Below are 47,620 nucleotides of genomic sequence, written 5' to 3'. Positions count from 1 at the left end.
TGGCCTTGCGCTTCGGGACGGAGGGCTGCGACGACTTCTGCCCCTTCGACGGCGGCAGGCTCGAATTGTCCGGCGTCTTGGGCGGCAGGCCGAGCTTCGCTTCCAACGCCGCGACCCGTGCCGTCAAACGCGCGTTCTCGGCCATCAAGGCGGCATTCTGGGCCACCAACGCCTCGATCCGCTCCATCAGCGCGGCGATCAGGGCATCTTTGTCGGACAGGGCGGCGAGTGGCTTCACCCACCCTTTGATTCACAGACGAGCCCCGCCGTCGAGCGGAAATGCGGCCTCCGTCCCGCAGCCCACGTCCAACCACCACGCCCAAGGACCTGAGCAATTACCCATGTCCAATCAAGGACGTAAGCTCCATCTTAATATTTGATACGACTGATCCGAAGTGCTGCTGGCCGAGCATACGAAAAGCTTCGATAACGGCAGGATTACCAATATTTGCCGCCGGGTTTAAAGAATATAGGGCATTACTAGGCCGGAAAACGCCTGCAGAGCGCCTAACCTCAAAAAGATCTAAGTTGCTATTCGCAATAGCAGCCTAGAAATTCAACGAAATTTTTGGCTTGTATTTTGAAGAATTAAACGAATAGTAACGACCGCTGGAGTAAGGAAAAATGTCAAGGACAGTTAAGCCGCCTGCATATATTCCAGACCCAAATGCATATCCATATCCACGATTTGCATTATCAGTCATCTTCGTCACTCTCCTCGTCGGCTAATTCGTCGAACATATCTATGTATTCTTTTTCAGACTTGTCTTTCTTGAAGCCCGGTGGATACCCGCTCGGATAGCTCTCGATAGCCTGAATAAATAAATAAATAATCCTGTTAGTGGCGGACTTTTTTAAAATAAGATCTTGAAATTTACTTTTTCCAGCAAGACTATTAGTGTAAATATAGATCTCTTGAGCATATGTATATATATCATGCAAAGGAGAAGCTGTGCATGTTAAACTATCATAACCGCTAATCTCCGCTCGCCAAAAGCTCATCCCAGGTAAATTTTTAAGTAAGCGAGACGATTTTGGAAATTTTTCCGACAGTGGATCGAAGGTCCAGTAGAGATTTGGGCAATTGGCTATGATGAATTCACCGAGCGCGATACCCATATCGAACACGACATTGCAGCCGGCAAAATCTTCGATCCAGGCATGCTTGTAGAAAAAATAAGCATTGCCCGGTGCGTTGAGATCTTCGGGATGATAGAGCAATAAGCCGGCGTAGTCGTTGCCCCACCGGTTGATTTTACGAACGCCGCGTTCAGTCGAATTGATGGTCACGCGGAAATTCTGCTGCAGCCATGCCTGAAAAAATGCCAAGCGTTGATGGCGTATACGCATGAAGTAATCGAAGTTTTCGACGGCCTGCTCTCGTGATAGAAGGCGCTCCTCTTTTTTATGGGGCGGATCGTAGACCGGGTAGTCGCGAAGCGCGCGCAACAACCGCCTCCGTCGCAACCACATACCAGGCGGCAGTAATGCTGAGAACTCACTGGACCTCGGCCGTGGCGGCAAGCTTCCGTCATCCTGCGCCTCAAAGAAGCTGGTTTTGGGAGCCGCCGTGGCCTCATCTTTCGCGGCACGCTTGAAAGAAAGCAGGAGCCAATTCCATATGAGGTGCTTGTCTGGTCGAGAGTCGAGTTCTAATCCCCCACATATCGTAAGCCCATACTTTATCCTATAATCGCAAATCAAATAGGACTCTTCTAAAACATACTCTTTCATATCTCCGTTTTTAAATCCCGTAATAAGCGGTCTTTGGAAGCTCAATCTACTTTCCCCGCCTGGAAGATCTCTTGCCCTTCTGATGGAAACATAGACCGGGTCGAAGTCCCAGTGAAGATGAGGATATTTGATGGTGATAAATTCGCCGAGCGCGATTCCCATATCGAAAACGACATTGCATCCGATGAAATCGGCAGTCCAGTGTTGCTGGTAGCAAAAGTAAGCTGCCCTGGCCGCAGAAGGATCGTCAGAATGATAAAGAAGAAAGCCAGCGTAAAAATTGGCCCATCTATTGAGCCTACGGACACCACGCTCCGAGGGTTCGATCTTTACACGAAAATGCTGTTGCAGCCAGCTTTGAAAGAAAGCTAGCCGCTGCTGGCGAACACTCATGAAGTATTCGAAATTTTCCGCAGCCTGCTCCAGCGAGAGTAGGCGCTCCTCCCTCCTGTGAGGGGGGTCGTAGACGGGATAATCGCAAAGCGCACGCAGCAATCGCTTCCTGCGCAGTCGCATGTACAGCGACAGTGGGGGGGCAGCAGTTGCGTGCTCGCTTGATTTCTTCTTGGGCACATTCATGAATCTCTGCTACACTTATCAAGATTAAAGGGGCTCGTTTTTCGATTCTCCTAGGACAACGACATCGTCGGGCAGTCTCGAAAAATAAAGGCTTTGTTTGATATGAAAAACAAAACTATTGGATCTGTCTCGAAAACCGTCTGAACCAATCAGACTCTTTTGGCAGGCACCTGCAATTGCTCCATACCCGGTCCTAAAGGTATCATCCTTCCAAAGTCTTGGCATCCCATCGATTATCGGCTTGAGATAAGTGGGGGAGCGAAAGCTCACCGGTTCTATCTCGTGGCCCCGATAGATTTCCCAGTACAATTCCGGGCGCCTCCAAATCAGGTACTCACCGATGAAAATTCCAAGGTCGATCATTACATTGTAACCGGCCCGGCTGTCCGTCCAGGCTGGCGTATAGGTCGCGAATATCCGGAGATCGCAGGCTGTGCTTTCGATTGCCCCACCGCCGAAATCACGGACCCACCGCTCGATGGCGAGTACACCCTCCGGCGTCAGACTGGCAGCGACACCGAACTTTCGTCGCAGCCAATCGAAGAAGAACGCCAAGCGCTCCTGCCGCACACGCAGAAAGTAATCGAAGTTCTCCCGAACCTGCGTTTCGGTCAGGTCGGCTTCCTGTGTTTTATAAGGAACGTCATAGAGCGGGTATCCGACGAGCGCGCGCCGGACCCGCCAATGGCGGAACCAGAACTTGGGATGAACGACCCCCTGCTTTTTCATCGTTGAAGCCGACAACCGCCAAGGTGGCTCGGCCTCGGATCGAGATCGTCGAAGCGACCCAAAACGCCGCGAGCCAAGAGCCGCGCCTCCTTAGCGCGAGACACCAGCCGCCGCCGGATCGGCGCTGCGGCCATATCTAGATATTGTCTTAAGGCGAATAAAGCCAAGTTACTCCTCCCCGCGCACCATGGAACACCATTGCCCGGTCGATCCTGCATCAATTCGCCGATCTATAGAAAGTCATTTCCTAGCTATAGCTCCAGTGTTATGCGGCGCAAAGATAAAGTTACAATTCAGACGCGCAAAAAATAATTGCGCACAATCTGGACGAATTTTCGAGGAAAGTATGCGGTGGGTGGCGGTCATTGTCTTCGCGTCTATCGTTTCGCTCGAGCGTATTGAGCGGCAATGACAACGGTGGATGAAGCATCCGTCACGGATTTGGGCCTAGCCAGTCTTGTCACGATCTTGCGCTTCCATGGAATCGCCGTCGATGCTGATCAGCTGACCCATCGGGCCGGCGGGCGGACCTTCGGGATTGCCGAGATCGTTCGCGGCGCACGCCAGCACAACCTCAAAGTCCAGGCCCGCACGTCCCGTATCGGCCGTCTTCCGCGCCAGGCACTGCCGGCCATCGTCCGGCTGACCGATGGGCGTTTCGTATTGCTGGCCAAGGTCGTGGAGGAGACCGTCCTGCTTCACGACCCCGCGACCGGCCGCCCGAGCCTCGTTGCGATGGCCGCGTTTGCCGAGATGTGGGACGGAACGCTGATCCTGATGGCGCGGCGCGCGGGGCTGTCCGATCTCGGGCGCCGGTTCGATATCGGCTGGTTCCTCCAGGCGATGCACAAGTACCGACGTCTGCTCGGCGAAGTCCTGGTCGCGTCGCTGTTCATCCAGATCTTCGCGCTGGTCACGCCGCTGTTCTTCCAAGTGGTGATCGACAAGGTGCTGGTCCATCGCGGGATCACCACCCTCGATCTCCTGGTGATCGGCCTCGTCGTCGTCGGCATTGTCGAGAGCCTGCTGACGAGCCTGCGCACCTACCTCTTCGCCCACACCACCAACCGCATCGACGTGGAGCTCGGCGCGCGCCTGTTCCGGCACCTGCTGGCGCTGCCGATCGGCTACTTCGAGGCGCGCCGCACCGGCGACTCCGTCGCGCGCGTCCGCGAACTGGAGAACATCCGTAACTTCCTGACGAGCTCGGCACTCACCCTGGTGGTCGACCTCGCCTTCACCGTCATCTTCCTCGCGGTGATGCTTGCCTACTCGCCGTTCCTGACCGGCATCGTCCTGGTCTCGATCCCGCTCTACGTCGCCATCTCGGCCCTGCTCTCGCCGCTGTTCCGGCGTCGCCTCGACGAGAAGTTCGACCGGGGCGCCGAGAACCAAGCCTTCCTCGTCGAGAGTCTCACGGGCGTCGAGACGTTGAAGGCCATGGCCGTAGAACCGCAGATGCAGCAGCGGTGGGAAGAGCAGCTCGCCGGCTACGTGCGCGCCAGCTTCCGCGTCCTTTCGCTCGGCAACACAGGCAGTCAGGCGATCCAGCTCATCAGCAAGATGGTGACGGCCGCGATTCTGTACTTCGGCGCCAAGGCCGTGATCTCCGGCACCATGACGGTGGGCGAACTCGTAGCCTTTAATATGCTGGCCGGCCGCGTCGCCCAGCCGGTCCTGCGGCTCGCACAGGTCTACCAGGACTTCCATCAGGCCCGCGTCTCGATCGCGCGTCTCGGCGACATCCTGAACGCGGCCCCCGAACCGGCCTATGCGCCCGGCAGCGCCACCCTTCCGGCGATCCGCGGCTGGATCGCGTTCGATCGCGTGACCTTCCGCTACCGGCCCGACGGTCCACCGGTTCTGCACGACATCCACCTCGCCATCGAGCCCGGTCAGGTGGTGGGTATCGTCGGGCCGTCAGGATCGGGTAAGTCCACCCTGGCCAAGCTCGTCCAACGCCTCTACGTGCCCGAGAGCGGACGCGTGCTGGTCGACGGAACCGACATAGGCGTCGTGGATGCGGCCTGGCTGCGACGACAGGTCGGCGTCGTGCTGCAGGAGAACGTGCTCTTCAACCGCTCCATCCGCGACAACATCGCCCTCGCCGACCCGAGCCGCCCGATGGACCGGGTCATCGCCGCCGCCGAACTCGCGGGCGCCCACGACTTCATCAGCGCCCTGCCGCAGGGCTACGACACGCTGGTCGGCGAGCGGGGCTCGACCCTCTCCGGCGGCCAGCGGCAGCGCATCGCCATCGCCCGTGCCCTGATCGGCGACCCGCGCATCCTGATCTTCGACGAGGCGACGAGCGCGCTCGACTACGAGAGCGAGCGAATCGTCCAGGACAACATGCGCCGGATCGCCCAGGGGCGGACGGTTCTCATCATCGCCCACCGGCTCTCCACGGTCCGCCGCGCGGACCGCATCCTCACCCTGGACCAGGGGCGCCTCGTCGAGGATGGCAGCCACGACGACCTCGTGACGAGCGGTGGACGCTACGCGAAGCTTCACAGCCTCCAGGGCGGTCTCCATGAAGCCGTCTGACGCCTCGGCCAAGGTCGTCCCGATTACGGCGGCGCGGCTCCACCGTAGCGAGACCGAGTTCCTGCCGGCGGCGCTGGAGATCATCGAGACTCCGGCCTCGCCGCTCGGTAGAATTGTCGCCCTGAGCATCGCCGCCTTCCTGACCATCGCGATCGTCTGGGCGAGCCTCGGCGAGGTCGACATCGTCGCAACGGCGCAGGGCCGCGTGATTCCGACAGGCAAGTCCAAGGTGGTCCAGCCGTACGAGACCGGCGTGGTGCGCCGCATCGCCGTCGCAGACGGCTCGACCGTCAAGGCGGGCGACATCCTGGTGGAGCTCGACCCGACGACCGAAGCGTCCGACGAAGCCCGGTCCCTGTTCGGACTGATGGCGGACCGCCTCGATATCGTACGCTTGCAGGCGCTCCTCGCGGACGATCCGGACGGTTTCAGCCCCGACCCTAACTCGGAACCACGTATCGCCACGACCGCGCGGCGGCAGATGGAAGCGCAGGCCGCCGAGCACCGGGCAAAGCTCGACGGTATCGACCGGCGAACCGCGCAGAAGCGGGTCGAGGGCCGAGAGATCGGCACCGCGATCGAGAAGTTCGAGACGAGCCTGCCGCTGATCACCGAGCAGCGCGACATCCGCCGAACCCTGCTGGCGAACCAATACGGCTCCCGCCTGACCTACCTCCAGGTCCAGCAGCAACTGGTGGAGGGCCAGCACGAACTTACCGCGCAGCGGCATAAGCAGGACGAGAACGGAGAAGCGCTCGCGGTGCTCGAGAAGGAGAAGGCGGAAGCTGTCGCCGGCTACCGCAAGGGGCTGCTGGCGGATCTTGCGAAGGCGGAGTTGTCGGCCGTGGATCACGGCCAGGAAATTCGCAAGGCGGCCCTGCGTCGGGGCCTGCGCACTTTGCGCGCGCCGGTCGACGGTACCGTCCAGCAATCGGCGCTCCATACCTTGGGCGGCATCGTCACGCCGGCCCAGACGCTGATGGTGATCGTGCCAAAGGATGCCAGCATCGAGATCGAGGCGACGCTGCTCAACAAGGATGTCGGCTTCGTGCGCAAGGGGCAGCCGGTCGAGGTCAAGGTGGAAACCTTCACCTTCACCCGCTACGGCCTTCTGCACGGACACGTCTCGAACCTGAGCCACGACGTGGTCACATCCCAGGATGCCGGGGATGGCCGGGGCTCCCGGTCCGACACGATGGACGGCGGCGATGAGCGGGATCGACAGGCCCGCCAGCCGAGCTATGTCGCTCACGTCGCCTTGCCCGACGCATGGATCACGACGGAAGAAGGGCGGGTCCGCCTGGAGCCCGGCATGGCGGTGACGGCGGAGATCAAGACCGGCCGGCGTTCGGTCATCAGCTATCTTCTCTCGCCTCTCGTAAGGCTCAAGCAGGAGGGGCTTCGCGAACGGTAGCAATGTCGCCCTTCGACCACAGCAGGATCGTGTTTGGTTCCGGCATTTGGTGGAGCGGGTTTGACCTGAAGTGGCAAGGCTCGGCGGACCGTGCTTTGCCGATGGCTTCATAGGGCGTGAGGCCCCTTAGGGTTTTCGAGCGCCGTCCGCGACGTTGTAGGCGCTGACGACGTCCGCCAAGTGGGCGCGGAGCAGCTCATGGCTGTCGTAACGGGAGCGTTTGACCGTCGCGTTTTTGAACGTGCCCTTCATCCGCTCGATCTGACCGTTGGTCCAGAGGGGACGCGGCTTGGTCAGCCGATGGTCGATCCGGTCCGAAGCCAGCCGGTCCGGTCACTATCGCAGAAGACGGCTCACTTGGTCGGGTAGGAGTTGAGATCTTCAGCCTTGATCTAATGGACTGTTTTGAGGTCGAGGCGGATGCAAGCGTCATGAAAGCGTGGAGAGCGAGTTGGACGGGCGGATTGCATTTGGCTGGATCGATTGCGGCGTGGCGAGGCATAGAAATGTTCTGATAGGTACGGCCAAAAAACCACCCCGCCGGGGAGCGCAAAGTAAATTTAATTATTTAAGATGAGATTATATGTACTAATAACAGTGAATCAGATTGATCGTTGATAGACTTGTCTTTTTAGAGAGAGGATCTACCAAAATATGTTTGCTATCGAGCAAATTTTCCGATGTATTTTTTCGAGATATTTCCGAATATTGAGTTGCTACGTTTTAAATTAATCTTATAATACAAAAATCGTCACAAGTTTGGGCGCGAAAGCTCGTCTGCAACGTGGGTAAATATCACGCATGTATGTCACACAAAGTGGTCAGGCTCAAAGATTTGATATTACTGGCGTCTTTGCGAGGCATGTCCAATTCTTTCCTCGGCACTGTTAGCCGGTTGAGCTGTTGATCCGCAAAAAATAGAAAATTCAACGATCTTCGCTGTCGATGTGGCGTGGCGGTGTCGATGACGCCGTGGTCCTGAATGCCGTCACAGCAGCGATCACTCGTTGCGCCGTGCTGTTCTGCGCGACTTAAGCGTGCCCGCCGGTAGGCGCGAGGAAGCGCTTCTACGCCGATATCCGTTTGGAGTTTGAGGAAGGGCCCTCTGCTTTATCGGTAGAGCCGGGCCGGTAGGCGAACAGGAAGTGCATGATAGTGTGGCGAATCTCCAAGAACAATTGGCCTACCTGGTTTGACGATCAGAATTCGATGATGTGCAAGGTCAAGTTAAGACGATCGTTTTCACTGAGCCACCACCACCGACATCAAGCAGGTTGCCCGCGCACGACCTGAGACAGAGGAGCGCAGCGCGTGCGCGAACAGAATTAACATGGGATGTGGCGCTCCATGCGGGATTGTGCATGTCTCTGAGGGGCCGGTTCTAAAATGCATGTTCGCGCCGGCTTTTCATGTCCTGCTGCGTCTGGCGAGGCAGGGCCATCGGAAGGATGCAGGGAATGAGCAACGGCTACCCGCTCTTGATTCTGGCCTTGGGCACGCTCGGGGGAATCTTGTTTTTGGCGATAGGCGCGCGGAAACAGGTGGCGGACCTGAAGAATGATCCCGCCCGGTCCAATATCATCAAGGATCATGGCGGCCCGCCGCGCCCGAACCGTCCGGGGACGGAGCATTAGTCCAGTCAGCGTCCTCATGCTCTGAGGACCGCTTACGGCGCGACGCTGACGGCGACGGACATGTCCAGGAAGGCGTCGGACGGTCCGACGAAGCTGCCGGTCATCGGCATGGCTTGGCGGATGTCGCGGGCCACGGCGACCGGGATCAGGTTGGCGCCGCCGACGCTGCGATTGGTCGGATCGAAGGTGATCCATCCCGCGCCGGGGAGGTAGACCTCGGCCCAGGCATGGGTCGATCCGGCATCGGCGGAGCCCAGGAGCGTGCGCGTCGGATCATGAAGATAGCCCGAGACGACCCGGGCTCCGAAGCCCAGGCTGCGGACCGCTTCCACGAAGAGCGTCGCCAAGTCCCGGCAGGAGCCGGCGCTCAACGCCAGCGTCTGGCTTGGCGACTGGGTGCCCTCGTCTTCGCGGGCCTGATAGGCGATGGCGTTGCCGATGCCGGAATTGATGTCCTTGAGCAGGGACAGGGTATCGGTCGGGTAGCCCGCGACGAACCCCTGCGCCCAGGCCTGCAGACCATCCCCGCCAGGATACTGCCGGACCGTCAGCGCCCCCAGGTCGGTCCAGTCGTCGTCGGAATACCGGAAAGGAAACGCGATGGCGGAGGCTGCGATATCGAAGATCGGATACGCCACCGCGGACAGCGCGACGCGGCAGAAGCTGTCGATCGTCAGCGTATCGGACGGCAGTGCGAAGGTCACCGTCGCGACGGCGTTCCCGGCGACGTCATTGGCCCAATTGACCGTCGCGGCCGGAGTCACGGTGATGACGCTCGAGACGAGCTTCAGTTCGCGGGTCTCGCGCGGTCGCAGCATGAGCCGGTGTGCCCCGAGGCTGACAGGCTGCCGGTAGCGATAGGTCGTCTGGTGATGGATGCGTAGCTCGACCAACGGGTACTCCCAGGGGACCAGTCCCACCGGGGGTCACCGAACGGACTATTGAGGTCAGACAGTGACACAGGGCCGGGAGCGCCGCCCTGACAATTCGTCGAGACCGCGCGTGAACAGTGGACAGCGATGTCGGTGTCCGCGGAGGCGAAATATCCGCTTCGACGCCTGCGGCTCTCCATTCGGGCCGCCCCCCCTCGTCGAGGGCTTTCCGTGGACCAGGAGAGCAGCAAGGACATTCAGTATCTCGGATTGTCGGCGTCGCTCCGCGGTGACCTGATCGTCCAGGGAAGGCGTCTTTCCGGCAGAAAAAACGCCATCCGCGTCGGCAGGCGGTGAGGGCGAGACGCAGGGCAGCACCGACGACCGCGTTTAGGAACGCGGTCTCCTGACGGACGCGGCTACAAAGCCGGAACCACGATCTCGACGCGGACACCCCGCGCGTCGATGGTGCGGGTAAACCGACCCTGCAAACTCCGCTCGATGGTCTGCGTCAACAGGCGGGAGCCGAACCCCGTGCCATCCGACTTGGCCGGCTCGGCACGGGCGATCTCCTCGTTCCACGCGATGCTCAGCGCCTCGTCTTCGATCCGTCCGTCGAGGGTCAGCGTTCCGTTCCCCGACAGTGCGCCGTATTTGGCCGAGTTGGTCGCCAGCTCATGGAAGATCATCGCGTAATCGTTGATGTGCTCCGCCGGCACCCGAACGCCATCGGCGATCGAGACCGTGATGTTGGTGCCGGTGACGTAGGGGGACAGGATGCGCTGGGCGAGATCCTGAAGCTTCACGATGCCCTGATCCGTCTTGAGCGATCGCGTGGCGAGGGTGGTCGCTTCATGGAGCACGCCGAAACGCCGCGACAGGTCCTCGGCGAAAAGCGGGGTCGACTTGGCGTCCCGGGCAACGATGGCCGTCAGCGCGCGTGCGACCGTGAACATGTTCGAGATGCGGTGGGCCAATTCCGCGGTCACGAGCCGTTCGGCATCCTCCGCACGCTTGCGCTCGGTGATGTCGAGGAAAATCGCCTGGACCCATTCACCCACGCGACCCGCCTCGCCACCGACGCCCCGCGCCGAGATCCAGCGCGCATCGGGCTCGTCACCGATGCGAAACTCGAAATCGTAGGGATGGGGGTCTGTCGCACTCGCCTCCCAATCGAGAATCATCCGGTGGCGGTCCTCGGCGTGCACCTTGGCGAACAGCGTCTCGGCGCTGACGACGGTCTCGGACGTCCCCCAGAACTCACGGCAGAGGCCATCGAGCTGCGCAAGCTGACGCGACGGCGACCACGCCCATAGGCCGACCCCGCCACGGTGGATCGCGGCGGTGAAGCTGGCGAGCGTCCACTCGTCGCCGGTCAGTTCGGAACCCTCGGTCATATGCGTCCTGGATCGCGCGTGAAGCGGGTGGTCCGCTGCGAACATCGGTCAGCGGCCAACCGCAGCGTTAGCACCTTCGCTCCCCGAGCGGCACGATGTCTCCAGGATGGTGTCAGGGACTGTGGCGTCGGTCCAGTTGCAACGGTCATCGTCGACAAAGGCCGGACGTCGCAAAGGCGCCCGGATGGAGCCGGGCGCCGAGGCTTAAGACCGTGTCAGGTCACCACCGGTGATGCCATCCGCCATGCCAGCCCACAGGGCGGGCATGGCCACGCCATCCCCAGGCCCGGTGGAATCCGACAGGGCGGTATCCACCCCAGCGGTGCCACCGGGGACCATACCATCCGACCCGGCGATACCCATAAAACGCTGGGCGAACCACGACGGGGCGATAGACCACGTTCGGGCGGCAAGAGCCGTAATACCCGCGATGCCCACCGATTCCGCAGCCATCACGGGCCTCGGCGGAGCCTACGGTCACAGCAAGCGTGCTCAGGGCAAGAATAGCTGCGCCAGCAAATTTCATGCGCATTGGTGTTTCCTCTGTTGCGATGATGCAGAAACAGAGATCTCACGATAAGTGTTGCGTTAATTTAGGCTCGAATATGTTGCAAATTGTATCAGATCTACGCCAAGTGTTGGCGTGTAGGTTGATCTGAATCGATGGGCGATGCTCCTTAGGCCTTTCGGGACGCTTCGGTCGGTCTTCGCCGATGTTGAGCGGCCAGCGCTCTGCAGCACGCAAGCGCCACGCGACGGCGATGCGGTCGCCCTCCCATCACGCTCCGGTGCGTCGGCCCCGCTCCCCCCAGTCAGACTGGACGACCGGCGTCGTCCGCATCCCTCGAGAGATAGAGAACCATCAATTCGCCCGTGGCGCGGATGGCGTAATCCCGGGTCGCCTCGCCGGCATGGGGCGGAACGAGGTCCGTGACGGCCCTGCCATCCAGGATGGTCATGAGTTCGGTTCGGGCCATGCCGGATTCGATGGCTTCCCGGACGGCACGCTCGTCGTAGACTCGTGATTCCGGCGCGACTGGAGAGATCGGAATCAGGTGCGGCGCTCCGGATCGGTCGGGGTGCCCGGCTCGGGATCGGGTCCGATGCCGGGCTCGACCGGATCGTCGATGGGAGGCTCCTCGAACGGGGCCGAGGGTTCATCGGAGCCGAGCGGCCGCTCGCCGGGGTAAGGGCGAGGCGGCAGCTCGAGCGGGCTATCGCCGCCAGGGGCGGGCTCGGGCAGTCCTGGATTGGCCATTCGAAGGTCCTCCACGCGTGTTTCCGTCGATAGGTCTGGTGGGACCGGGCGGCGCCCGGAACTGCACGATGCCCGCCCTCAAGACCGTGCCGGATGGCTCCCCGAAGAGGTCGGGATTGCCGGAAAGTCCGCTATCCGCTCGCGACCTCTGGGGCTGCTCAGGCCGCTCCCATGGCCAAGGCGAGGCGTTCGCGGGCTCGGCTCACGCGGCTCTTCACGGTGCCGGGCTGGCATCCCAGTACGGCCGCCGCCTCTTCGTAGAGCAGGCCATCGACCATCACGAGAAGCAGGGTCTCGCGGTGCTCGGCCGTGAGGCTGTTGAGGGCGGCTTGCAGTTCGATGAGCCCGACCCGGTGCTCCTGCTCGGGCTCCAGGCTCAACGTGGCGGCAAAGGCGCCATCGATGTCCTCGACCTCGCGACGAAGGCGCTTGCGCTGATTGATGAAGGTGTTGCGCAGGATCGTGAACAGCCAGGCGATGAGGTTGGTACCCGGTACGAACCCTGACCGGTTCTCCCAGGCCCGCATCAAGGTCGTCTGCACTAGATCGTCGGCCTCTGCGGCATTCTGGGATCGGGCGAGGGCGTAGCGCCGAAGCCGCGGCACGGCGGCGACGAGATCGGCCTTGAACGTTTTGGAGACCTGCCCCTCGGCTTCTGCCGCAGACAACGCATCCTCAAGCCGAAGCAGAACGCTGCCCAACCGAGACTTGACCTCGATCACGACCGGAAACGGAAACATCGCATCGAGCCGCCGACCGATCAGATCCTGGATATGACGGGGTAGACCATCGCCCGCGCGCGGGTCGCGAAGCATTGTGACATCTGAGACCACCTGACGACCGCCTTTTACCTGACCGTGGCGCGACTTGCCCGGCGTCCTAGGGCTCGGGCGGGCACCGAGGTTGTCGGTGAGCAATCACGTTCACGTCAATGATCCAGATATACCAGACGATCGAATCCTGAGCGCGGAACCACTGTCCCACGCACTTGTTACGAGCTGGACCGTTATGCGGCGTAGCGCAATCTGGGAGCGACAGTGACACTCGGCGTCGACAGGCACGAACTCCGGCAGATCATCGCCGGCCTCAGCGAGGGGGTGATCCTGGTCGAGCCCGACCAGACCATCGCTTATGCCAACGAGGCCGCCTTGGTCATGCACGGCGCGACGACCGTCGACGAGCTTGGCGAGACCGTGGACGCCTACCGCGAGCGCTTTTCCTTGCGCTACCGCAACAATCGCACGCCCAACCAATATCCCATCGAGCGCGTCGTCTCGGGCGAAAGCTTCCATGACGTCATCGTCGATGTGAAGCGCACCGACAAACCCGACGTCGACTTCGTTCATTCGCTGCGGAGCATCGTGGCGACGGATCGCGACGGTAATCCGAGTTGTCTCGCCCTCATCCTCAAGGATGTGTCCGAACAGTTCGAGGCCGAGGAGCGCTTCGAGAAAACCTTCAACGCCAACCCGGCCCCGGCGGTGATCTGCCGGCTCTCCGACCTGCGCCATGTGAAGGTGAACCTCGGGTTCCTGGAGATGACCGGGTACACCCGCGACGCCGTGATCGGCCGCAGTGTCTACGAGGTCGACGTTCTCGCCAATGCCCGCAATCGGGAGCTCGCGATCTCCCGTCTCAACAACGGCGGCACCATCCCGCAGATGGAGGCGTGCCTCGACCTGCCGGATGGCGGGACCCGCTACGTCATCGTCGCCGGCCAGCCGATGGACCTCGGTGACGAGCCCTGCATGCTCTTCACCTTCGCCGATCTCGAACTGCGCCGGAAGGCCGAGTCGGCCCTGCGTCAGAGCGAGGAGCGCTTCGCGAAGGCGTTCCGCCTCACACCGGTACCGACGGTGCTCGCCAGAGCCGACACCTTCACCATCACGGGCGTGAACGAGGCTTTCAGCCGGGTGTTTGGGTTCGGTGCCGACAAGGTGACCGGCCGCTCGCCGGACGATCTCGGCCTCTGGGTTCACGACGCGGCCCGGTCCAAGTTCGAAAGCGCCGTGACGCGAACCGGTTATGTCCTCGGACTGGAGGTCTGCCTCAAGCACGAGGACGGCACGTATCTCGATTGCCTGGCCTCTGCCGAAAAGGTCGAGATCGGCGAGGAGGCCTACGCGCTCCTCGTCCTGCAGGACATCACCGAGCGCAAGCGCAGCGAGCGCGACCTGTTCGGGGCCATCGAGACCGTGATGGCGGATACCTCGTGGTTCAGTCGCGGCCTCATCGAAAAGCTCGCCAATTTGCGCCAGCCCGGCGGCAGCCACGACGATGCCGTGTCGCCCAACATGACGGTGCGCGAGCGCCAGATCCTCGACCTGATCTGCTCCGGCCTCGGCGACGACGCCATCGCCAAGCGGCTGAATCTGTCGCGCAACACGGTACGGAACCACTCGGCCGCGCTCTACCGGAAGCTCGGGGTGCACAAGCGGTCCGAGGCGATCATCTGGGGCCGCGACAACGGTTTCCCAGCCAGCGCACCGGTTAAATAAAACCGCCGTACCAGTACATCCGCATCATTGTCTGGCGACAGGCAGGCGCCACTTCAGGTGCAAATCAACGACGCCCAGGCATTCGGAGGTACTCATGAGCGAGACCAAGTCGACGTCCACGACCGAGGCGCTCAAAGGTTCGATGAAAGAGGCCATCGGCAAGTTGATCGGCGATGGCAAGGTCGAAGCCGAAGGCAAGGCTCAGCAGAAAACACCGAAGTCCGACGTGAAACCGAAGGCCTCCGACAAGGCTTAGCCTCGGCACCGCATCGCGCACCCTCACCCGTTTCGCAATCAGTTCAGACAGGAAATCCAATCATGGTCGACACCACCCGCATCACCGGCGCCGCCAAGGAACTCGGCGGCAAGATCCAGGGCGCCGTCGGCGACCTGACCGGTTCGAACAAGAATTCCGTCGAGGGCCGCGCCCGCGAGGTCCAGGGCACCGCGGAGAACCTCTACGGACAGGCCAAGGACGCGGTCCGCGATGCTGCAGACCGAGTCTCCGATGCCGCCCACGATGTTGGTGGCCGAGTCCGCGACGCAGTCGACGACTTCGCCGATTCCGATGGCCGCGCCATCAAGGATCGCGCACGTCAGGCGCAGGCTGCCGCCGGGGACACCTACGAGCGCGCCGAGCGCTCCGTCCGCAATGCCGGGCGTGACGCCTACGATTACGCTGAGGACGCCTACGAGAACGGTGGCGATTACCTGCGCCAGGGTGGCCGCGAAGTGACCCATCAGGTCGCCGAGCACCCCATCGCCGCGCTGCTGGTCGCCGGCCTCCTTGGCTACGGCATCGGCCTCCTCATTCATGGCCGCGACTGATCCGCAGCCAGCCCCCTCTCGACCCCTCGGACGACCGAATTCCTCGGACTCCCGACGACCCCGGAGCAATCTAACGTGTCTTCTTCCAGCATCCCCACCTCGCCGCTCGTGGCGAACGACACCCGCACCGTCTTGCTGAATCAGGTGTCCTGGGGCGCCATCTTCGCCGGTGCCGTGACGGCACTGGTGACCCAGGTCATCCTCAACATGGTCGGCGTCGGCATCGGCCTGTCCAGCGTCAGCACCACCGGCGCCGACAATCCGGCCGCTTCGACCCTGTCGATGAGCGCCGGCATCTGGTTCATCGTTTCGGGGATCGTCGCTGCCCTCGCCGGCGGGTTCATCGCGGGTCGTCTGTCGGGCAAGCCGATCACGGGAGCGGCCGGTCTGCACGGCCTCGTCTCCTGGGCCGTCACCACCCTGGTCGTTCTGTACCTGCTCACCTCCGCCGCTGGCGGCATCATCGGCGGCGCTTTTTCCGGCGTGACCAGCACCCTCGGCGGTGCCGGCTCCCTCGTCGGCGGAACCGTGCAGACCGCGGCTCAGGCTGCGGCTCCGTCGCTGTCGAAGATCACGAACCCGCTCGACGGCATCGAACAGTCGGTCCGCCAGCAGGCGGCCGGCCAGGACCCCCAGGCCGCCAAGGACGCCGCTGTCGCAGCGATCCGCGCTGTGTTCACGGGTGACCCGGCCCAGAAGGCCCAGGCCGAGAACCGCGCCGCCGATGCCCTCGCCAAGGCGCAGGGTATCCCGGTCGATCAGGCCAAGGCCCAGATCCAAGACTACAAGAAGCAGTATGAGGAGACCGTCGCTGTCGCCAAGCAGAAGGCCGAGGCCGCAGCGATTGCAGCAAAGTCCGCTGCCACCCAGGGCGCCTTCTACGGCGCACTCGCCCTGATCCTCGGCGCACTCGCCGGCTTCTTCGGCGGCCGCCTCGGCGCGCCGAAGCTCATCGCTTTGACCGACACCTACGGCGCTCGCCGCGTCTGAACCGTCAAACCGGCCGGTCGCGATGACCGGCCGGCCCCGTCACTATACGATCCTCTCTCGCAACCCAGGAGCATTACCATGAGCAGCACCACGGACAAGCTGAGGGGCCTCGCCAACGAGACCGTCGGCAACCTCAAGGAAGGTGTCGGCAAGATCACGGGCAACGACACGCTCGTGGCGGAGGGCAAGGCCCAGGAACTCAAGGGCGAGGCCCAGCGCACCGTCGGCGAGGCCAAGGACGGCGTAAAGTCGGTCGTCGACAAGGTCACCGGCAAGCACTGATCCTACCACTTCGAGAGGGGCGAACATCCTCTCGAAGGCCTTTTCCGAGCCATTCGAATACACAGGAGAGACCCATGAACCGCGATCAATTCCGTGGCGCATCGCGTCACCTGAAGGGCCGCGCCGAGACCGCCCTTGGCGGCGTCATCGGCGACCCGGCCCGACAGATCCGCGGCGCGGTGAACCAGGTGGCGGGTGGGGCGCAATATGCCTATGGCCGTGCGCGTGATCGCGCGGAAGACCTCGCCGACGATGGTCGTCACCTCGCGCGCGAAGTGCGGGACCGGGCCGGCAATCTGATCGAAGACGGCCGCGATTTTGCCCGTCAAGCTCGCAAGCGCGGTCAGACTTATGGGCGTCAGGCCGTCCGCTACGCCGACGACAACCGCACATCCGCCATCCTCGGCCTCGCCGCCGTGGCGTTCGCTGTGGGCTGGCTCGCCCGGTCCAAGCGCTGATCCACCCGAATTCGGAGAAACCCCATGATTCGCAAGCTCCTCACTGCCTTCCTGCTTCCGAAAATCATCGCCTATGTCAGCCGCCGCGTCAGTGGCCGGGCTGCGACCCAGCCGCGTCGGCCCCACTGACCGCAACCGACCTCGCCATCCAACAGCGGACCCTTTACCTGATGAAGCTGACACTCGCCCTTGCCGCCACCTTCACCATCGGCCTGATGGGCCTGCCCGCCGCGGCTGCACCCGTCGGCAGTGCGGTCGACGCTCTCGTTCGCAGCGACCTGACGACGGATTACGTGCAGTATCGCCGCTTCGGGCGTCGCCACGGCTTTCGCGGCGGGCGCGGCTATGGACGGGGTTACGGCTACCGTCGCGGCTATGGCTATCGCCGGGGTCCGGGCGTCGGTGCCGCGGTCGGTGCAGGGGTGGTCGGCCTCGCAGCGGGGGCGATCATCGGCGGTGCGATCGCGAATTCGCAGGCCCAGGCCGGTCCGCGCGGCGTCAGCGCCGATGCGGTGGCAGTCTGTGCGCGTCGGTTCCGGTCCTACGACGCTGCAAGCGGGACCTACCTTGGCAACGATGGCGATCGGCACGCCTGTCCGTAGCGGTCTCGCACCAAGTGGGGAGCGAGCGATCCATGCCTGTCGCCCGGCCCCGCTTGAGTCGTGCGTTCGTCGATCGCGCCGCCTGCTCCCGGCCAATCGCGCCCTCACGGCCTCGTAGTACGCTTCCGATGCTCGCGACTTGGCCGGGCGCACCCCATCGACGGCGGCCGCCGCGACCGGCTGACGGCGACACCCCGGGCGGATGCCTGTCCGGTTATTCGAACCATGACAGATGAAGGACGACCGATGAGCAAGGGCTATCCCTCGATGACCGCGCTGCTGGGCCTGCTGGCCGTGGCCGGTTACCAGAACCGCGACAAGCTCGCCGAACTCTTGAAGGGCCACGGCACCGAGCCGACCCGTTCGACGAACCCGCCGATCCCGAACACGACGTCGACCGGCTCCAGCACCGGTAGCAACCTCGGCAACCTCTTGGGCGGTGTCGGCACGGCCGGCATCGGTGGCCTGATCGCCAGCGGCCTCAGCGAACTCGTCGACCACTTCACCAAGGGCGGCCACGGCGAGACAGCGAATTCCTGGGTGAACCAGGGGCCGAACCGCGAGATTCCCGAGGGCGACCTCGAACGGGCGATCGGTCCGGAGACTCTGGAGCATCTCACGCAGCAGACAGGCCTCAGCCGAGCTGCCCTGTTGTCCCGTCTCTCGCGCGAGTTGCCCTCGGCCATCGATCAGTACGCCACCGACGGTCGCCGTCCCGCCTGACTGGTCCCCGACAAGGGGCCGTGGCCGCCGCTCTCGGGCGTCGGCCACGGTCGTGCCGTGCAAGCCCGTGAGCGACCGATCGGGCGTTCATGAGGCCGCTTTCAGCCAAGTGCCTCAAGCTTCTGCAATTCAGTGCCGACATTGAGGCACAGGCGACGGAACGCGACGAGCCTCCATTGCTTGGAAAGAGCGACAGACGTGCTGAGGCCGGATCATGAAAATTCGCACCGGTTATACCATCGCCTACGATACCTACGGCCCGACGCCGATGACGCTTCTGCTCAACGTACGCCCCGAGCGCCAGCGTGATCTCGTCACCGAAGAGACCATCACCTTCGATCCGCCGGTAGCGGCGCGGCGCTATCTCGACGCTTTCGGCAATGTCGCGACCCGTATCTTCGTGCCGGGCGGTCGGATCACGATGTCGGCGGATTTCCAGATCGAGGATTCCGGCAGGCCGGACGCCTTTGCGCCAAACGCCTGGCAGATCCCGATCCAGGACGTACCGGATGAGGTACTGCAATATCTGCTCGGATCGCGGTATTGCGACACCGACAAGCTGTCCCAGGATGCCTGGAATTTGTTCGGACATACGAACGAGGGCTGGCCCCGCGTTCAGGCCATCGTCGACTACGCTCACGAACGGCTGACCTTCGACTACATGCAGGCGGATGCCACCCGGTCGGCCCATGACGGCCACAGCCAACGGGTCGGTGTCTGCCGAGATTTCGCCCATCTCGCGATCACTTTGTGCCGCTGCATGAATATCCCGGCGCGCTACGCCACGGGCTATCTCGGCGATATCGGCGTCCCCAAGGACCCGGCTCCCATGGACTTCTCGGCTTGGTTCGAAGTGTATCTGCGCGGCCCCGCCGGGCCACGGTGGTACACGTTCGATGCCCGGCACAACACGCCACGCATCGCCCGGATCGTGATGGCCTATGGCCGCGATGCCACCGACTGCGCCCTGACAACGAGCTTCGGTCCGGCTCCGCTGGTGACGTTCCAGGTTCACACCGACGAGGTGAGCGACGACAACGGCGCGTTCGTCGGGTGAGTGCCTTGGGGGCCGGCTGCATCGCTGACGGCGTCGCCACCGACGGCGACCCGATCAAGGTCGGCTCAGTTTTTTGATGGGTTCAGGAACGCACGCGATGCTGGCCGACGAAGTCGACGAAGGCCCGCAGTGGCGCCGGGAGATAGCGGCGACCGGGATAGTACAGGAAGGGCCCTGAAAAGGGTTGCCACCAGGACGTCAGGACCGGCTCCAAAGCCCCGCTGTCGAGGTGCGGCCGTAGCCAGTCCTCGAATAAGGTGATGATGCCGGTCCCCGCGATGGCCGCGTCCACGGCGAGATCCGTGGCGGCCCCGACCCGAACGATGAGCGGGCCGCTGGGGTCGACCCGCACGATCTCCCCATCACGCTCGAATTCCCACGCCGTCATCGTACCGCTCGCGAAGCGGCCGCCGATACAGGCGTGTTTCAGCAACTCGCGGGGGTGGGCAGGACGTCCGCAGCGGTCGAGGTAGGCCGGCGAGGCGGCGGTGGCGAAACGCTGTTCACGCGGTCCGATCGGGATCGCGATCATGTCCTGCTCGAGGCGCTCATCGTAGCGAATCCCGGCATCGCAACCGGCGGCCAGCACGTCGACGAACCCATCCTCGGCCACCACCTCGAGACGGATGTCGGGATAGGCGGCGAGGAAGGGCGGAACGATACCGGGCAGCACGAGCCGGGCCGCACTGACCGGAACATTGAGCCGGAGCGTGCCGGCCGGGCGGTCGCGAAAGCCGTTGACCACATCGAGCGCCGCTTCGACCTCGCTCAAGGCCGGCGTCAACCGCTCCAGAAGACGCGCGCCCGCCTCGGTCGGTGCCACGCTGCGCGTCGTACGGTTCAGCAACCTGACGCCGAGCCGTGCTTCCAGCCGACGGACGGCTTCGCTCAAGCCGGATGCGCTGGTTCCACTCGCCCGCGCACCATCGCGAAATCCGCCTGCCTGCGCGACGGCTACGAAAGCCGCGATGTCTCCAAGATCAGCCGCCACTGTTCGGTCTTTCGTACAGCCTGTGCCGACTGGCCCAACTTATCACACGATAGGGCGCGCTCTAAGTCTCCTCTCACCGCCAGAGGAGAGTGACCATGACCGACATCGCACAAGCCGGGACCTATGCCCTCGGCGACCGTAGCGTGAAGCGCCTGGGTTACGGCGCGATGCAATTGGCGGGGCCTGGGGTTTTCGGGCCTCCGAAGGATCGGGCCGGGGCCATCGCCGTCCTGCGCGAGGCGGTGGCGAACGGCGTGAACCACATCGACACCAGCGACTTCTACGGCCCGCACATCACCAACCAGCTCATCCGCGAGGCGCTCCACCCCTATCCGGACGATCTCGTGATCGTCACGAAGATCGGCGCCAAGCGCGGTGAAGACGCGTCCTGGAACCCGGCTTTCTCCGCGGAGGAGCTGACCCGCGCGGTTCACGACAATCTCCGCAACCTCGCGGTGGACGTCCTCGACGTGGTCAACCTGCGCATCATGCTCGATGTCCACGGGCCTGCGGAGGGCTCGATCGCAGAGCCCCTCGCCATCCTCGCCGACCTCCAACGCCAGGGTCTGGTTCGCAGGATCGGACTCAGTAACGTCACGGCCCGGCAGGTCGCCGAGGGGAAATCCATCGCCGAGATCGTCTGCGTCCAGAACGCGTACAATCTCGCGCATCGGGCGGATGATGCGCTCATCGACGCGCTCGCGACGTCCGGCACCGCCTATGTGCCGTTCTTCCCGCTCGGCGGCTTCAGCCCGATCCAGTCGACGGCCCTCACCGAGGTCGCCGAGGGACTAGGCGCGACACCGATGCAGGTGGCACTCGCGTGGCTGCTCGCACGATCCCCCAACATCCTGCTGATTCCCGGCACATCGTCGCTCGCGCACCTACACGACAACCTAGCGGCGGCCGCCCTCGCGCTCTCGGACGATACGATGGGCGTTCTCGATCGGATCGCCGGCGGGCCTACGGAGGGCTGATGCAGCGCGGGCCTGGTCTCGACGGACAATGGACCGGCCGCGTCTCAGCCCTCGTGGCCAGGGGTTGGTGGCGGTCCGCTGGCGACAGGGCAACCGATGCATGACACGCCGCGAGGCGGATGTTCGTCGCCGTAGTGCGAGGATTGAAGACCAGAACAACGGTCAGGTGCGCGGCGAAGGTATGGGAAGCAAGTCATTGCGCGGGGCGCGCAGTGCTTGCTTGATGCGATGGCCACCGGCACGGTTTTCGCCGAACCCTCCTTGTGCGTGCCATTCACGGGCGCCGCTGGAGTGCCGGCAGGGGCGCTGCTCGGCCGCCGGCCCCGCCGCCATGGAACCCTAGCGCCGGTGGCGGCATAGGCCACGCGGACAGGACGAGGGACGGGCATGGAAACGGACGTGACCACCGAGACAGCGCAGCCACGCCTCGAACGGAAGGCGGTGGCGGCCGTGGTCCTCGGCAACGCCCTCGAATTCTACGACTTCACCATCTACGCCTTCTTCGCCAAGCCGATCGGCGAGGCGTTCTTCCCCTCGGAGAACGCCACCGACAGCCTGCTCGCCTCCCTGGCGCTGTTCGGCATCGGCTACGTGATGCGGCCCATCGGCGGCATCCTCATCGGGGCCTTCGCGGATCGGGCGGGGCGCAAGCCGGCCATGCTGATCACCATCGCGCTCATGGCGATCGGCATGCTGATGCTGGCCGCGGCGCCCGGCTATGCGACGTTGGGGGGCTGGTCGCAGGTCATCGTCATCGTCGGCCGGCTCATCCAGGGGCTGGCGCTCGGGGGCGAGGTCGGCCCGTCCACCGCTTACCTTCTCGAAGCGGCGCCGCCCAAGCAGCGGGGCTTCGTGGCGAGCTGGCAGATCGCCAGCCAGGGCTGCGCCGCCCTGATCGCCGGCATCGTCGCCTCCGCTCTCACGTTCGCGGTGGGCGACGCGGCGATGGGCGCCTGGGGCTGGCGCGTGATGTTCGCCCTCGGGATCGGCGTGGTGCCGGTGGGCCTGATCATCCGCAGCCACCTGCCCGAGACCGCCGGAGACCAGGCCGATCCGGCGGCGGCCGATTCGACCTTCGCGGTGGTCAAGCGCCTCGTGCGCGAGCACGGACGGATGCTGCTGCTGACCTTCCTGATCATCGCGGCCTCCACCGTCTCGAATGCGGTGGGCACCAACATGCCGGTCTATGCCCAGGCCACCCTCGGGCTCACCGAGACGATCTCCACCGCCGTGCCGATCGCGTTGGGTCTGGCATCCATCATCTTTCCGCTCCTCGGCGGCTGGCTCGCCGACCGGGTGGGCCGCCGCGCGGTGATGATCTGGCCGCGCGCGCTCATCGTAATCCTAACCATCCCCGCCTTCGCCTGGCTGGTACGGAGCCCGACCGGCCTGTCGGTCTATGCCGTGACCTTCCTGCTGTCGGCCCTGTCCTCGATCAACGCGGCGGCGATCATCGTGGCCATTCCGGAATCCCTGCCCCGCGCGGTGCGCAGTGCGGGCCTGTCCATCGTCTATGCCTTTTCGGTCTCGATCTTCGGCGGCAGCACGAACTACGTCGTCAACAAGCTCATCGCCCTGACGGGCGACAAGATGGCTCCGGCCTATTACCTCGTCGGCTTCAGCATCATCGGAACCGTCGCGGCCCTGTTCATGCCCGAGACGCGTGGGAAGGATCTGACGTCGGAATCCGAGGCGTGAGCCGACATCCGCGCGCCCGCTTCGGCGTGCAAATTCGGGTGGCGGTCAGTCCCGCTTCGGCGATTGGGAGATCTGCTGGTTCAGGCTCAGTCCGAAAACCAGGCGCACGAGATCGACCTGCCGCGAGACGCCGGTCTTCGCGAAGATCGACTGAACCTGCGTTCGGGTGGTCGAGTAGGCCACGGCAAAACGTTGTGAGGCCTCCGCCATGGACTCGCCTTCGGCCAGGGCAACGGCGAGACGGGCCTCGGCCTTGGTCAAGCCGTAGGCGGTCTGGAGCACGGACGCCGCCGGCATTGGCCCGATCTCCGGCGTACACGCGACAAGCAGCGTCGTCCCGTAGGCGAAGGCGCGACGCGTTTCTCCGCCGAGCGGCAAGACATGGATGACGATCGGAGGCTGGTCGCGGCGGCGCACGGCGAATGCCGTTACGCCATAGCGTCCCCTCTCGTTCGACAAGCTCTCGATTCGGGCGTTCGTGGATGCATCTCGCGTCACGAGACGGCCCTTTGCGATGCGGAGATCCGCGTCGAGAAGGCCGGCGAACGACTCGTTCCAGCGAACGGCCCTGCCATCGCCATCGAGGATCATCGCCGCACGTCCGACAAGATCGAAGGCATCCGTCATGCCGGCAGCCCGCGCCCTCTCGACCGCAGAGGTAAGCAAAGCCGTTCGCCGGAGGGCCGGAACCAACTCCAGAAGCCTCGCCTGCTCGTGCGGCTCGAAGAAGCCCTCTCGGGGTGTCCTCTGGAGCGAGAGGCACCAGAACGCGCGTTCGGACTGGAAGCCGACGCCGGCGAACCAGCGCAGGCCGTGGGGCCCTAGGAAATCCTGATAGTATGGGAGCCGCTCGAACTCCTCTCGCGTCGTGAAATCCTGATCGACTGAAATCCCGCGATCCCGCATCAGGGGAATTGCTGCGAGGCGATGGTCGATCGTGTGCCAGTCTTCGGAAAAATACCGGTCGGTCAGCTCCGTTACCGACGGGGTCGAGATGGTCGCCTCGGCGACTTCGTCAATACGAATGAGAACGGAACCTTCACTGCCCGTGGCGCGAGCCACATTTTCGAGAAAGACCGGCCAATGGCTCGGATCCAGGACTGATCTTTCCAAGCTCGGCGCAAGCTTGGAAAAAGAGTCGTGGTGCAAGCCGGCCATCGAAAAATCCCAGTGACAACTATGTCTAAATGAGCACTGTCGCCGACAGCAAGATCATTTGTGGTTTTTCCTGACGGGATTTGCGGTACAGCGTTCAGCCGTATCATTTTTGTGTTGGCAAGCACTGAGCTTCGTTGCCAGTGCGCTCTGCAGGTTGCTGCGCCGTCGCCATATCGGCGTCCAAGACCTTGCGCGGATTCCGATCCGAACAGGTTGCACCATCGGGTAGACACCTGACCACTTCGCTATGGTCGTACTGCGATTGGCTCCGATACCGTTTGCATCGAGGCGTGACGCCGATCCAGACGCGTGGAATTCCTGAACGCCCCGTGGCCCTCTTCGCAGTCTGATGCCCGCGGGCGCATCGACGCACCGAGGTGCCACCGCGAGGAAATTCGACCCCGTACCGCCCTGGGCAGCATGCCGCCCAGAGACTTCGCCAGCATCGCCTCGCGGACGTACGCGGCCACCCTCTACGTCAACAATGCGCTCTTCGGCATCAGCATATGCACGCCCTTGTTGCCGTCCACCGTTTGGGTGATGCGCAGGTTTCCGGTGAGGGAGCACAGCATGTAGGCTTGGTTGCGGGTGAGTTCGGTGCGGGCGCAGACGTGCTTGACCATCTCGCGCACCGCCTGCCGCATGGCTTCGTCGAGGCTTTCGTGCAGGCCGATCGACATCAGGTCGGTGGGGGTTTCGGCGAACGGCCAGTCGTAGCCGAGGTCCTTGCGCACGGTGAGCCGGAAGGTGCCGGTGAGCCCGGTCTCCAGGGCGGTGATGCAGACCTCGCCGTCGCCCTGCACCCCGTGGCCGTCGCCGGCGTAGAATCCGGCGCCCGCATTGTAGACCGGGAGGTAGAGGGTCGAGCCGACCTTCAGTTCCTTGTTGTCCATGTTGCCGCCGAAGCCGCGCGGCACCGGCGTGCCGACGCGGCCCCAGGCGGCCGGCGGCGCCGTGCCGAGGATGCCGAAGAACGGATCGAGCGGCAGTTCGGTGCCCCAGGGCAGCACGCAGACGCCGCGGGCGACGTCGATGTCGGGGTGGATGGTCTCGTAGTCGGTGAACTCGTCGGGCAGGGTGCCGAGCAGGGGCAGGATCGCCACGAAGCCCCAGTCCTGGCGGAATTTCTGGTCCAGGATCTCGACCTGCAGCACGTCGCCGGGCTCGGCGCCGCGGACATGGACCGGGCCGGTGACGAAGTGCGGGCCGGGGCCGGGCACGCAGGTGTCGAGGGCGACGAGGAGGTCGGCCGGGACCCGGGTCGGATCGGGATGCAGCGATTCGCGGCCCCCCGCCGGAAACGAGTGCAGGGTGACGGTATCGCCGGACTCGATCTCCAGCACCGGCGGAAGCGCGGCGTCGAAATAGCCCAGGACCATCGTGTCGGGGGTCGCGGGAATCTCGTGATGCGTCGGCATGGGCGCTCCTGGGTTCGGGTCAGACGGCGATGTGGCGGGTGAGGTCGGCATGGCTGATCGTGCCGCGCTCGCCCTGCTCGACGATGGCGCCGCGCGAGAGGACCACGACGGAATCGGCGAGCCGGAGCGCGAAATCGAGATATTGCTCCACCAGCAGCACGGTGATCCGGCCCTTGAGGCCGGCGATCACCGTCTCGATCGCGGAGACGATGGAGGGCTGGATGCCCTCGGTCGGTTCGTCGAGCAGGAGGAGACGCGGGCGCGTCGCCAGGGCCCGCGCGATGGCGAGCTGCTGCTGCTGCCCGCCGGAGAGGTTGCCGCCGGGCCGGTGCCAGAGCTCGCGCAGCGCCGGAAATAGCGCCACCGCCTCGTCGATGGCATCGCTGCGCTCCAGCCCATGGGCGCGGGCGGCCACGCGCAGGTTCTCCGCGACGGTGAGATCGGAAAAGATCTCGCGGCCCTGCGGCACGGTGGCGAGGCCGGCCCGCGCGCGCCGGTCGGACGGCCAGGCGGCGATCTCGGCTGCGTCGAAGGCGATCCGCCCGCGGCTCGCGGGGATCAGTCCGGCGAGACAGCGCAGCAGCGTGGTCTTGCCGGCCCCGTTGCGCCCGACCACCGCGAGGCAGGTGCCGGGCGCGATCGACAGCGTGACGCCGCGCAGCACTTGCGCGCTGCCGTAATGCTGGTCGAGGCCCTCGATCGTGAGCCGCATCGGTGGCGGCGCGTCCGGCGTGCTCATCGGCCGAGAAACACCTCGATCACGCGGGAATCGGCGCGGGCGCCGTGCAGGCTGCCCTCGAACAGCGTGCGGCCCTCGTGCAGCACCGTCACCCGGTCGGCGATCGCCTCGACGAAGGCCATGTCGTGCTCGATCACCAGAATGGCGCGGTCCAGGCGGCGGAGCGAGCGGATCAAGGCGGCGGTGCGCTCGGTCTCGGAATCCGAGAGCCCCGCCACCGGCTCGTCGAGCAGGATGATCCGGGGGTTCGAGGCCAGCACCATCCCGATCTCGAGCCATTGCTTTTCGCCATGGGCCAGCGCGCCGGCCTGGGCGTGCTCGCGCGGCGCGAGCCCGGTCTCCGCGAGGATCTCGGCGATGCGCGCGGGGCGTTCGGTGGCCGAGAGCCCGGTGCCGCAGCCGATCTCGAGGTTTTCGCGGATCGTGAGCGCCGGGAAGACGCTCGGCTTCTGGAACTTGCGGCGGATGCCGGCCTTCGCGATCTCGGCCTCCGAGCGCGTGGTCAGGTCGATGCCGTCGCCGATCAGGACGCGGCCGCTGACGGGCTTGGTGATGCCGGATATCACGTCGAGCAAGGTGGTCTTGCCGGCCCCGTTCGGGCCGATCACCGCGCGGATTTCCCCGGGATCGACGGCGAGCGAGAGGGCGTCGAGGGCGCGGAAACGCCCGAACGTCACGGTCAGGTTCTCGACCACGAGGGCGCTCACCGGGGGGCTCCTCCGCGGAGCCAGGTCGGCCTGGTCCTGAGCGTCGCGAGATCGAGCAGGCCGTTGGGCAACGCCAGCACCACGACGAGCACCAGCCCCGACAGGATGAAGGGCCACGCCTCCGGCAGCGCGGCGCTGAGCCAGAATTTGAGGGCGTTGATCGCCACCGCGCCGATCACCGCGCCGCCGAGGCGTCCGATTCCGCCGATCGCCATCCAGACGGCGATCTCGATGGACAGATCGGGCGAGAGCACGCGCGGATTGATGATGCCCACCTGCGGCACGTACAGCACCCCGGCCAGAGCCGCGATCATGGCCGAGAGGCACCAGATCGCGAGCTTGAGCCGGGTCGTGCCATAGCCGAGGGTGCGCAAGCGGGTCTCGTCGTCGCGGCAGGCGAGCATGCGCCGGCCGATCGGGCCCGCTACGAGGGCGCGGGTGCCGACGAGAACCGCCGCCAGCGTGCCGAGCGCGGCCAATGCCAGCCCAGTCGTCACCGCCGCGGAGCCCATGGGATACCCGAACAGCAGCGGAAACCCGGTCATGCCGTTGTTGCCGCCGAGGCCGGTATCGTTGCGGAACATCAGCAGCATGGCGACATAGACGAGCGCCTGGCTGATGATCGAGAAGTAGACGCCGTTCACCCGCGAGCGGAACGAAGCGAGGCCGAACACGAAGGCCACCGCCGCCGCCAGCCCCAGCGCCAGGGCCAGGGCGTAGGGCGCATGGGTGAGCCCGGCCCAATAGGCCGGCAGGGCCGTCCAGCCCATGAACTGCACGAAGTCCGGCGCGACGCCCGTCACCGCGAAGGCGTGTGCGAGCAGGTGCATGGCGCAGACGTAGCCGCCGATGGCGAAGAACAGCCCGTGCCCGAGGCTGAGGATGCCGAGGTAGCCCCAGACCAAATCGAGCGACACGGCCAGGATCGCGAAGGCCGCGAGCTGCCCGATGGCGTTGACGAGGTAGGGGGCCGGCTGCAGGCCGACGAGCCCGAGGCAGACCGCCGCGATCACCACCAGAATGCCGACGAGGAGCGGGTCGCGCCGCCACGCGGCGGCGGGGCGGGCCGGAGCAGCCTCGCTCGGGGTCGACAGAATCTCGGCGCGTCCGGTCATCGCCGGCGCCTTGCGGCAAACAGCCCTTCGGGCCGGCGCTGCAGGAACACGATGATGCCGACCAGCACGATCACCTTGGCGGCGACTGCGCCGTAGAACGGCTCGATCAGCACGTTGGCGCCGCCGATGCCGAGGGCCGCCACCAGCGTTCCGACCACGGTGCCGACCCCGCCGAGCACCACCACCATGAAGCTGTCGACGATGAAGTTCGCGCCCATGCCGGGATTGACGCTGTAGATCGGGCACAACGCCACGCCCGCGAGCCCGGCGAGACCCGAGCCGAAGCCGAAGGCGAGCCGGTCGACCCGCCGCGTCCGGATGCCGAGCGCGCCGGCCATGTCGCGGTTCTGCGTGACCGCACGGATATCGAGGCCGAGGGGCGTGCGCTTGAGGATCAGCAGCGTCGCCACCAGAGTCACCGCGGCGAAGGCGATGGCGAAGAGCCGGTTCCAAGTGACGATGAAGTCGGCATAGAGCGGCACGCCGCCGCTGACGTAGCTCGGCATCCCGAACTGCAGGTTCTGCGAGCCGAAGGCGACGCGCACCCCGTTGATCAGGAACAGGCTCACCGCCCAGGTGGCGAGCAGGCTCATGAGCGGCCGGCGATAGAGGTGGCGCAGGATCAGCGCCTCGACGGCGATCCCGACGCAGGCCGAGGCCAGGAACGCCACCGGGATCGCGGCGATGAGATAGAGGTCGATCAGGCCGGGCGCGAGCCAGCGGAACGCCTCCTGCACGCCGTAGGCCGCATAGGCGCCCACCATGATGAACTCGCCCTGCGCGAGATTGATCACGCCCATCAGGCCGAAGATGATCGCAAGTCCCGCCGCCGCCATGAACAGAATGCTGGCAAAGCTCACGGCGTTGTAGGCGAGCGCGAGACCGTTGCCGATGGCCACAGCCCGTTCGACGCTGGCGATGCCCGTATCGAGCGCAGCCCGGAAGGCCGGGTCGGCGATATAGGCCGGATCGGCCTTCAGGCTCGTCAGCCGCGACAGCGCGGCACTCGACGGGACGGCCGCGATGGCGGCGATCGCCGCGCGGCGGCGGGCGGGATCGGGCGCATCGAGGGCAGCCGCCTGCATCGCCTGCGCGATGGCGCGGCGCAGGCCGGCATCCGCCTCGGCGGTACGGGCCCGCTCCAGGATGGCGTCGGCCTCCGGCAGGGTTCCCATCCGGCGCGCGAGGGTGGCGAGCCCGGCCGACCGCGCTTCGACGGTGGCACCGGTGAGCAGCGCGACGATTCCGGCACCCGCCTCCACCAGTCCGCGCTGGCGCAGGCCGAGAACCGGCGAGCGGCCCCCCGTGGCCGATGCGGGGATTCCGGTCAAAACATCCCGCCCGTCCGCCGCTCCGACACGATCGAGCAGGACCGCGCCGGTCCCGACACAGGCGAGGCGGCGATCGAGCAATCCACGCAATACGCCGCCCGCAAAGGCGAGATCGTCGGGCGCCGCGCTACCGGCCGAGCCGATCACCGCTTCGGCACCGCGTCCCAGGGCTGCGGCGTCACCGCAGAGCGCTGCGACCAGCCCTGGCCGGTCGAGCGCGTCTCCTGCCGCCGCCGCCACCGTCGCGGACAGCATCAGCATGAGACCGAACGCCAGACGGGCCAGCGGGCGCGGCGACCAATCCCACATCTCAGCCATACGGGCTGAACGGCACGGGCTTGGGCGCATCCGGAGATTGCCACAGGACGTCGAACCCGCGCGTCTCGTTGACGGAGCCGATGAAGACGCCGCGCGACACGTAGTTGTTCTCGGCCGTCATGGTGAGGGTGTAGCCCGACGGCCCGTCGTAGCTGAGGCCGGCGAAGGCCTTGCGCACGTCGGGCACGGCGAAGCTCTTGGCTTTCTCCGCCGCGAGCGCCCAGAGCCGGACGCTGTCATAGGCCGAGACCATGGGGTCGATGACCGTATCGGCGCTGAAGGGCACGGCCTTGGCCTTCACGTAGGCCGACCAGTCGGAAAGGAACTGCTTGTTCCGCTCGCCCTTCGCGGCCTGGAGATAGGCCCAGCAATTGAGATGGCCGACGAGCTTGGTGGTATCGAGCCCCTCCAGATCAGCCTCGACCATGTCGAGGCCGAGGATCGGCACGTCGGTGGCCAGGATTCCCTGGTTGGCGAATTCGCGCAGGAAATCGGGGATCGACGAACCGACCACGGTGAGCACCACGATCGGCTGGCCACCGGGCTGGGCGGCGAAGGTCCGGATCTGGTTGACCAGGGTCTGGAAGTTCGAGAACCCGAGCGGCACGTATTCCTCGCGCCACGCGCTCTCGGCGATGCCCTTGGACTTCCAGTAGCCCTTCAGGATCTTGTTGATCGTGCGCGGCCAGACGTAATCCGAGCCGATCATGAAGAAGCGCTTGGCGCCGACGCCGTCGGACCCCATCAGGTAGTCGACGGCCGGCAGCACCGAACTCGCCGGCGGCGAGTTCACGTAGACGACGTTCTTCGAGTTCTCCTCACCCTCGAAATGCAGCGGATAGAACAGGAGCCCGTCATTCTGCTCGACCACCGGCAGCACCGATTTGCGCGACACCGAGGTCCAGCAGCCGAACAGGGCCGCGACCTTTTCCTGCTGCAGCATCTGGCGGCCGATCTGCGCATAGAGCGGCCAGTCGGAGGCCGGATCCGAGGTGATCACCTCGACCTGGCGTCCGTTGACGCCGCCCTTGGCGTTCAACTGGTCGGCGGCCATGCGCACGACGTAGTTGAGGCGGCCCTCGATATTGGCCATCGTGCCCGAGGACGAAAACAGGCAGCCGAGCTTCACCGTGTCCGCCGCCCAGGCCGGGCGGATGAGCGCCGGGGCAGCGAGTGCCGCGGCGGTTCCGATCAAGCCTCGTCTCGTGAAATCCGTCATCGGGCCCGTTCTCCTGCCGCGTCGCCGGATTGTCCGATCCCGGAGCGAGCGGCGGAAGCCTCAAGTGACCGCATCCGCGGCGAGACCGTGCGCAAATTGCCGGCGCAGCGCCCGTCTTGTGGGCCCGCCGGTTCCAGAACGTCAAAATTGTCATTTACCCACCGGTCCGGTTTTTGCTGCGATCGGGCCGTCTCGCGTGATCGCAGGCGAACGCATCGCCGCGAATGGGCCACGCCGAACAGGGAAGCTGCGCATGCGTCGATCCCAGCATACGGACCAGGAAGTCGCGTTCCTGCTGAAGGAGGCCGCCAACGGTATCGCCATCGCGGAGATCTGCGCGGCGGCACACATCTCCATCGGTACCTTCTATCGCTGGCGCCGCCGCCTCGGCGGCCTGCCCCCGGCAGGCGTCGAGCGCCTCGGCCGGGTCGAACGCGAGAACGCCAACCTGCGCGGCGAGGTCCTGCGTCTCCGCAGCGCCCTGCGCACGGTCTCGGCCCCCGCCTCCGACGCCCGTCGCAGCGCCGCGTCCAAACCGGACAGCCGCATCGCGCCAGCGGTACAGCATCGCGGCGCAGCCGCCTCCGTCGGCCGCTACGCGTTCGTGCGCACCGCGAATTGACGGAGCCCCGCGTCCGACCCGTTTGCGTGCCCACCCCGCCGCACAATCCGCCCCGCTACGACGGTACGGCGTGAGCCCCCGGGGCCGCGGCAGGCACCCGACCCTGCGCGACCCCACCGCCCACCCGTTGCGCTGCGCGACCGCTTGAGCTAAGCACTCCGCTGGTCAGCACCCGTAGCTCAGCTGGATAGAGCGTTGCCCTCCGAAGGCAAAGGTCACACGTTCGAATCGTGTCGGGTGCGCCAAAAGCTGATACCAGCCGGAATAGAACTCCAATCATTCGCTGTGTATGAGCTGGGCGTGCTCGGCCATTGCCGCGCGCTAGCCAGCGGCTGGTCGTTAGGTCGGTTGACGACGTGTCTCCTGCGCGCCCGTCCCGGCCACTCGGGCGGATCACAGAACGTCTTCGAACCTGACTGCCAAGACGGTGTCGTCGACGCCTGACGCTTTCGTGAAGTTGGGGCAACGCAGACCACGAAATCTGCACCGGAACCAGCAGTCGCGACCACACGGTGAGAGCGGCGAGGACTACGGATGGGACTGCCGAAGGCCGTTGGCGCGCTATCTTGGGTTTGTGGTTGAAAATCCAGCACGTGTAGATCGCTTCAAAGCAGAGGCCGTGGCAGGTACGAAGATCGCTGCAGCGATCAGCGTCGTTCTGTGCGATGCGTCAGTGCAATTCTTCCGGTTTGAAAGCGGGCACACCTTGGATCCTACCGCGGCAGTGAAGGCCCAGTCCTGGGCGAAGGTGGCGATACCGCTCGGGGAGTCTGCGAGCACCGCAGGCCCACTGCGATACGCACGGCGATACTGCTGGCTCCGCCGGAGCAGAACTGATGCCACCCTCGAATTCCGATGCGCACCAGTTCGCCGCGCAGGCTCATGCCGGGCAACGCGACAAGAGCGGCAAGCCGTACATTCGGCACGTCAACCGCGTAGCCGGAGCCGTCGACCGGCGTGCACGACAGGCGCGCGACGTCGACGGATCGAAGATCGATCCGAACCAGGTCCTTCAGGCGGCCTATCTGCATGACGTTCTCGAGGACACGCCGACCAGCACCGAGGATCTGGCCGAGGCCGGCTATACGGCCGCGACGATCAAGATGGTGCAACTCCTGAGCAAGCCGGACGAAGGCGTGTCGTATGCCGAACGCATCACGGCCCTCATCCCGTCGGGCAATCTCGGTGCGATCCTGGTCAAACTGTCGGACCAACGAGGACAATGCCAACGCCGAGCGCCAGCTTCCGCTCGGGAGCAGCCTCACGGCCCGGTATGCTGCCGCCATTCCGCGTTTGAGAGATGCCGCGGTTGCTCTCGGATACACCGGGCCTTGAGCGCACCAACGTCCGATGGGCCTCCAATGCGGTTCCGCGTCTTCCACATCGGGCGCGTGCCGTCGGCGGGCTGACCCGAGTCGTGTCCCACGGGCTAAGCAGGGCAAACTTCGTCGTCCAGGTGCGCTTGTCGCCGAGACCGGCGCGCGCCGGCGTGACGCTGGCTCGGCGTGAAGGGCGCGTTAGGCTATTTCACAGGCACGGATCCTCTGCCGCCACGAGCCGACCGTTCGCCATGGCTTCGCGAAAAGCTTCGTAATCGGCCTGGTTCCGGTCGCCGTAGGCAGACGCCCAGCCGGCGAGCGCTTCGCGGAGGCCGGTCTGGCGGTCGCGTCCGCAATAGCCGGCGATGGCGGCCGCGTCGCCGGTGCGCGCGTGAGCCCGCGCGAGCAGCGCGCCGTAAGCCCACGCGAAGTACAGCAGCGGCTGCCCAGTCATGCACGAGACCGGAATCTCCCCCTTCATGTTCTTCATCTGCCGGACATAGAACGGGCGGTCGGCGATCGTGGTCCACCCGAGAAGCGGGTCGCCGACGCCCTGGAGCAGACGCTGCCCATAGATCACCCGCTCGCCCTCGTGGCTGGCATAGGGCTCGGGCATGCCGGGAAGGTATGGCGCGTGGGCGGGGCGCACCGCTTCCTTCACCTGCAGGAAGAGCACGTCCTGATCCGAGTTGCCGCAGAGCAGTGCTACGTAAGCACGGGTGCCGACGCTGCCGACGCCCACCACCCGGTGCGCCACGTCGACGACGTGGTAGCGGTTCAGCATGAACCGGCGCTCGCGCGGCAGAGTCTCGGCATAATGCTCGAGACCGGTGATCACCGCCTCGCGGGTCGCTTCGTCGACGCCCGTGAGGATTGGGGGATCCTCGCGAAACCGCCAACCGCCATCGACGCGCCGCTCGCCTACGCGGGCGAGGAGGCTCTGGTTGTTCTTCTTGCGCGCTTTCTCCACCGCCTTCCGGACCACGGCCTGCGATTCCGCATCGATCCGGATCCCTGTGAAGTCGAGTTGGTCGGCGCGTGCGGCCTGCTGCCAGACGTCGAGGGAGCCCTGTGGCGCCATCTCTGTCATCGTGTGCTGGTAGCCGCTGACGGCGGCGATCACCGCCTGACGCCGCTCGCTCGTAGCAACCGCGTCGCCGCGTGCCGCCACCTCGATACTGGCGACGAGCCGCTTCAGGTCCCATTCCCACGGACCGATGGTCACCTCGTCGAAATCGTTGAGGTCGAGCACGACGTCGCGCTGCGGTGTCCCGAACAGGCCGAAATTTGAGATGTGGGCATCTCCGTTCATCACGACCATGATCTCGCTCCGCGGGCTCTGCGCGAGGTCCCAGGCCATGACGTGCGCAGCGCCGCGCAGGAACGCGAAGGGCGAACTCGCCATGCGGGCGATCCGCAACGGAATCAGCGCAGGCTGTCGTCCATCATGGGCCCCCTCGATGAGGGTAACCGGGTCGGGCCGGTCTTCCGGCAAGGAGAGCGCGGCATGCGCGGCGTGGGGCACCACCTCGCGCAGGCGCTTGCCGGCGGCCCGGCGTTTGTCCCAGGGTTCGCCGCATTCGCGGAGGTCGATATGTGGATAATCGGCAAGCGGTTCCAGCACGACCTCACCGGCGGACTCGACCACCCCGTCTCGGTTCTGATCGGACACCACGTGGTCGGATGCGCCAAAGTCGTTCTGTCGTTCCATGGACACTCGTGATCCCCATCGGCGCAGGGACAATCTCAGCCGTCGCACATCGTTGCGACCTCGGGATTAAATCGCAATGAAAAGCGTAGCGCTCCGTTCGTGAGGTCTGCCGCCACGCGACCTGCGAGCGTGCTGGGAGGCGGCTCCGGCTTTGGAACAGGCCCGATCTACGACGTGCTCACCAGCTGAAGAAGGCGCTTTTGCGCGGCTGCGGAAGCAACCGGCATCGCGGCACACCGGGTCTGGTTCCGACCGCCTTCCTTGGCCTCGTACAGCGCTGCGTCCGCGCGGCGATACAGGTCCGTCAGCGAGGTGTCTCGCTCCTGGGTCGATGTAACGCTCGCGAGCCCGATGCTCACCGTGACCGCCCCGGCCCCGATGCCAACCGATCCGATCGCCAGGGTCGAAACCTCGGCATGAACCTTCTCTGCGATGCGAAGGGCGCCGGCCTGGTCGGTATCCGGCAGGAGAAGTGTGAACTCCTCGCCGCCCACGCGACAGACCAGGTCCTGCGGGCGGTGGACGCTTGCCGACAGGCACTGCGCCAAGCCCTTCAGCACGTCGTCGCCGATCTGGTGACCATGGCTATCGTTGAAGTGCTTGAAGTGATCGGCATCGACGATCAGCAGAGACAACGGCCGGCCGTGGTATCCCGATGCCTCCGCGAAGCCCGCCTCGAAAGCACGGCGATTCGGCAGGCCAGTCAGCCCATCGGTCTTGGAGAGCTTGGCGAATTCGGCTTGCATTGCCGTGCGCCGGCGCAACTCGCGGCTGAACAGCAAGGACAGGGTAATCGTCAGACCACAGAGCAGCAGCACGATGCCGCCGATGACGAGCGCCTTCAGGCGCCAATCCGCCTCGATCTCGTCCACGGAGAGCGCCACGTTCAGCACGAGCGGCAGGTCGCCCACGCGGGTGAAGTTGTAGTGCCGCTCGATGCCGTCTCGGACTGAGGTGCCGACGAAGGTGCCGCTGTTCTCGCGCACGAACCGTTCGAATGTTGGAGCGTCCGCGATGTTCTTGCCGATATCGCTCTCGACGTAGGGCTGCCGCATGACCCGCGTGCCGTCCCGCAGGTAGAGGTTGATCGCTCCGGCGCGTCCGAGGCTGATCTGGCTGAAGAGGTGCGTGAAGTAGGACAACTTCACGCTCCCGAGCACCACGCCGCCGAAGGTGCCGTCCGTCTTGTTGATGCGCCGGCTGAAGGGCAGCATCCGCTCCCCCGTCAGGCGGGAGATCAGCGGCTGACCAATGAACAGGCCGAGGTCGCCGCGGGTTCTGTGGACGCGAAAATAGTCGCGGTCGACGTAGTTGCCTTTGCGCGGCGGAACCGCGTCGAGATCGGCGGCGATGTCGCCGCGCTCGTCGAGGATGATCATCACGCCGAGGTCACGGGCCGTACTCGCACGATCGAAGATGACGAGCTGGCGGAGTTCGGGGCTGAGCTGAGCGACGCCCGGCGCGTGGAGACTGTCGACGGCGCCCCGCAACGAGAGATCGTACAGCTCGACCGTGCGGGCGATGTCGCGTTCGAGAACCTGCAGGAGGTTCTTCGACGTCTGATCCGCTTTTTCCCAGGCGTCCTGCCGCAAGTCGAGCAGCATGAGGCTGGACACGACGACCATGCCGATGGGCGCCAAGACGCTCAGCACAATCCAAGTATGGGCCGAGTTCAGCCGGCGGTACAGGCGAATGAGTGAAGCCATCGCCGATCCCAAGCCAGTCTGTTTTTTTCGAGAACACTTTCCTCTCGCACGCGAAGCCTTAAACAGGTGTTTCACCCTGCGGCGGACCGGACTCGACCGGATGGGTCGCGCTCAGCAATACCGCCTTGATCGCGGTCCCCGGATGCAGAGTGCCTGCGTCGTTCGCGGCGTGCCCCTCCGTTGGCGCCGCTCAAGGCAATCGAGGACCGGCCGGCCACCAACCACGTCGACCGAGGCTGGGCAATTCGCCTGCGAGACGATCCGCTGGTCGGAACCACACGCCAAACCGCTAACCGGAAAAGCGGGTCAATCGAGGCGGATGCGGCGGCCCTCATCGATCCGAACCGTGACTCCGATCGCATCGAAATACTCGAGCAGCGGCATCGTCATATTGCGGCCGATGCCGGTTGCATCCCGGTAGCGACCGACGGTGAGCAAACCATCGGGATGGGACTCGGCCACGGATCGCGCCCGGCTCGCGAGATCCGCGACGATACCGGGCAGCATGTAGTAGGCGCGGGAGACGCGGACGAGGTTGCCAAGCCGGCCGAGCTTGTCCAACAGGCCGCGGAGCGCGTCGGCTTGGAGGCCCATCCGTTCGGCGAGGAGGGTCAGGCGCAGTTGGTCGAGGCCGGCCTCCATGAGGATGGCGTGGATCCGCTCCCAGGCTTCCGCGTCGGCCTGGGCAAGCCGGACGACGTGGCCGTGTGCATGGAGGTAGGACCCGCTGCGGACGATGCGTCCGTCGGCGATCAGCCGGTCGTGCGCTGGACGGACCAGAGGCTTGAGGGCCGGCGCAAGGAGCGCGGCGATCTCGTCGAGGCCGAGGCCGGGATTGTCTGGCTCCCGCTCATGCAGGGCGGTCAGGATCGCGCACAGGCGATCGCAGAGCCCGTCGAAGCGGCCGGAGGACAGGCCGATGCGGCCGGGGGCCACGACGACCCCCATCGTTTCGAGCAGAGCGGCTTCCGCCTCCGGGCGCAGGTTGCGCGCGAGGCGGAAGCGATCGAGATCGATCCCGCCCTCGGCCCCGGCGAGGAGCGCGGCGAGCGCGGCGCGGTCGTCGAGCGTGTCGCAAGCTTCGCCCTCCGCCCGCCTCGCCGCCGAGCGGTTGCCACGGCGCGCCGCGAACGGATCGAGGACCCGACCGCCGCCCAGCGTCCGCCGGGCGGAGATGTCGCGAAGGATGAAGCGGTCTCGTGCCAGCGCCCCGAGGGGCGCGTCGAGGATCAGCTGCGCGATGACGCTGCCGCCCGGTTCGAGCGCCTGTCCATCGTCGAGCAAAACCCGTCCCGTCACGGAGGCGGCGGCGAGATGGACCTGAATCGGCGTCCGATGCCGAAGCGGGCGGGCCTCGCCGGGCAGGAGAACCAGCCGCACGGCGAGCCGATCGGTCGGGGCGTGAAGGTCCGGGCTCAGGATCCAGTCGCCGCGGTGGAGGTCGCCCTGCGCGAGCCGTGGACCAGCGAGGTTGAGGGCACAGCGTTCCCCAGCGGTGGCTGATTCCACGACTGCGTTCCGGGCTTGGATGCCGCGAACCCGAACCTCACGATTACCCGGGGACAAGAGCATTCGGTCACCGACGCGCACGCTGCCCGCATGGATCGAACCGGTAACGACCAGCCCGATCCCCGCCAGCGTGAAACTGCGATCGACCGCAAGGCGGAAACCGCGGTCGGCCTCCGCCGCCATCTCGGTGCGCGCGCCGGCCGCCTCGAGGAGCCCTGCGATCGCGGTGACGCCGGCCCCGGTGCGTGCCGAACAGGACACGATGGGACTGTCGGCAAGCCCGGTTCCCGCGAGCAGCGCCCGCGCCTCGGCTGTGACCGCACCGACGCGGGCCGCATCCACCCGGTCGCTCTTGGTGATCGCCACGACACCGCGAACGATTCCGAGCAGGTCGAGGATCGCGAGGTGCTCGCGGGTCTGGGGCATCACGCCGTCGTCGGCGGCGATGACCAGAAGCGCGCAATCGACGCCGCTCGCACCCGCCACCATGGTCCGTACCAAGCGCTCGTGACCGGGCACGTCGACGAAGCCGAGGGGCGAGATCCGGTCGCGCGCATAGGCGAAGCCGAGATCGAGGGTGATGCCGCGGGCCTTCTCCTCCGGCAGCCGGTCGGCATCCACGCCGGTGAGCGCCTTCACCAAAGCCGTCTTGCCGTGGTCGATATGCCCCGCCGTGGCGACGATCATTGTTTGGGACTTTGCCGGGTTCGGTAATGGACCGGCGCGGATCGCTCCGCGCCGGTTTTCAGGATGACCTCAACCCTTGATGCGGGTCTCGGCGAGTTCCGACATGCAGGTGTCGTAGGCGGTGAAATCCACCCGGTTCGAGACCGCGAACAGGGTGAAGGGCGAATACAGGAAGAGGCACTTGGCCTCGTCCTGAATGAACCGCTCCACTTCCCGCACCACGCCCTCCTGCGCCGGCTCCATCGGATTCTTCAGAAGCTTGGCGTAGAGCGCATCGAAGGCCGGGTCCTCGGGACCCTGCCGCAGAGCGCCGTCGCTGCCGAAGAATTCGCGGTGCACGCAGGCTACCGGGTATTGCGGCGTCCAGTCGAAATACCATTCGAGCTTGACGTCGAAATCCTCCGGCGGTGCTTCCTTCGTGATCACGGGTCTCACCGTGAGCCCGACCTTGGCGAGGCAGTGGCGGATCGCCGCGATGACGCCGGCCTGCGATGGCGAGCCGACGATCACGATTTCTGCCTTCGGCAGGGCCGCAAGGGCGGTTCGCGCCGCCTCGAGATCCTGCACGAACGGCTTCATCTCCGGGTCCGCGCCGTAGCGGCCAGGCTGGATGAAGGCCGGGATCACCGTGCCGTAGCCATGTGCGCCGGTGTCGAGCACGAACTGGCGGTCGATCGCCAGATTGAGTGCCCGGCGCAGGGCGGGATCGGTCCAGGGCGAGCCTTCGCGTTTTTCGTTGAAGACGCCGCACAGGATCGTCTTGGCCTTCTTCGTCTGGATCGCGCCATGGCCACCGCCGTCGAAGGCCTTGGCCTCGTCGGGCGTCAGGTCGAACACCACGTCGACGCGTCCGTCACCGGAGGCGACGGACGCGATGCCCTCCGCCTTGCCGATCACGTTGTCGTAGACGATCCGGACCGTCGGCTTGCGGTCAGGATTCCAGTAGGTTGCGTTGGGCTCCATCACGACCCGGTCGGACCGGGATTCGATCAGCGAAACACCCTCGGTGAGCACAAACGGGCCAGTCCCCCACGGACCAGGCGCGTCGATCACTCACCAATGGCCTTCGGCCGATCCCGTCTTCGGGTCGATGAAGCCCCACTCGTTCCAGAATCGCGTCGAGGGCAGATGCATGCCCCTGAGCTTCATCACCGCGGCCGAGTCGCCGCCGGGAAAGCGCATGCGGATCGTGGCGTCGTCCACCGCCTCGCAGGTCACGTCGCGGGCGAAGTTGAGGAAGGCGCCCGGCGGGTGCGGGTTGGTCCATTCCTGGACCTTGTCGAACCCGAGCTTGAACATCTTCGCGTCGTAGGGCTCGCCATCCTGGTAGACGGCGTGGCTCCGCATTTTGAGTTCGAGGGTCTCGGCATCGAGCCAGCGCCAGGATTCGGCGAGGCTCGGCTGACCGATCCCGTCGTGATCGACGCGGTTGGCCTCCTCCATCGTATTCCAAGTGATCGAGAGCCAGTTCACCGGTGAGGGATCGACCACCGTCACCGTGTTGTGGGCCCCCCAGGTCGTACCGCCGGGATCGCCAGTCGCGGGATCCCCGGTCGCATGCGTGTCCATACATCCTCCTCGTCGTTCGTTCCGCATGGCGTGCGGGTTCGGCAGCATCGGGGGCCTCGATCGGAGGCGTCGCGACGCTGTGAAGAAAGGCTAGGGCACCGTTCGCTCGTGCGCAATCGACTGGCCCGTCCCGTTCCCGTGAGGAGGTTTATGGATCCGAGCCGCCCCCGGGGTCAGCCTGGTCCCGGACGATCGAGCGTACCGAATACCACGAGTAGCGGACCGCTTTAGGTTCAAGCCGAAAGCGATGCGTCCGCGGTCAAGTGTTTTGAATTCATAATTCCCGTTGGCCTGAGGCTTGCTGGAGCCGTCTCACGCATAAGGAGGCTTCATGACGGCTCCCGAAGTTCAACTTAGCCTGGACGGCATCCGTAAGTCCTTTCCCGGCAAGGGCGGTCCGGTTCCGGTGCTGGACGGTCTGACCTTCGATATCTACGAGCGCGATTTCGTCAGCATCATCGGCCCGAGCGGCTGCGGCAAGACGACGGTGTTCAACGTCATCGCCGGGCTTCTCGAGCCCGACAGCGGCACGATGACGTTTCGTGGCGAGGTGGTGCCCGGGCTCCAAGGCCGGGTCGGCTACATGATGCAGAAGGATCTGCTGTTTCCCTGGCGGACCGTGCTGCAAAACGTGATGCTCGGCCTGGAGATGAAAGGCGTCGATCGCGCCCAGGCCCTCGATACGGCCCGCGAATACCTCTCGACGTTCGGCCTCTCGGGCTTCGAGAATGCCTATCCCAAGATGTTGTCCGGCGGGATGCGGCAGCGGACGGCGCTGATCCGAACCCTGATCATGGATCCCGATATTCTGTTGCTGGATGAACCCTTCTCGGCCCTCGACTATCAGACGCGGCTCTACCTCGAAGGCGTTCTTCTCGATGCGGTGGAGACCTTCCACAAGACTGTCGTCCTGGTGACGCACGACATCGACGAGGCGGTCGCGCTGTCCAAGCGCGTGGTGGTTCTCGGCAATCGCCCGACCAAGGTGAAGTCGGTCCACGAGATCGGACTCGACGCGCGGTCGCCGATCGGGGCGCGCAGTGATCCGCGCTTCTCCGATTACTTCCAGACCCTGTGCGGCGAACTCGAGATCCAGACCCGCCAGAGGGCCGCCTGATGGCGTCGCAAGCTTTGAAAACGTCGCAGCCGTCGAATCCGTCCCAAATTCCGACGACCGCCCAAACCCCGAAAGCGTCGGCACGGACTGCTCGGAAATCCGCGGTGCGGCCACGCGCCAAGCCGGGTGCCGTCGCCAGAGCGGCCGACACGATGCTCGGGCGCGGCATCATCCAGCTGCTGGCCGTCGCGGTGTTCTTCCTTGCCTGGGAGGTCGCGGTCCGAGCCGGCTGGCTCACTGAATTCCTGGTCGGTGCCCCATCGGGCATCTGGCGAGTGTTTCTCGCGTCGATGCGCGACGGGTCCCTGCCGGTGGACACCTGGTACACCGTAATCGAAGCGATCATCGGGTTCCTGATCGGCACCCTGATGGGGTCGGTCGCCGGCCTCGGCCTCTGGTATTCGGCCTTTGTGGCACGGCTCGTCGAACCCTTCATCGTGGCCATCAACTCGGTGCCGAAGATTGCGCTCGCCCCCATCGTGATCCTGTGGTTCGGCACGGGCTTCGTCTCGAAGGTGGCGCTCGCGGTCTCGCTCACCGCCCTGGTCGCCCTCATCGCCGCCTACCAGGCCGCGCGCGATGCCGACCCCGACCTGCAGGCTCTGCTCGCCTCGATGGGCGCCTCCAAGAACCGCGTCTTCAAGAGCGTGATCGTGCCCTCGACCCTGCCCGCCATCATCGGGATGTTTCGCATCAATATCGGGTTCGCCCTCGTCGGTGCCGTGGTCGGTGAGTTCATCTCGTCGCAGCGCGGCCTCGGGCACCTGATCTACTCGGCCTCGAGCCTCTACGACCTCAATACGGTCTGGGTCGGATTGTTCGTCCTGATGTTCGTGGGCTTCCTGCTCTACCACGTCATCGATTTTGCCGAGCGACGCATTCTTCCCTGGCGACAGGTCATCACCACCGGTCAGGTCCAGGTCTGATCCCCGACCCGCCTTCTGCGCTCATCGGTCCGCCAACCTCGGCGACCTCTTGCGCACGACGCTGCGACACCTGTTTCCCGAGCACTTGCTTGCCGAACAATTTCCTCCAAGAAGGGCCTCACGGATGATCCGTCTCAAGCGTCTGCGTCTCTCGACCTCCCTGGCAGCAACCTTGGGGCTCGCCGGCCTCGCGGCGCTGCCGGCCCGCGCCGCCGACAAGGTCACGATCTCGCAGGCCTTCCAGTCGATGCTCTATCTGCCTTTCTACGTCGCCATGGATGGCGGGTTCTTCGCGGGCGAGGGCGTCGAGGTGACGAAGGAGACGGCGGGCGCCCCCGCTGTGGCCCTCTCGGCCGTCATTTCGAAAAGCGCGCAATACTCGATCCACGGCCCCGAATGGACCGCCATCGCCGCTTCCAAAGGCGCGCCCGTCAATGTCGTGGCCAACGTGGTCAATGGAGCCGCGGTCTGGATCGCCACCACCCCCGACGTGATCTTCAACGACGTGAAGGATTTGAAGGGTCAGAAGATCGTCACCGGGCTGATGCCGACGACGAGTACTTCCCTGTTCCTGAAGCTCCTCAAGGAGAACGGCCTCAAGCCCGACGACGTGGAGATGACCCAGGTCCAGCTCGGCTCCGAGCCGGGTCCGCTCCTCGCCGGGCAGGCCAAGATTGCGGTGATGTACGAGCCCGGTCTCGATCAGGTGGTGGCCAAGGGCATGAAGGTCGTGCTGAGCTTTCCCGAGCGCTACGGCCCCTATGCGTTCTCGGCCGTGAGCGCCCGCAAGGACGTCGATCCGGCCGTCACCCAGAAGGTCGTCACCGGGTTGGAGAAGGCGATCCGCTTCATGCATGCCGAGCCGGACAAGACCATCGCCATCGCCAAGAAGCAGTTCCCCAACCTCGACCCCGCCGTGGTCGAGGCCGCAGTCAAGCGCATGATGCGCGAGAAGGTCTATCCGGACAGCGTCGACATCACGGCCGAAGCCCTGAAGACCGGGATGGAGACGCAGGTGGCCCTCGGCAATCTCCCGGCACTGCCCGACTATGCCACCTTCGTGCGCCGCGACTTCATCGAGAAGAGCCTCATGGCGAATTGAGCTCAACGACCGAAAGCCGTGCCTCACCGGCGCGGCTTTCACGTGCGAAAGACAACGGACTCCTCGATGCTCAATCATCTCGGCCTCGTCGACGCCCTGACGGCGTTTCGCGATGGACAGGCGACGCCCGCCGACTACCTCGCCGCCTGCCAAGCCGCCGCCCTCGCGCAGCGTGATCTCGCCGCCTTCACCTATCTCGCGACCGACCTCGCGGTGGGCGACGGTCCGTGGGCCGGTCTTCCCGTCGGGGTGAAAGACATCATCGCCACGGCCGACATGCCGACGACGAACGGCTCGGCCATCTACGCCGACCACGTGCCGGCCGCGGATGCCTGGATCGTCGGCCGCCTGAAGGCCCTCGGGGCCTCGGTCATCGGCAAGACGGTCTCCACCGAGTTCGCCTGGCGCCACCCTGGACCGACGCACAATCCCTGGAAGCGCGGGCACACGCCGGGCGGCTCGTCCAGCGGATCGGCCGCCGCCGTCGCCGCCGGGATTGTTCCTCTGGCCCTCGGCACCCAGACCTTCGGATCGGTGATCCGGCCGGCCGCCTATTGCGGCGTCGTCGGCTTCAAGCCGAGCTACGGCGCGATCCCGCGGATCGGCGTGCACCCGTTGGCCCCCTCCCTCGACCATCTCGGCCTGTTCACCCGCTCGGTGACGGACGTTGCGTTCGCCTTGGCGCGGCTGATCGGACGCGACGATGCGGATCGGCATGGTCGTCCGCTCCCGGGCTTTCCCCTCGACCACGATACCGGACTGGTACCCCGCGCCGCGCCGCGCCTGGCCCTCGTGCGAACCGCCCTCTGGGACCGGGCAGAGCCCGAGCCGCGTGCGCTGCTCGAGGCAGCGGCCGCGATGATGCGCAGCGCCGGCGGCCATGTCTCCGATCTCGTGCTTCCGGCCGCTTATGACGTCCTGTGGCAGGATGCGCGTACCATCCTGGCCGTCGAGGCGAGCGCGGGCTTCGGGACGCTGGTGCAGCGCTTTCCCGACCGGACGAGCCAACCGCTCAAGGATCTGGTGGCGGAGGGGGCGCAGATCCCAGCCGTCGCCTACGCGGAAGCGCTCCGGCGACAGGCCGATCTGCGGGCGGACCTCGGCACCGTGCTTCAAGGCTACGACGCGATCCTGACCCTGCCCGCATCCGGCCCGGCGCCGGAAGGGTTGGCCTCCACCGGTGACCCCGGCTTCTGCGTGCCCTGGACCTGCCTCGGCGTCCCGGCCCTCGCGCTTCCGGCCGGCGAGAGCGCTGGACTTCCCCTCGGGCTCCAGCTCGTCGGCACCTACCGAAACGATCTCGCGCTGCTGGGCACTGCACGCTGGTGTGAGAGGGTCCTGTCTCGACCGATCGCCTTCCCCGCCGCCTGAAGCGGCGCCCGATCGCGTTGCAAGCGGGCGCCGCTTTCACGGCTTCCCGTGCCCGCTCTCGCCTTCTGAAACCCCGGTCATCGGACAGCTGTCACATGCAATCGCTCCTGTCGCTGCGTACCCGCATCGAGGCCGGAACCCTCACGCCGCGCGCGGCCATCGCCCTGTCCGAGGCGGCGATCGCCGAGCGCGAGCCGGACATCCAGGCCCTGGTCAGCTGCCAGACTAACCCTGTCGTGCCGGAACGCGGCCCGCTCGCGGGGATCGCCGTCGGGGTGAAGGACATCCTCGATACCGCCGACCTGCCGACGCAGATGGGGTCTCCGATCTATGCAGGCTGGCGCCCGCGCGCCGATGCGGCCGCCGTGACCCGCCTGAGGCGGCTCGGTGCGGTTCCGCTGGCCAAGACCACCACCACGTCCTTCGCCTTCCTCGACCCGACCAAGACGCGCAATCCGCATCATCGCGGCCATACGCCCGGCGGCTCGTCCGCCGGTTCCGCTGCCGCTGTCGCGGCGGGAATGCTCCCCCTGGCTCTCGGTACCCAGACCGGAGGCTCGATCATCCGGCCGGCCGCCTATTGCGGGGTGGTGGGACTGAAGCCCTCCTTCGGCCTGCTGCCGACGGTGGGCATGAAGTGCTCCTCCTGGACGCTCGATACGCTGGGCCTGTTCACGGCGGGCGTCGCGGACGCCGCGCATGCCCTTGCGCTGATGACGGGACGACCGGGCCTCGACCTTCCCGCGAGCGATCCAGGCCTGCCGCGCATCGGCATCGTCCTGCAGGATTTCTGCACGCCCGCAGAGCCTGAAGCGCTGGAGGCGCTCCTGCGCGTGCGCACGAGCGCCGAAGCCGCTGGCGCGCGCCTGCGCGACATCACCCTACCGGCCGTCTTCGCCGAGGCCTTCGGGCTTCACGGCACGATCCAGGATTTCGAGGCGGCTCAGGCGCTGGATTGGGAATACGCCACGCATCGCGTCGATCTCGGGCCCCTCCTCGGCGCGCATCTCGACGCGGCGCAGAAGATCAGCGCTGCCGCCTACGACGCGTCGATGAAGGTGGCGCACCGCGCGAGGCGCCAGCTGCCCGACCTGTTCGCGGAGCACGACGTCGATGTGATCCTGACGCTCTCGGCACCCGGCCCGGCGCCGGAAGGCTATGCCAGCACAGGCGATTCCCGCTTCAACCGGCTCTGGACGCTCCTCGGTGTCCCCTGCGTGACCGTGCCGGTGGGACGCACCGCGATCGGGCTGCCGCTCGGCGTGCAGACGATCGCCCGCCTCGGCGACGATGCCAGGGCCCTCGCGGCGGCGCGCTTCATCGAGATGCTGGTGCATGATTCTGATCGCTGATGCGAGCGGTTCCGCGACGGCGGAATAGCCAAATCGCGAGTGACGGCATTCGGGATTGCCGCTGAAGTTCGGCGGAGTGGGCCGCCGGAATCCGACCGAGGGAACCGGGCCACCAGAGGCGATGGGCTTAACCTGACGAAGCGCGCCGCGACCTGTTCGCCGACACCGAAGGCTACCCAGCCGGCGGCGTGTCCCCGCGCCCCTCGGCTCCAACACACCCGAGCAGCCTGAGCGGAGCGCGACTGAGCCCGCAACGCGTCCGGGACGGCGATTGCCAGTTCATCCCATTTTAGTTGCCTGATTTAAATGAAATCGCTGCCTGATTGCCCGTTATAGTTCGCCTAAATTGCCTATTATCTGATAAATGTGTGATTATTTTACATCGTCGAGCGTCGGAAGCAGGAAGTTTGCCATCGAATAGCGAACTAACTTTTGACTCCGATCGTGCACACCTTAATCGTCCTCATTGTTCGCTGTGGGCGCGAGCATTCGACCAATTGATAATAGAAAAATTTGGGGAGACGCGATGTCGATGCAAGGTCGGGTGCTGCGGCGTTCACTCATGGTAAGTGTTCCGGTGTGGAGCATGTTGATCGCCGAAGCATCGGCGGCGTGCCAGCCGGTGTCACCTGCGAGCGGGCAGACCGTCACCTGCACCGATACGCAGCCGACCGGCTTCATTGCCCCGGCCGCTGTCACCGGCCTGACGGTCAACATCCAGCCGGGCGCCACCATCGGTTCGCAGCAGACGAGCGCCGGCACGAACCCGAGCTTCACCAACGTGCGGGTGAACGGCACGAGCGTCGTCAACAACGCCGGCACCATCAGCAACACCGCGCCGCTGAACCGTGACAATTTCGGCGTGAACCTCGCGGGTGACCGGTCGACCCTGAACAACACCGGCACGATCACGCTAACGGCGCCCGCCGGCAACACCACTACGCGGATCTACGGCGCCTATTCGAGCGCGCCGGGCGGCTCGCAATACGAAAGCACCACCGTCACCAATTCCGGCACCATCGCGGTGACGCAGAACGGTAACGGCATCGCGCGGGGCATCTATTCCGGCGAGAACACCACGCTGTTCACGATCAACAACACCGGCCTGATCTCGGCCACCCGCGGCACCTCCGCCACGGCCTCGACCGCCGTGGTCGCGGGCGTCGATTCCGACGACGACACCGACCGCCTCGTGATCAACAATGCCGCCGCCGGCCGGATCACCGCCACGGGGGTCAACACCCGCGCGATCTCCGGCCGCGCCGCGCAGTACGAGATCAACAACAGCGGCACCATCACCAACACCACCGCCGGTGAAGCCGCCGTCGCCACCTTCGCGTTGAATGCCGGCACGGC

The 47,620-nt window shown here is 65.3% G+C and carries 40 protein-coding genes, 1 tRNA gene and 3 pseudogenes (1 of these 44 running past the window's edge); 23 read left to right on the top strand and 21 right to left on the bottom strand.

Features of this window, described 5'->3' with window-relative positions:
- The 3 genes and pseudogenes from G3T14_RS11650 to G3T14_RS11640 form a co-directional block, all read right to left on the bottom strand.
- Positions 1 to 238 (bottom strand): annotated as a pseudogene (locus G3T14_RS11650) (hypothetical protein); the annotation flags it as partial.
- Positions 239 to 696: 458 nt separating this feature from the next.
- Positions 697 to 2,313 carry a hypothetical protein gene (locus G3T14_RS11645; protein WP_163642709.1) on the bottom strand — a complete coding sequence of 539 codons (1,617 nt, stop codon included), beginning with the start codon at positions 2,311 to 2,313 and terminating at the stop codon, positions 697 to 699.
- Positions 2,314 to 2,337: 24 nt separating this feature from the next.
- Entirely contained in the window at positions 2,338 to 3,042 is a 705-nt protein-coding gene (locus G3T14_RS11640; RefSeq protein WP_163642708.1) for a hypothetical protein, read from the bottom strand.
- Between the two features lie 408 nt (positions 3,043 to 3,450).
- On the opposite strand from G3T14_RS11640, the gene G3T14_RS11635 reads away from it, so the two are divergent.
- Positions 3,451 to 5,589, top strand: a complete 2,139-nt coding sequence (locus tag G3T14_RS11635; protein ID WP_163642707.1) for a type I secretion system permease/ATPase — start codon at positions 3,451 to 3,453, stop codon at positions 5,587 to 5,589.
- Complete coding sequence (locus G3T14_RS11630) at positions 5,576 to 7,003, top strand: HlyD family type I secretion periplasmic adaptor subunit (protein ID WP_163642706.1); 1,428 nt, start codon at positions 5,576 to 5,578, stop codon at positions 7,001 to 7,003. Before G3T14_RS11635 ends, G3T14_RS11630 begins: the two co-directional genes overlap by 14 nt.
- Here G3T14_RS11630 and G3T14_RS25020 read toward each other — a convergent pair.
- Positions 6,975 to 7,312 (bottom strand): annotated as a pseudogene (locus G3T14_RS25020) (integrase core domain-containing protein); the annotation flags it as partial. The gene G3T14_RS11630 and the pseudogene G3T14_RS25020 overlap by 29 nt on opposite strands.
- A gap of 1,148 nt (positions 7,313 to 8,460) precedes the next feature.
- Here G3T14_RS25020 and G3T14_RS24715 point away from each other — a divergent pair.
- The gene (locus G3T14_RS24715; RefSeq protein WP_204262804.1) at positions 8,461 to 8,637 is read left to right on the top strand and encodes a hypothetical protein; all 177 of its coding nucleotides are present in this window, start codon (positions 8,461 to 8,463) and stop codon (positions 8,635 to 8,637) included.
- 32 nt (positions 8,638 to 8,669) lie between these two features.
- Here the strand turns inward: G3T14_RS24715 and G3T14_RS11620 are convergent, their stop codons facing one another.
- The 5 genes from G3T14_RS11620 to G3T14_RS11600 form a co-directional block, all read right to left on the bottom strand.
- Positions 8,670 to 9,530 (bottom strand): transglutaminase family protein, encoded by an 861-nt coding sequence (locus tag G3T14_RS11620; RefSeq protein ID WP_163642705.1) that lies wholly within the window; start codon positions 9,528 to 9,530, stop codon positions 8,670 to 8,672.
- Between the two features lie 398 nt (positions 9,531 to 9,928).
- Complete coding sequence (locus G3T14_RS11615; protein ID WP_163642704.1) at positions 9,929 to 10,906, bottom strand: HWE histidine kinase domain-containing protein; 978 nt, start codon at positions 10,904 to 10,906, stop codon at positions 9,929 to 9,931.
- A gap of 812 nt (positions 10,907 to 11,718) precedes the next feature.
- Entirely contained in the window at positions 11,719 to 11,883 is a 165-nt protein-coding gene (locus G3T14_RS11610) for a hypothetical protein (RefSeq protein WP_163642703.1), read from the bottom strand.
- A 74-nt stretch (positions 11,884 to 11,957) separates the two neighbouring features.
- Positions 11,958 to 12,164 carry a hypothetical protein gene (locus tag G3T14_RS11605; RefSeq protein ID WP_163642702.1) on the bottom strand — a complete coding sequence of 69 codons (207 nt, stop codon included), beginning with the start codon at positions 12,162 to 12,164 and terminating at the stop codon, positions 11,958 to 11,960.
- A gap of 158 nt (positions 12,165 to 12,322) precedes the next feature.
- Positions 12,323 to 12,904, bottom strand: a complete 582-nt coding sequence (locus G3T14_RS11600) for a sigma-70 family RNA polymerase sigma factor (protein WP_246733256.1) — start codon at positions 12,902 to 12,904, stop codon at positions 12,323 to 12,325.
- A gap of 297 nt (positions 12,905 to 13,201) precedes the next feature.
- Here G3T14_RS11600 and G3T14_RS11595 point away from each other — a divergent pair, with 297 nt between their 5' ends.
- The 9 genes from G3T14_RS11595 to G3T14_RS11555 all read left to right on the top strand — a co-directional run bounded on the left by G3T14_RS11595 (position 13,202) and on the right by G3T14_RS11555 (position 19,602).
- Complete coding sequence (locus tag G3T14_RS11595) at positions 13,202 to 14,662, top strand: helix-turn-helix transcriptional regulator (RefSeq protein ID WP_163642700.1); 1,461 nt, start codon at positions 13,202 to 13,204, stop codon at positions 14,660 to 14,662.
- Between the two features lie 94 nt (positions 14,663 to 14,756).
- Positions 14,757 to 14,918 carry a CsbD family protein gene (locus tag G3T14_RS11590; RefSeq protein WP_163642699.1) on the top strand — a complete coding sequence of 54 codons (162 nt, stop codon included), beginning with the start codon at positions 14,757 to 14,759 and terminating at the stop codon, positions 14,916 to 14,918.
- Between the two features lie 62 nt (positions 14,919 to 14,980).
- Positions 14,981 to 15,490: a CsbD family protein gene (locus G3T14_RS11585; protein WP_163642698.1), complete on the top strand. Its 510-nt coding sequence runs from the start codon at positions 14,981 to 14,983 to the stop codon at positions 15,488 to 15,490.
- Positions 15,491 to 15,565: 75 nt separating this feature from the next.
- Positions 15,566 to 16,480: a PhnA-like protein gene (locus G3T14_RS11580; RefSeq protein WP_163642697.1), complete on the top strand. Its 915-nt coding sequence runs from the start codon at positions 15,566 to 15,568 to the stop codon at positions 16,478 to 16,480.
- Between the two features lie 78 nt (positions 16,481 to 16,558).
- The gene (locus G3T14_RS11575) at positions 16,559 to 16,762 is read left to right on the top strand and encodes a CsbD family protein (protein ID WP_163642696.1); all 204 of its coding nucleotides are present in this window, start codon (positions 16,559 to 16,561) and stop codon (positions 16,760 to 16,762) included.
- Positions 16,763 to 16,836: 74 nt separating this feature from the next.
- Positions 16,837 to 17,220: a CsbD family protein gene (locus tag G3T14_RS11570; protein ID WP_163642695.1), complete on the top strand. Its 384-nt coding sequence runs from the start codon at positions 16,837 to 16,839 to the stop codon at positions 17,218 to 17,220.
- Positions 17,221 to 17,390: 170 nt separating this feature from the next.
- Positions 17,391 to 17,822, top strand: a complete 432-nt coding sequence (locus G3T14_RS11565) for a BA14K family protein (protein WP_163642694.1) — start codon at positions 17,391 to 17,393, stop codon at positions 17,820 to 17,822.
- A gap of 246 nt (positions 17,823 to 18,068) precedes the next feature.
- The gene (locus tag G3T14_RS11560) at positions 18,069 to 18,545 is read left to right on the top strand and encodes a YidB family protein (protein ID WP_163642693.1); all 477 of its coding nucleotides are present in this window, start codon (positions 18,069 to 18,071) and stop codon (positions 18,543 to 18,545) included.
- 214 nt (positions 18,546 to 18,759) lie between these two features.
- Positions 18,760 to 19,602 carry a transglutaminase family protein gene (locus G3T14_RS11555; RefSeq protein ID WP_163642692.1) on the top strand — a complete coding sequence of 281 codons (843 nt, stop codon included), beginning with the start codon at positions 18,760 to 18,762 and terminating at the stop codon, positions 19,600 to 19,602.
- Positions 19,603 to 19,684: 82 nt separating this feature from the next.
- Here the strand turns inward: G3T14_RS11555 and G3T14_RS11550 are convergent, their stop codons facing one another.
- A complete protein-coding gene (locus tag G3T14_RS11550) occupies positions 19,685 to 20,593 on the bottom strand; it encodes a LysR family transcriptional regulator (protein ID WP_163642691.1) in 909 nt (302 codons plus the stop codon).
- Positions 20,594 to 20,688: 95 nt separating this feature from the next.
- On the opposite strand from G3T14_RS11550, the gene G3T14_RS11545 reads away from it, so the two are divergent.
- On the top strand, positions 20,689 to 21,570 hold the full coding sequence (locus G3T14_RS11545) for an aldo/keto reductase family oxidoreductase (protein WP_163642690.1): 882 nt from the start codon (positions 20,689 to 20,691) through the stop codon (positions 21,568 to 21,570).
- Between the two features lie 399 nt (positions 21,571 to 21,969).
- Entirely contained in the window at positions 21,970 to 23,268 is a 1,299-nt protein-coding gene (locus tag G3T14_RS11540) for an MFS transporter (protein WP_348645260.1), read from the top strand.
- A gap of 45 nt (positions 23,269 to 23,313) precedes the next feature.
- Here G3T14_RS11540 and G3T14_RS11535 read toward each other — a convergent pair whose 3' ends face one another.
- The 7 genes from G3T14_RS11535 to G3T14_RS11505 all read right to left on the bottom strand — a co-directional run bounded on the left by G3T14_RS11535 (position 23,314) and on the right by G3T14_RS11505 (position 31,273).
- Entirely contained in the window at positions 23,314 to 24,426 is a 1,113-nt protein-coding gene (locus G3T14_RS11535) for a helix-turn-helix transcriptional regulator (protein ID WP_163642688.1), read from the bottom strand.
- Positions 24,427 to 24,899: 473 nt separating this feature from the next.
- Entirely contained in the window at positions 24,900 to 25,844 is a 945-nt protein-coding gene (locus G3T14_RS11530; RefSeq protein WP_163642687.1) for an acetamidase/formamidase family protein, read from the bottom strand.
- Between the two features lie 19 nt (positions 25,845 to 25,863).
- Positions 25,864 to 26,583, bottom strand: coding sequence for an urea ABC transporter ATP-binding subunit UrtE (gene urtE / locus G3T14_RS11525; protein WP_246733255.1), 720 nt, complete (start codon positions 26,581 to 26,583; stop codon positions 25,864 to 25,866).
- Positions 26,580 to 27,290, bottom strand: a complete 711-nt coding sequence (locus G3T14_RS11520; RefSeq protein ID WP_163642686.1) for an ATP-binding cassette domain-containing protein — start codon at positions 27,288 to 27,290, stop codon at positions 26,580 to 26,582. The genes urtE and G3T14_RS11520 overlap by 4 nt, the downstream gene beginning before the upstream one ends.
- The gene (gene urtC / locus G3T14_RS11515; protein ID WP_163642685.1) at positions 27,287 to 28,405 is read right to left on the bottom strand and encodes an urea ABC transporter permease subunit UrtC; all 1,119 of its coding nucleotides are present in this window, start codon (positions 28,403 to 28,405) and stop codon (positions 27,287 to 27,289) included. Before urtC ends, G3T14_RS11520 begins: the two co-directional genes overlap by 4 nt.
- On the bottom strand, positions 28,402 to 30,054 hold the full coding sequence (urtB, locus tag G3T14_RS11510; RefSeq protein ID WP_246733251.1) for an urea ABC transporter permease subunit UrtB: 1,653 nt from the start codon (positions 30,052 to 30,054) through the stop codon (positions 28,402 to 28,404). Before urtB ends, urtC begins: the two co-directional genes overlap by 4 nt.
- Positions 30,047 to 31,273, bottom strand: coding sequence for an urea ABC transporter substrate-binding protein (locus tag G3T14_RS11505; protein WP_163642684.1), 1,227 nt, complete (start codon positions 31,271 to 31,273; stop codon positions 30,047 to 30,049). Before G3T14_RS11505 ends, urtB begins: the two co-directional genes overlap by 8 nt.
- Positions 31,274 to 31,526: 253 nt before the next feature.
- Here G3T14_RS11505 and G3T14_RS11500 point away from each other — a divergent pair, with 253 nt between their 5' ends.
- The 3 genes from G3T14_RS11500 to G3T14_RS11490 all read left to right on the top strand — a co-directional run bounded on the left by G3T14_RS11500 (position 31,527) and on the right by G3T14_RS11490 (position 33,304).
- Positions 31,527 to 31,895 (top strand): transposase, encoded by a 369-nt coding sequence (locus G3T14_RS11500; RefSeq protein WP_163642683.1) that lies wholly within the window; start codon positions 31,527 to 31,529, stop codon positions 31,893 to 31,895.
- A 168-nt stretch (positions 31,896 to 32,063) separates the two neighbouring features.
- Positions 32,064 to 32,140, top strand: a tRNA-Arg gene (locus tag G3T14_RS11495).
- 591 nt (positions 32,141 to 32,731) lie between these two features.
- Positions 32,732 to 33,304, top strand: coding sequence for an HD domain-containing protein (locus G3T14_RS11490; RefSeq protein WP_246733250.1), 573 nt, complete (start codon positions 32,732 to 32,734; stop codon positions 33,302 to 33,304).
- Positions 33,305 to 33,422: 118 nt separating this feature from the next.
- Here G3T14_RS11490 and G3T14_RS11485 read toward each other — a convergent pair whose 3' ends face one another.
- From G3T14_RS11485 to G3T14_RS11470, 4 genes and pseudogenes are all read right to left on the bottom strand, one after another.
- Positions 33,423 to 34,925 carry a DUF2252 domain-containing protein gene (locus tag G3T14_RS11485; protein WP_163642682.1) on the bottom strand — a complete coding sequence of 501 codons (1,503 nt, stop codon included), beginning with the start codon at positions 34,923 to 34,925 and terminating at the stop codon, positions 33,423 to 33,425.
- 167 nt (positions 34,926 to 35,092) lie between these two features.
- Positions 35,093 to 36,631, bottom strand: a complete 1,539-nt coding sequence (locus G3T14_RS11480; RefSeq protein WP_204262803.1) for a sensor domain-containing diguanylate cyclase — start codon at positions 36,629 to 36,631, stop codon at positions 35,093 to 35,095.
- A 306-nt stretch (positions 36,632 to 36,937) separates the two neighbouring features.
- Positions 36,938 to 38,827, bottom strand: a complete 1,890-nt coding sequence (gene selB, locus G3T14_RS11475; RefSeq protein WP_163642681.1) for a selenocysteine-specific translation elongation factor — start codon at positions 38,825 to 38,827, stop codon at positions 36,938 to 36,940.
- Between the two features lie 69 nt (positions 38,828 to 38,896).
- A pseudogene (locus G3T14_RS11470) lies at positions 38,897 to 40,270 on the bottom strand (ABC transporter substrate-binding protein).
- Between the two features lie 457 nt (positions 40,271 to 40,727).
- Here G3T14_RS11470 and G3T14_RS11460 point away from each other — a divergent pair.
- The 6 genes from G3T14_RS11460 to G3T14_RS11435 all read left to right on the top strand — a co-directional run.
- Positions 40,728 to 41,513, top strand: a complete 786-nt coding sequence (locus tag G3T14_RS11460; protein ID WP_163642679.1) for an ABC transporter ATP-binding protein — start codon at positions 40,728 to 40,730, stop codon at positions 41,511 to 41,513.
- 104 nt (positions 41,514 to 41,617) lie between these two features.
- Positions 41,618 to 42,439: an ABC transporter permease gene (locus G3T14_RS11455; protein WP_348645259.1), complete on the top strand. Its 822-nt coding sequence runs from the start codon at positions 41,618 to 41,620 to the stop codon at positions 42,437 to 42,439.
- A 124-nt stretch (positions 42,440 to 42,563) separates the two neighbouring features.
- Positions 42,564 to 43,541, top strand: coding sequence for an ABC transporter substrate-binding protein (locus G3T14_RS11450; RefSeq protein WP_163642677.1), 978 nt, complete (start codon positions 42,564 to 42,566; stop codon positions 43,539 to 43,541).
- Positions 43,542 to 43,607: 66 nt separating this feature from the next.
- On the top strand, positions 43,608 to 44,912 hold the full coding sequence (locus tag G3T14_RS11445) for an amidase (protein WP_163642676.1): 1,305 nt from the start codon (positions 43,608 to 43,610) through the stop codon (positions 44,910 to 44,912).
- Between the two features lie 95 nt (positions 44,913 to 45,007).
- Positions 45,008 to 46,264: an amidase gene (locus G3T14_RS11440; protein ID WP_163642675.1), complete on the top strand. Its 1,257-nt coding sequence runs from the start codon at positions 45,008 to 45,010 to the stop codon at positions 46,262 to 46,264.
- Between the two features lie 586 nt (positions 46,265 to 46,850).
- A protein-coding gene (locus tag G3T14_RS11435; protein WP_163642674.1) for an autotransporter domain-containing protein crosses the window boundary here: on the top strand, positions 46,851 to 47,620 show its 5' end (the start). Its footprint extends 3,097 nt past the window's final position; 770 of the gene's 3,867 nt are visible here — the first part of the coding sequence; the start codon lies at positions 46,851 to 46,853; its stop codon lies off the right edge, out of view.

It is taken from the genome of Methylobacterium sp. BTF04, from assembly GCF_010692745.1.
GTDB lineage: Bacteria > Pseudomonadota > Alphaproteobacteria > Rhizobiales > Beijerinckiaceae > Methylobacterium.
Note: the sequence above shows the minus strand (reverse complement) of the source record. Positions and strands in the feature narration are given on the sequence as shown.

What these genes read in the sequence shown, in the direction of transcription:
- G3T14_RS11565 (WP_163642694.1), top strand. Translation starts at nt 17,391, where the DNA reads ATGAAGCTGACACTCGCCCTTGCCGCCACCTTCACCATCGGCCTGATG.
- G3T14_RS11560 (WP_163642693.1), top strand. Translation starts at nt 18,069, where the DNA reads ATGAGCAAGGGCTATCCCTCGATGACCGCGCTGCTGGGCCTGCTGGCC.
- urtC (WP_163642685.1), bottom strand. Translation starts at nt 28,405, where the DNA reads ATGACCGGACGCGCCGAGATTCTGTCGACCCCGAGCGAGGCTGCTCCG.
- G3T14_RS11555 (WP_163642692.1), top strand. Translation starts at nt 18,760, where the DNA reads ATGAAAATTCGCACCGGTTATACCATCGCCTACGATACCTACGGCCCG.
- G3T14_RS11635 (WP_163642707.1), top strand. Translation starts at nt 3,451, where the DNA reads ATGACAACGGTGGATGAAGCATCCGTCACGGATTTGGGCCTAGCCAGT.
- G3T14_RS11530 (WP_163642687.1), bottom strand. Translation starts at nt 25,844, where the DNA reads ATGCCGACGCATCACGAGATTCCCGCGACCCCCGACACGATGGTCCTG.
- G3T14_RS11545 (WP_163642690.1), top strand. Translation starts at nt 20,689, where the DNA reads ATGACCGACATCGCACAAGCCGGGACCTATGCCCTCGGCGACCGTAGC.
- G3T14_RS11460 (WP_163642679.1), top strand. Translation starts at nt 40,728, where the DNA reads ATGACGGCTCCCGAAGTTCAACTTAGCCTGGACGGCATCCGTAAGTCC.
- G3T14_RS11615 (WP_163642704.1), bottom strand. Translation starts at nt 10,906, where the DNA reads ATGACCGAGGGTTCCGAACTGACCGGCGACGAGTGGACGCTCGCCAGC.
- G3T14_RS11500 (WP_163642683.1), top strand. Translation starts at nt 31,527, where the DNA reads ATGCGTCGATCCCAGCATACGGACCAGGAAGTCGCGTTCCTGCTGAAG.
- G3T14_RS11600 (WP_246733256.1), bottom strand. Translation starts at nt 12,904, where the DNA reads ATGTTTCCGTTTCCGGTCGTGATCGAGGTCAAGTCTCGGTTGGGCAGC.
- G3T14_RS11640 (WP_163642708.1), bottom strand. Translation starts at nt 3,042, where the DNA reads ATGAAAAAGCAGGGGGTCGTTCATCCCAAGTTCTGGTTCCGCCATTGG.
- G3T14_RS11570 (WP_163642695.1), top strand. Translation starts at nt 16,837, where the DNA reads ATGAACCGCGATCAATTCCGTGGCGCATCGCGTCACCTGAAGGGCCGC.
- G3T14_RS11605 (WP_163642702.1), bottom strand. Translation starts at nt 12,164, where the DNA reads ATGGCCAATCCAGGACTGCCCGAGCCCGCCCCTGGCGGCGATAGCCCG.
- G3T14_RS11535 (WP_163642688.1), bottom strand. Translation starts at nt 24,426, where the DNA reads ATGGCCGGCTTGCACCACGACTCTTTTTCCAAGCTTGCGCCGAGCTTG.
- G3T14_RS11480 (WP_204262803.1), bottom strand. Translation starts at nt 36,631, where the DNA reads ATGGCTTCACTCATTCGCCTGTACCGCCGGCTGAACTCGGCCCATACT.
- G3T14_RS11450 (WP_163642677.1), top strand. Translation starts at nt 42,564, where the DNA reads ATGATCCGTCTCAAGCGTCTGCGTCTCTCGACCTCCCTGGCAGCAACC.
- G3T14_RS11440 (WP_163642675.1), top strand. Translation starts at nt 45,008, where the DNA reads ATGCAATCGCTCCTGTCGCTGCGTACCCGCATCGAGGCCGGAACCCTC.
- G3T14_RS11505 (WP_163642684.1), bottom strand. Translation starts at nt 31,273, where the DNA reads ATGACGGATTTCACGAGACGAGGCTTGATCGGAACCGCCGCGGCACTC.
- urtB (WP_246733251.1), bottom strand. Translation starts at nt 30,054, where the DNA reads ATGGCTGAGATGTGGGATTGGTCGCCGCGCCCGCTGGCCCGTCTGGCG.
- G3T14_RS11645 (WP_163642709.1), bottom strand. Translation starts at nt 2,313, where the DNA reads ATGAATGTGCCCAAGAAGAAATCAAGCGAGCACGCAACTGCTGCCCCC.
- G3T14_RS11610 (WP_163642703.1), bottom strand. Translation starts at nt 11,883, where the DNA reads ATGGCCCGAACCGAACTCATGACCATCCTGGATGGCAGGGCCGTCACG.
- G3T14_RS11585 (WP_163642698.1), top strand. Translation starts at nt 14,981, where the DNA reads ATGGTCGACACCACCCGCATCACCGGCGCCGCCAAGGAACTCGGCGGC.
- G3T14_RS11630 (WP_163642706.1), top strand. Translation starts at nt 5,576, where the DNA reads ATGAAGCCGTCTGACGCCTCGGCCAAGGTCGTCCCGATTACGGCGGCG.
- G3T14_RS11575 (WP_163642696.1), top strand. Translation starts at nt 16,559, where the DNA reads ATGAGCAGCACCACGGACAAGCTGAGGGGCCTCGCCAACGAGACCGTC.
- selB (WP_163642681.1), bottom strand. Translation starts at nt 38,827, where the DNA reads ATGATCGTCGCCACGGCGGGGCATATCGACCACGGCAAGACGGCTTTG.
- G3T14_RS11445 (WP_163642676.1), top strand. Translation starts at nt 43,608, where the DNA reads ATGCTCAATCATCTCGGCCTCGTCGACGCCCTGACGGCGTTTCGCGAT.
- G3T14_RS24715 (WP_204262804.1), top strand. Translation starts at nt 8,461, where the DNA reads ATGAGCAACGGCTACCCGCTCTTGATTCTGGCCTTGGGCACGCTCGGG.
- G3T14_RS11490 (WP_246733250.1), top strand. Translation starts at nt 32,732, where the DNA reads ATGCCACCCTCGAATTCCGATGCGCACCAGTTCGCCGCGCAGGCTCAT.
- G3T14_RS11590 (WP_163642699.1), top strand. Translation starts at nt 14,757, where the DNA reads ATGAGCGAGACCAAGTCGACGTCCACGACCGAGGCGCTCAAAGGTTCG.
- G3T14_RS11485 (WP_163642682.1), bottom strand. Translation starts at nt 34,925, where the DNA reads ATGGAACGACAGAACGACTTTGGCGCATCCGACCACGTGGTGTCCGAT.
- urtE (WP_246733255.1), bottom strand. Translation starts at nt 26,583, where the DNA reads ATGAGCACGCCGGACGCGCCGCCACCGATGCGGCTCACGATCGAGGGC.